The sequence below is a fragment of the Streptomyces mirabilis genome (genome assembly GCF_039503195.1).
GTDB lineage: Bacteria > Actinomycetota > Actinomycetes > Streptomycetales > Streptomycetaceae > Streptomyces > Streptomyces mirabilis_D.
Genome location: NZ_JBCJKP010000001.1, coordinates 10,463,317 through 10,518,941, shown reverse-complemented (window position 1 = coordinate 10,518,941; position 55,625 = coordinate 10,463,317). Strand labels below are relative to the sequence as shown.

General features: G+C 69.9%; 55 protein-coding genes and 6 pseudogenes (2 of these 61 only partly in view). 33 read left to right on the top strand and 28 right to left on the bottom strand.

All coding sequences use genetic code 11. The features are described 5' to 3' along the window. Positions 1-1,237, top strand: the 3' portion of a protein-coding gene (locus tag AAFF41_RS47980; RefSeq protein WP_343326059.1) for a hypothetical protein. Its footprint begins 161 nt before the window's first position; the window shows 1,237 of its 1,398 coding nt (coding positions 162-1,398); its start codon lies beyond the left edge, outside the window; the stop codon is at positions 1,235-1,237. A gap of 13 nt (positions 1,238-1,250) precedes the next feature. Here AAFF41_RS47980 and AAFF41_RS47975 read toward each other — a convergent pair whose 3' ends face one another. The 3 genes and pseudogenes from AAFF41_RS47975 to AAFF41_RS47965 all read right to left on the bottom strand — a co-directional run bounded on the left by AAFF41_RS47975 (position 1,251) and on the right by AAFF41_RS47965 (position 3,113). Next, on the bottom strand, positions 1,251-1,736 hold the full coding sequence (locus AAFF41_RS47975) for an aldo/keto reductase (RefSeq protein ID WP_319752746.1): 486 nt from the start codon (positions 1,734-1,736) through the stop codon (positions 1,251-1,253). Between the two features lie 69 nt (positions 1,737-1,805). Then, positions 1,806-2,553 (bottom strand): annotated as a pseudogene (locus AAFF41_RS51995) (aldo/keto reductase); the annotation flags it as partial. A 74-nt stretch (positions 2,554-2,627) separates the two neighbouring features. Further along, positions 2,628-3,113, bottom strand: coding sequence for a carboxymuconolactone decarboxylase family protein (locus tag AAFF41_RS47965; RefSeq protein ID WP_343326058.1), 486 nt, complete (start codon positions 3,111-3,113; stop codon positions 2,628-2,630). Positions 3,114-3,190: 77 nt separating this feature from the next. Between AAFF41_RS47965 and AAFF41_RS47960 the strand changes: the two genes are divergently transcribed. Next, positions 3,191-4,471: a bifunctional pirin family protein/GNAT family N-acetyltransferase gene (locus tag AAFF41_RS47960; RefSeq protein ID WP_319752727.1), complete on the top strand. Its 1,281-nt coding sequence runs from the start codon at positions 3,191-3,193 to the stop codon at positions 4,469-4,471. 405 nt (positions 4,472-4,876) lie between these two features. Continuing rightward, positions 4,877-5,100 (top strand): annotated as a pseudogene (locus AAFF41_RS47955) (maleylpyruvate isomerase N-terminal domain-containing protein); the annotation flags it as partial. Positions 5,101-5,209: 109 nt separating this feature from the next. Here AAFF41_RS47955 and AAFF41_RS47950 read toward each other — a convergent pair. Beyond that, the gene (locus AAFF41_RS47950) at positions 5,210-5,662 is read right to left on the bottom strand and encodes a MarR family winged helix-turn-helix transcriptional regulator (RefSeq protein WP_343326057.1); all 453 of its coding nucleotides are present in this window, start codon (positions 5,660-5,662) and stop codon (positions 5,210-5,212) included. A gap of 99 nt (positions 5,663-5,761) precedes the next feature. Here AAFF41_RS47950 and AAFF41_RS47945 point away from each other — a divergent pair, with 99 nt between their 5' ends. Next, positions 5,762-6,673, top strand: a complete 912-nt coding sequence (locus tag AAFF41_RS47945; RefSeq protein WP_319752729.1) for an alpha/beta hydrolase — start codon at positions 5,762-5,764, stop codon at positions 6,671-6,673. 53 nt (positions 6,674-6,726) lie between these two features. Here the strand turns inward: AAFF41_RS47945 and AAFF41_RS47940 are convergent, their stop codons facing one another. After that, entirely contained in the window at positions 6,727-7,179 is a 453-nt protein-coding gene (locus AAFF41_RS47940; protein WP_319752730.1) for an Lrp/AsnC family transcriptional regulator, read from the bottom strand. A gap of 112 nt (positions 7,180-7,291) precedes the next feature. Between AAFF41_RS47940 and AAFF41_RS47935 the strand changes: the two genes are divergently transcribed. From AAFF41_RS47935 to AAFF41_RS51990, 3 genes and pseudogenes are all read left to right on the top strand, one after another. Next, a complete protein-coding gene (locus AAFF41_RS47935) occupies positions 7,292-7,909 on the top strand; it encodes a LysE family translocator (RefSeq protein ID WP_343326056.1) in 618 nt (205 codons plus the stop codon). A 51-nt stretch (positions 7,910-7,960) separates the two neighbouring features. Continuing rightward, a complete protein-coding gene (locus tag AAFF41_RS47930; RefSeq protein WP_343326055.1) occupies positions 7,961-8,416 on the top strand; it encodes a PaaI family thioesterase in 456 nt (151 codons plus the stop codon). Beyond that, positions 8,320-9,431 (top strand): annotated as a pseudogene (locus AAFF41_RS51990) (MBL fold metallo-hydrolase). The gene AAFF41_RS47930 and the pseudogene AAFF41_RS51990 overlap by 97 nt, the downstream one beginning before the upstream one ends. A 42-nt stretch (positions 9,432-9,473) precedes the next feature. Here the strand turns inward: AAFF41_RS51990 and AAFF41_RS47915 are convergent. After that, the gene (locus tag AAFF41_RS47915) at positions 9,474-10,370 is read right to left on the bottom strand and encodes a polysaccharide deacetylase family protein (protein WP_319752732.1); all 897 of its coding nucleotides are present in this window, start codon (positions 10,368-10,370) and stop codon (positions 9,474-9,476) included. A 182-nt stretch (positions 10,371-10,552) separates the two neighbouring features. Continuing rightward, positions 10,553-11,926, bottom strand: a complete 1,374-nt coding sequence (locus tag AAFF41_RS47910; protein WP_415925997.1) for an ADP-ribosylglycohydrolase family protein — start codon at positions 11,924-11,926, stop codon at positions 10,553-10,555. A 231-nt stretch (positions 11,927-12,157) separates the two neighbouring features. On the opposite strand from AAFF41_RS47910, the gene AAFF41_RS47905 reads away from it, so the two are divergent. Next, positions 12,158-12,622, top strand: a complete 465-nt coding sequence (locus AAFF41_RS47905; RefSeq protein ID WP_343326053.1) for a DUF5709 domain-containing protein — start codon at positions 12,158-12,160, stop codon at positions 12,620-12,622. A 114-nt stretch (positions 12,623-12,736) separates the two neighbouring features. On the opposite strand, the gene AAFF41_RS47900 is transcribed toward AAFF41_RS47905, so the two are convergent. Beyond that, positions 12,737-13,333 carry an FG-GAP repeat domain-containing protein gene (locus tag AAFF41_RS47900; protein ID WP_319752734.1) on the bottom strand — a complete coding sequence of 199 codons (597 nt, stop codon included), beginning with the start codon at positions 13,331-13,333 and terminating at the stop codon, positions 12,737-12,739. Between the two features lie 161 nt (positions 13,334-13,494). Here AAFF41_RS47900 and AAFF41_RS47895 point away from each other — a divergent pair, with 161 nt between their 5' ends. Further along, complete coding sequence (locus tag AAFF41_RS47895) at positions 13,495-15,234, top strand: tetratricopeptide repeat protein (protein ID WP_343326052.1); 1,740 nt, start codon at positions 13,495-13,497, stop codon at positions 15,232-15,234. 91 nt (positions 15,235-15,325) lie between these two features. Here AAFF41_RS47895 and AAFF41_RS47890 read toward each other — a convergent pair. Beyond that, positions 15,326-15,614 (bottom strand): annotated as a pseudogene (locus AAFF41_RS47890) (RICIN domain-containing protein); the annotation flags it as partial. Positions 15,615-15,671: 57 nt separating this feature from the next. Here AAFF41_RS47890 and AAFF41_RS47885 point away from each other — a divergent pair. Further along, positions 15,672-16,856 carry an IS701 family transposase gene (locus tag AAFF41_RS47885; protein WP_343326050.1) on the top strand — a complete coding sequence of 395 codons (1,185 nt, stop codon included), beginning with the start codon at positions 15,672-15,674 and terminating at the stop codon, positions 16,854-16,856. Between the two features lie 173 nt (positions 16,857-17,029). Here the strand turns inward: AAFF41_RS47885 and AAFF41_RS47880 are convergent. Continuing rightward, positions 17,030-17,601 (bottom strand): annotated as a pseudogene (locus AAFF41_RS47880) (IS5 family transposase); the annotation flags it as partial. Further along, entirely contained in the window at positions 17,508-18,167 is a 660-nt protein-coding gene (locus AAFF41_RS47875) for an SDR family NAD(P)-dependent oxidoreductase (RefSeq protein WP_343326049.1), read from the bottom strand. The pseudogene AAFF41_RS47880 and the gene AAFF41_RS47875, both read right to left, overlap by 94 nt. A 437-nt stretch (positions 18,168-18,604) precedes the next feature. Between AAFF41_RS47875 and AAFF41_RS47870 the strand changes: the two genes are divergently transcribed. The 4 genes from AAFF41_RS47870 (at position 18,605) to AAFF41_RS47855 (ending at position 25,560) form a co-directional block, all read left to right on the top strand. Continuing rightward, complete coding sequence (locus tag AAFF41_RS47870; protein ID WP_425526213.1) at positions 18,605-21,592, top strand: SpoIIE family protein phosphatase; 2,988 nt, start codon at positions 18,605-18,607, stop codon at positions 21,590-21,592. A 53-nt stretch (positions 21,593-21,645) separates the two neighbouring features. Continuing rightward, positions 21,646-23,193 (top strand): sugar ABC transporter ATP-binding protein, encoded by a 1,548-nt coding sequence (locus tag AAFF41_RS47865; protein ID WP_343326467.1) that lies wholly within the window; start codon positions 21,646-21,648, stop codon positions 23,191-23,193. After that, positions 23,190-24,326 carry an ABC transporter permease gene (locus AAFF41_RS47860; protein WP_319749706.1) on the top strand — a complete coding sequence of 379 codons (1,137 nt, stop codon included), beginning with the start codon at positions 23,190-23,192 and terminating at the stop codon, positions 24,324-24,326. Before AAFF41_RS47865 ends, AAFF41_RS47860 begins: the two co-directional genes overlap by 4 nt. 70 nt (positions 24,327-24,396) lie before the next feature. Next, on the top strand, positions 24,397-25,560 hold the full coding sequence (locus AAFF41_RS47855) for a substrate-binding domain-containing protein (RefSeq protein ID WP_425526212.1): 1,164 nt from the start codon (positions 24,397-24,399) through the stop codon (positions 25,558-25,560). Between the two features lie 13 nt (positions 25,561-25,573). On the opposite strand, the gene AAFF41_RS47850 is transcribed toward AAFF41_RS47855, so the two are convergent. Both AAFF41_RS47850 and AAFF41_RS47845 read right to left on the bottom strand, forming a co-directional pair. Next, positions 25,574-27,664, bottom strand: a complete 2,091-nt coding sequence (locus AAFF41_RS47850; protein WP_319749707.1) for a SpoIIE family protein phosphatase — start codon at positions 27,662-27,664, stop codon at positions 25,574-25,576. 177 nt (positions 27,665-27,841) lie between these two features. Further along, positions 27,842-28,888 carry an NAD(P)-dependent alcohol dehydrogenase gene (locus AAFF41_RS47845; RefSeq protein ID WP_343326048.1) on the bottom strand — a complete coding sequence of 349 codons (1,047 nt, stop codon included), beginning with the start codon at positions 28,886-28,888 and terminating at the stop codon, positions 27,842-27,844. Positions 28,889-28,984: 96 nt separating this feature from the next. Between AAFF41_RS47845 and AAFF41_RS47840 the strand changes: the two genes are divergently transcribed. Next, positions 28,985-29,584: a TetR/AcrR family transcriptional regulator gene (locus tag AAFF41_RS47840; protein ID WP_319749709.1), complete on the top strand. Its 600-nt coding sequence runs from the start codon at positions 28,985-28,987 to the stop codon at positions 29,582-29,584. A 153-nt stretch (positions 29,585-29,737) separates the two neighbouring features. On the opposite strand, the gene AAFF41_RS47835 is transcribed toward AAFF41_RS47840, so the two are convergent. Further along, positions 29,738-30,112, bottom strand: a complete 375-nt coding sequence (locus AAFF41_RS47835) for a hypothetical protein (protein WP_343326047.1) — start codon at positions 30,110-30,112, stop codon at positions 29,738-29,740. A 90-nt stretch (positions 30,113-30,202) separates the two neighbouring features. Here AAFF41_RS47835 and AAFF41_RS47830 point away from each other — a divergent pair, with 90 nt between their 5' ends. Beyond that, positions 30,203-30,550, top strand: coding sequence for a hypothetical protein (locus AAFF41_RS47830; protein ID WP_415925912.1), 348 nt, complete (start codon positions 30,203-30,205; stop codon positions 30,548-30,550). Between the two features lie 95 nt (positions 30,551-30,645). Here AAFF41_RS47830 and pgm read toward each other — a convergent pair whose 3' ends face one another. Continuing rightward, positions 30,646-32,286, bottom strand: coding sequence for a phosphoglucomutase (alpha-D-glucose-1,6-bisphosphate-dependent) (pgm, locus tag AAFF41_RS47825; RefSeq protein ID WP_343326046.1), 1,641 nt, complete (start codon positions 32,284-32,286; stop codon positions 30,646-30,648). A gap of 232 nt (positions 32,287-32,518) precedes the next feature. Between pgm and AAFF41_RS47820 the strand changes: the two genes are divergently transcribed. After that, positions 32,519-33,337, top strand: coding sequence for an SAM-dependent methyltransferase (locus AAFF41_RS47820; protein WP_319749712.1), 819 nt, complete (start codon positions 32,519-32,521; stop codon positions 33,335-33,337). 66 nt (positions 33,338-33,403) lie between these two features. Here AAFF41_RS47820 and AAFF41_RS47815 read toward each other — a convergent pair whose 3' ends face one another. Further along, entirely contained in the window at positions 33,404-34,324 is a 921-nt protein-coding gene (locus AAFF41_RS47815) for a helix-turn-helix domain-containing protein (RefSeq protein ID WP_319749713.1), read from the bottom strand. A gap of 98 nt (positions 34,325-34,422) precedes the next feature. Further along, positions 34,423-34,632 carry a DUF397 domain-containing protein gene (locus AAFF41_RS47810; protein ID WP_388417495.1) on the bottom strand — a complete coding sequence of 70 codons (210 nt, stop codon included), beginning with the start codon at positions 34,630-34,632 and terminating at the stop codon, positions 34,423-34,425. A gap of 309 nt (positions 34,633-34,941) precedes the next feature. Between AAFF41_RS47810 and AAFF41_RS47805 the strand changes: the two genes are divergently transcribed. The 5 genes from AAFF41_RS47805 to AAFF41_RS47785 all read left to right on the top strand — a co-directional run bounded on the left by AAFF41_RS47805 (position 34,942) and on the right by AAFF41_RS47785 (position 37,490). Next, on the top strand, positions 34,942-35,445 hold the full coding sequence (locus AAFF41_RS47805) for an ATP-binding protein (protein WP_319749715.1): 504 nt from the start codon (positions 34,942-34,944) through the stop codon (positions 35,443-35,445). Continuing rightward, positions 35,442-35,984 (top strand): hypothetical protein, encoded by a 543-nt coding sequence (locus AAFF41_RS47800; protein ID WP_415925913.1) that lies wholly within the window; start codon positions 35,442-35,444, stop codon positions 35,982-35,984. The genes AAFF41_RS47805 and AAFF41_RS47800 overlap by 4 nt, the downstream gene beginning before the upstream one ends. Positions 35,985-36,104: 120 nt before the next feature. Further along, the gene (locus AAFF41_RS47795) at positions 36,105-36,740 is read left to right on the top strand and encodes a ParA family protein (protein WP_319749717.1); all 636 of its coding nucleotides are present in this window, start codon (positions 36,105-36,107) and stop codon (positions 36,738-36,740) included. Further along, complete coding sequence (locus AAFF41_RS47790; protein ID WP_054233871.1) at positions 36,737-36,961, top strand: hypothetical protein; 225 nt, start codon at positions 36,737-36,739, stop codon at positions 36,959-36,961. Before AAFF41_RS47795 ends, AAFF41_RS47790 begins: the two co-directional genes overlap by 4 nt. Before the next feature lie 88 nt (positions 36,962-37,049). Next, entirely contained in the window at positions 37,050-37,490 is a 441-nt protein-coding gene (locus AAFF41_RS47785) for an OsmC family protein (protein WP_319749718.1), read from the top strand. Positions 37,491-37,520: 30 nt separating this feature from the next. Here AAFF41_RS47785 and AAFF41_RS47780 read toward each other — a convergent pair whose 3' ends face one another. The 6 genes from AAFF41_RS47780 to AAFF41_RS47755 form a co-directional block, all read right to left on the bottom strand. Further along, complete coding sequence (locus tag AAFF41_RS47780) at positions 37,521-38,009, bottom strand: (2Fe-2S)-binding protein (protein ID WP_319749719.1); 489 nt, start codon at positions 38,007-38,009, stop codon at positions 37,521-37,523. Positions 38,010-38,030: 21 nt separating this feature from the next. Continuing rightward, positions 38,031-40,136: a xanthine dehydrogenase family protein molybdopterin-binding subunit gene (locus tag AAFF41_RS47775; protein WP_319749966.1), complete on the bottom strand. Its 2,106-nt coding sequence runs from the start codon at positions 40,134-40,136 to the stop codon at positions 38,031-38,033. 116 nt (positions 40,137-40,252) lie between these two features. Continuing rightward, positions 40,253-41,257, bottom strand: coding sequence for a LysR family transcriptional regulator (locus tag AAFF41_RS47770; protein WP_343326045.1), 1,005 nt, complete (start codon positions 41,255-41,257; stop codon positions 40,253-40,255). After that, positions 41,250-42,179, bottom strand: a complete 930-nt coding sequence (locus AAFF41_RS47765; protein WP_319749722.1) for a DMT family transporter — start codon at positions 42,177-42,179, stop codon at positions 41,250-41,252. The genes AAFF41_RS47770 and AAFF41_RS47765 overlap by 8 nt, the downstream gene beginning before the upstream one ends. 137 nt (positions 42,180-42,316) lie before the next feature. After that, entirely contained in the window at positions 42,317-42,802 is a 486-nt protein-coding gene (locus AAFF41_RS47760; protein ID WP_319749723.1) for a hypothetical protein, read from the bottom strand. An 83-nt stretch (positions 42,803-42,885) separates the two neighbouring features. Continuing rightward, a complete protein-coding gene (locus AAFF41_RS47755) occupies positions 42,886-43,674 on the bottom strand; it encodes an ArsR/SmtB family transcription factor (RefSeq protein ID WP_343326044.1) in 789 nt (262 codons plus the stop codon). 258 nt (positions 43,675-43,932) lie between these two features. Between AAFF41_RS47755 and AAFF41_RS47750 the strand changes: the two genes are divergently transcribed. Then, complete coding sequence (locus AAFF41_RS47750) at positions 43,933-44,418, top strand: VOC family protein (protein ID WP_319749725.1); 486 nt, start codon at positions 43,933-43,935, stop codon at positions 44,416-44,418. Here the strand turns inward: AAFF41_RS47750 and AAFF41_RS47745 are convergent. From AAFF41_RS47745 to AAFF41_RS47735, 3 genes and pseudogenes are all read right to left on the bottom strand, one after another. Beyond that, entirely contained in the window at positions 44,404-45,219 is an 816-nt protein-coding gene (locus tag AAFF41_RS47745; RefSeq protein WP_319749726.1) for a hypothetical protein, read from the bottom strand. The genes AAFF41_RS47750 and AAFF41_RS47745 overlap by 15 nt on opposite strands. Beyond that, a pseudogene (locus AAFF41_RS47740) lies at positions 45,216-45,858 on the bottom strand (sensor histidine kinase); the annotation flags it as partial. The gene AAFF41_RS47745 and the pseudogene AAFF41_RS47740, both read right to left, overlap by 4 nt. Next, positions 45,852-46,007 carry a hypothetical protein gene (locus tag AAFF41_RS47735; RefSeq protein WP_319749977.1) on the bottom strand — a complete coding sequence of 52 codons (156 nt, stop codon included), beginning with the start codon at positions 46,005-46,007 and terminating at the stop codon, positions 45,852-45,854. The gene AAFF41_RS47735 and the pseudogene AAFF41_RS47740, both read right to left, overlap by 7 nt. A gap of 25 nt (positions 46,008-46,032) precedes the next feature. Here AAFF41_RS47735 and AAFF41_RS47730 point away from each other — a divergent pair, with 25 nt between their 5' ends. Further along, positions 46,033-46,320, top strand: coding sequence for a DUF3152 domain-containing protein (locus AAFF41_RS47730; protein WP_319749967.1), 288 nt, complete (start codon positions 46,033-46,035; stop codon positions 46,318-46,320). A 125-nt stretch (positions 46,321-46,445) separates the two neighbouring features. Here AAFF41_RS47730 and AAFF41_RS47725 read toward each other — a convergent pair whose 3' ends face one another. Continuing rightward, entirely contained in the window at positions 46,446-47,351 is a 906-nt protein-coding gene (locus AAFF41_RS47725) for an AraC family transcriptional regulator (RefSeq protein ID WP_319749727.1), read from the bottom strand. Positions 47,352-47,548: 197 nt separating this feature from the next. On the opposite strand from AAFF41_RS47725, the gene AAFF41_RS47720 reads away from it, so the two are divergent. From AAFF41_RS47720 to AAFF41_RS47705, 4 genes are all read left to right on the top strand, one after another. Beyond that, the gene (locus AAFF41_RS47720) at positions 47,549-47,866 is read left to right on the top strand and encodes a putative quinol monooxygenase (RefSeq protein ID WP_054233861.1); all 318 of its coding nucleotides are present in this window, start codon (positions 47,549-47,551) and stop codon (positions 47,864-47,866) included. Positions 47,867-47,959: 93 nt separating this feature from the next. Continuing rightward, the gene (locus AAFF41_RS47715) at positions 47,960-48,928 is read left to right on the top strand and encodes an alpha/beta hydrolase (protein WP_343326043.1); all 969 of its coding nucleotides are present in this window, start codon (positions 47,960-47,962) and stop codon (positions 48,926-48,928) included. A gap of 55 nt (positions 48,929-48,983) precedes the next feature. Further along, positions 48,984-49,811: an SDR family NAD(P)-dependent oxidoreductase gene (locus AAFF41_RS47710; protein ID WP_343326042.1), complete on the top strand. Its 828-nt coding sequence runs from the start codon at positions 48,984-48,986 to the stop codon at positions 49,809-49,811. 250 nt (positions 49,812-50,061) lie between these two features. Beyond that, positions 50,062-50,766 (top strand): hypothetical protein, encoded by a 705-nt coding sequence (locus AAFF41_RS47705; protein WP_343326041.1) that lies wholly within the window; start codon positions 50,062-50,064, stop codon positions 50,764-50,766. Here AAFF41_RS47705 and AAFF41_RS47700 read toward each other — a convergent pair. Next, a protein-coding gene (locus AAFF41_RS47700; RefSeq protein ID WP_343326465.1) for an IS5 family transposase occupies positions 50,721-51,549 on the bottom strand; the annotation gives its coding sequence in 2 pieces (ribosomal slippage) (positions 50,721-51,195 and positions 51,194-51,549; 831 coding nt in all). The two genes, AAFF41_RS47705 and AAFF41_RS47700, sit on opposite strands and share 46 nt — an antisense overlap. A 50-nt stretch (positions 51,550-51,599) precedes the next feature. On the opposite strand from AAFF41_RS47700, the gene AAFF41_RS47695 reads away from it, so the two are divergent. The 5 genes from AAFF41_RS47695 to AAFF41_RS47675 form a co-directional block, all read left to right on the top strand. Then, entirely contained in the window at positions 51,600-52,223 is a 624-nt protein-coding gene (locus tag AAFF41_RS47695; protein ID WP_343326040.1) for an SMI1/KNR4 family protein, read from the top strand. Positions 52,224-52,501: 278 nt separating this feature from the next. Next, the gene (locus AAFF41_RS47690; RefSeq protein WP_319749731.1) at positions 52,502-53,485 is read left to right on the top strand and encodes a Dyp-type peroxidase; all 984 of its coding nucleotides are present in this window, start codon (positions 52,502-52,504) and stop codon (positions 53,483-53,485) included. A 22-nt stretch (positions 53,486-53,507) separates the two neighbouring features. Continuing rightward, positions 53,508-54,305 carry a family 1 encapsulin nanocompartment shell protein gene (locus tag AAFF41_RS47685; protein ID WP_319749968.1) on the top strand — a complete coding sequence of 266 codons (798 nt, stop codon included), beginning with the start codon at positions 53,508-53,510 and terminating at the stop codon, positions 54,303-54,305. 228 nt (positions 54,306-54,533) lie between these two features. Continuing rightward, on the top strand, positions 54,534-54,914 hold the full coding sequence (locus tag AAFF41_RS47680) for an NUDIX hydrolase (protein WP_343326039.1): 381 nt from the start codon (positions 54,534-54,536) through the stop codon (positions 54,912-54,914). 103 nt (positions 54,915-55,017) lie between these two features. Further along, positions 55,018-55,625, top strand: partial view of a DUF1345 domain-containing protein gene (locus AAFF41_RS47675; RefSeq protein ID WP_319749733.1) — the 5' portion only. 19 nt of this gene lie beyond the right edge of the window; the window shows 608 of its 627 coding nt (coding positions 1-608); its start codon is at positions 55,018-55,020; its stop codon lies off the right edge, out of view.

The window sequence follows — 55,625 nt, the reverse complement described above, 5'->3', positions numbered from 1 at the left end:
GCGCCTGTGCCGGGCGGCCGAGCAGCACGGTCCGGTGCTCGCGCTGTACGGTGCGCTGAAGCTCATCGGCTTCTGCGTCTTCATGTACCTGCTGGACTCCTCCGGGGACTTCCGCAAGAAGGACCCCCGCTTCGGCGGCGGCGCCCACGCCTGGGACGTCCTGGCCACCTGGGACGGCTGGTGGTACCAGCAGATCGCCGCGCACGGCTACCACCCCGCGCTCGTCCCGGTACCCGGGGCGGGCGGCCTGATCACCATCGAGGGCAACTCGGCTGCGTTCTTCCCGCTGTACCCCGCCCTGATGCGACTGGTCTCCTCCTGCACCGGCCTGGGTCTGTTCGGTGCCGGCCTGCTGGTCTCGGTCGCCGCCTCGTTCGTCGCCGCCCTGGCGATCCACGCCGTCACCGCACGGATCGGCGGACGGCGGGCCGGGCTCGCCGCAGCCGGCCTCTGGGCCGTGTGGCCGGGATCCGGCATGGAGTGGTCGGGCTACTCGGAGTCTCTCTACGTCGCCCTCGCAGCCTGGGCCTGCTACGCCGTCATGCGCCACCACTGGATCACCGCCGGCATCCTGACCTGTGCCACGGGTCTCACTCGTCCGACGGCCACCGCGCTGATCGCGGCGCTCACCGTCGCGGCGCTGCTGGCCGTACATCGGCAACGGCGGGAGGTCCGCCGCTGGGGAGACGCTCCCGGCCCGGACGGGAAGAGGCGTCGAATCAAGGCGCTGCGCCCACTGGTCGCCGTGGCGATCGCCCCCCTCGGCCTGTTCGGCTACCTCGGCTGGGTGGGATACCGGATGGGCGACTACAGCGGGTACTTCAAGCTCCAGGAAGGCGCCTGGGCCCACACGTTCGACTACGGCAAGCACACCCTCGACGTGTTCACGTCCCTCCCGGTGGGTCACTTCGACTACCTCTTCGCCTACCCCTACGAAGACCTCATCGGCGTAGGCACGGTCCTGCTGGCCCTGATCGTCCTGCCTTTGCTGTTCCGGCTCCGCCCGCCGGCGGTCCTCGTCGTCCACACCCTCCTGACGATCGCGCTCGTTCTGGGAAGCCAGCAGATCTTCGGAAACATCTCCCGCTACCTTCTCCCGGCCTTCCCCCTGTTCATCCCGTGCGCCGTCGCCCTGCGGCGGCTCAGTACGCCGGTGCTGTGCACCGTCCTCGGAATCGCCGCGCTCGCCTCCGGCTCTTACGCGGGGTACGCCCTGTTCGAACTCGGCGTTCCATAACCACCATCGATGTTCAGCGATCGCGATCCCTCGGTACCGGTACCGGTTCCGGTGGCGCGAGCGCGGTGCGGCGGTCGTACAGGAAGTCGTACGGGTACTCCCGGCGGACCCGGGTGGCGGCGTCGAGCCGTTCGAGCTGCTTGCCGTCGAGCCGTACGGCGAGTGCGCCGAGGTTGTCGTGCACCTGGGCGAGGGTGCGGGTGCCGAGCACCGGCAGGAGCCCTTGGCCCAGCACCCAGGCGAGGGCGACCCGCACGGGCGTCAGACCGGTCTCGGCCGCGATCCCCGTGACGGCGTCCAGGGCCTGTCGGCGGGAGGCGGGGAGCCGGGACGGAGGGCGCTTGCCGGTGAGCGGGCCGCGCGCGAGGGGGCTCCACGCGGTCACGGTGAGTCCGAGCGACCGTGTCATGGGCAGGAGTTCGCGGTCCGGCGACCGCGCGGCGAGGGAGTACTCGATCCGCAGGACGCAGTAGGCACTCCAGCCGCGGAGTTCGGCGATTGACGCTGCGGGGCAGGCTCTTGCGGTGGCTGCCGCCGGAGTTCGGGACGTTCCTGTCGGTCGGCGGGGTGAACTCCCTACCGAGGACGACCGCGTCGCGTTCGGCCGCCACGAGACGACCGACGATTCGTTCGCTCGCCCCGTCGTTGTAGACGTCGGCGGTGTCGAGGAAGGTGCCGCCCGCCTCGCGGAAGGCGGCGTAGATCTCCTGGCAGGTCGCTGCCTCGGCCCCGAATCCCCATTCGGTGCCGACCGTCATGGTGCCCAGGCACAGTTCGCTGACGCGCAGGCCGGACCGGCCGAGCAGGCGCGACCGCATGGAGTCAGGCATCGTCTCGACCACCCAGTTGGCGAACCGGCGCAGGGGATACATCGCGTCGTGCGGATTGCCGATGCTGCCGCTGAGGGCGCTGCCCAGTCTCACGACGCGCTGGACGCCCGCGCCGGCCAACCGGTCGCGCAGCTCGGCCTTGCGGTGCGCCGGGTGCACGCCCACGGTCCGGGTGGCCACGGTGGCGTGGGCGGCGGCGTCGAGCAGCGAGTCGACGGACACGACGTCGACCGTCTTGTGCGTGGGATGGAAATCGACCGGTTCGGGTGAGCGGACGACCAGCCCGCGCCCGTCGTAGTCGCCCCAGACCCGGTACTCCGGTCGGTACGGCTGTTCCTGCGGAGCCTGGCTCCGGGACGCTGGACCCCGCGCTCCCACCGGACTCGTGTGCGTCACGACTACGGGATGGGCGCCAAGGGCGAGACTCCGCCGAACGGTGGCTGTCCGCCCGCGCCGGATCGGTCCACCACCGTCCGCGAAACTCATCGACCTGCGGACGGCATGCTGACGGGACTGACCGGTGACGCCGCCCCAGAGCCGTCCCCGCCTCGCCTGCGGGATCAGCGCTCCGTACGCACCGGATGCTTGCTCATGATCGAGACCCGGTTGAACGCGTTGATGGTGATCGCCACCCAGATCACCGCGGAGATCTGGTCGTCGGTGAGGACGTCACGGGCGTCCGCCCAGGCGGTTTCCTGCGCGGCGGCGGCGTCGGTCGGCTCGGTCGTCGCCTCCGCCAGCGCGAGGGCCGCGCGTTCCGCGGGAGTGAACAGCTCGGTGTCCCGCCAGGCGGCCAGCACGCCGAGCCGCTGCGCCGTCTCGCCCGCACGCAGGGCGGCCCGGGTGTGCACGTTGAGGCAGTAGGCGCAGCCGTTGATCTGCGACACCCGGAGGTTGATCAGCTCCACCACGGCCCGGTCGAGCCCCGCGTCGGCGGCAGTCGCGCGCACCGCTTCCGACGTCTGGACCAGTGCGTGGTAGGCCTTCGGGCTCTGCTTGTCGATGAAGATCCGCTGCGTCGCGGTTCCTGTCGCGTGGCTGCTCAACCCCGGACTCCGTCCTACTATGCTGCGAGTATCATTGTTGAATCTGAAACTATCATGGTGACGGAAGGCGGTCCCCGGTGAGCGATGTCGACGTTCTCTCTCCACGTGACGTACCCCTGGGCGGCCCGCGCGCGATGACCGTGCGGCGCACGCTGCCGCAGCGCGCGCGGACCCTGATCGGAGCATGGTGCTTCGCCGACCACTACGGTCCCGACGACATCGCCGGGACGGGCGGCATGGACGTCGCCCCGCATCCGCACACCGGACTGCAGACGGTGAGCTGGCTGTTCAGCGGGGAGATCGAGCACCGCGACAGCCTCGGCAGCCACGCGTACGTACGGCCCGGCGAGCTGAACCTCATGACGGGCGGGCACGGCATCAGCCACTCGGAGGTGTCCACCCCGGGCACCACGGTCCTGCACGGCGTCCAGCTGTGGGTGGCGCTGCCCGAGGAGCACCGGCACGCGGAGCGGGACTTCCAGCACTACGTCCCCGTCCCCCTGCGGATCCACGGGGCCGAGATCAGGGTCTTCCTGGGCTCCCTCGCCGGTCAGGAGTCCCCGGTGCGCACCTTCACACCCCTGCTCGGCGCCGAGGTCGTCCTCGAGCCGCGTGCGGCGGTCACGCTCGCCGTGAACCCCGACTTCGAGCACGGGCTGCTCGTCGACCACGGAGACGTCCGGATGGCCGACACCCTGCTGCGTCCGGCGGAGCTGGGCTATGCCCAGGCCGGAACCGCAACTCTGACGTTGGTGAACGAGTCGGACGACCCGGCTCGCACCGTACTGCTCGGCGGAACCCCGTTCGAGGAGGAGATCGTCATGTGGTGGAACTTCATCGGCCGTAGCCATGAGGACATCGTCCGCGCCCGGGAGGACTGGGCGAACGCCTCCGATCGCTTCGGCGCCGTCGAGGGGTACCCGGGGGACCGCCTTCCCGCTCCCGTTCTTCCGCACGCCACCATCTCGCCGCGCGGCAACCCGCCGCGTCGCCGACCCGCATCCGAAAGGCACCTCATGACCGAGTCGTCTCCCGCCGCTCCGACCGTCGAGCGGAACGACGCCAGGCATCGCTACGAAATCCTGGTCGACGGCAAGCGCGCCGGCCTCACCGCCTACCGCGACCGCGGTGAACAGCGCGTCTTCTTCCACACGGAAGTCGACGACGCCTTCGCCGGGCAGGGCCTGGCCGCGCGGTTGGTCGAGTACGCGCTCACCGACGTGCGCGCCCTCGGTATGCGGATAGTGCCCGTGTGCCCCTACGTCGCGAAGTTCCTGAAGAAGCACGACGAGTTCGCCGACATCACCGACCCCGTGACCCCCGAGGTCCAGGCGTGGCTGGACACGCAACTGGGCTGACCCACACCCTCTGCCACCGCTCCCCGGCCGAGCCGCCGGCGCGCGGGCGCCGGCGTGAGGCCGGGGGCGGAAGCCGGGCCGGAGGGTGAGCCACGGGTTGTCGTCGGGGTCGCGGTGGGGGGCCAACCCGGGGAAGTCGCCGCTGTGGAGAGCCAGCCGTAGCCGGCACGACCGGGGCGCAGCCGGTATCCGACGTGGCCACATCCGGCTCGTCGTCCAGAACCCGTACGCCTCCCTCGACCTGCGCCAGACCGTCGGCGACGGTTTTGTAGTGACCTCGCCGAAGTATCCGTGTGCTTGTCCGCCCTTCCGACACCGCACTACCTTGCCGGTGTGGATCTCTTCTCACTCTCGTGGACAGCGCCGCGCCCGGCGGTGGCCGAGCTCCCGGACGAGGGTTTCACCCACTCGGACGACGTCGGCTCCGCCACCGGTCGGCCGCCGAACTCGCCGACCCGGGCCTCCGGGTCAGCACCCGCGACGAGGTCCTCACCGCGGGCGACTACCTCTCCGCGTACGTCCTGGAGTGGACTCTGCACCACCTAGACCTGGTCGCACGCCTCCCCGGCATGGCGGGACCGCCCGCGGAGGGACGTGCCCGGTCACGCGAGACGCTGGAGAAGATCGCCCACTGGGCTGACATGGACGCGCGCGCCTGACCCGAGCGCATGGCACAGGGCATCTCGTGGTGAGGCCCTACCCTCCGAGCCGTTCGGCGTCGGCGGCTGCCGCGACGGTTCAGCCTGTGGGCATGCCGACACGTGCGTCCTCGATGGTCCCCCGCAGCCGGGCGAGGGTGGTCCCCAGCTGTTGGAGTGACCGTGCGGTCAACGGGTCGGCGAGCCAATTGCGCAACTCGTTCTCGAAGGTCGGCGTGGCGGCGTCCAGGAGTTGTCGGCCCGCGTCCGTCAGAGCCAACAGCGATGAGCGGCGGTTCTGCGGGTTGGGACGGCGGCTCACCCACCCCGCGGCCTCGAGTCGATCGACCCCTTTGCTGGTCGCACCCACGGTGATGGCGACCTCGTGGGCGAGGTCGTTCACCCGGCAGTCCTCACGGCCACCGATGATCCGTAGGAACTCGAACTGGCTGGCGGTCAGGCCGTGCTCGGCCCGCAGCCGCTCGCCGAGAACGTTGTAGAGCCTCGTCTCGTACCGGACGAGGTCAGCGAACACCTGTGCGTGATCGGTCACATGCCACTCCATCTTCTCAAGAAGTATCTTCTTTGGAATATAGTTGGGCTCCTGCCCAGCGGGCCATGATCCCGCACTCGTCTCGATACGGAGGACAGCATGAGCAAGGAACAGCGCGCGACCGTCGACGCCCTGCTGCGATCGGCGGCGTTCGATGCCAGTCGCACGCCCGAGGAACTGCGCGCGGCTTTCGCTGCGATGATGGCCGGTAGTCCATCGCCGATCGGGGTCACCCTCACCCCGAGTGCCCTCGGTGGCCGCCCGGCACTGGAGATCGAGCCGGAGGACGGGGCGACCGGCGGGACGATCCTCTACTTCCATGGTGGATCCTGGGTGTTCGGCTCGCCTGCCACGGCCCAGCACATCACCGCGGCGCTCGTGCGACGTACGGGTGCCCGGGCTGTCTCGCTCGACTACCGGCTCGCGCCGGAGCATCCGTTCCCGGCCGCGATCGACGACGGCGTCGCGGCCTACCGCGACCTGCTCGAGCAAGGCGTGCCGGCCGAGCGGATCATGCTGGCCGGGGACTCGGCCGGCGGCGGTCTGAGCATCGTGACCGCGCTCGCCGCGCGTGACGCCGGTCTGCCGCGGCCGGCCGGGGTGGTCGCGTTCTCGCCGGGGCTGGACGCGACCCGCGGCGGCGAGAGCATGACGACCAAGGACGGGATCGACCCGCTGTTCACCCGCCAGTCGCTGATGCGTCTGGGCGCCCACTACCTGGCGGGCCAGGACCCGCGGCAGCCGCTGCTGAGCCCCGCGGTGCACGCCGACCTCACCGGGTTGCCGCCGCTACTGCTGCAGGCCGGGTCGAACGAGGTGCTGCTCGACGACTCGACCCGACTGGCGACCCGCGCGGCCGCAGCCGGTGTCGACGTGATCCTCGACGTCACCGCCGACGTGCCACACGTCTTCCAGTCGTTCACCGGCTCGCTCGACGAGGCGGACGCGGCACTGGACCGGGCCGGTCGCTTCATGCTCGACCGGCTGGCGACCGCCCCAGCCACGCTCTGACGGCCGCGCTCTCGGCCACCGGGGGGTCGGTTCGGCCAACTCCCCTGGATGGCCTACTCGGGCAGTGGGCGGTCGTCGACGACGTGCTTCATGACAAGGGTGGAGGTCAGGCGCTGGACCCCCGGCAGGGTGGCCAGCCGCTGGTCGTACAACTGCTGGAAGGCGGACAGGTCGGCGGTGGCGACGCGCAGAAGGTAGTCGGGCTCGCCGAACAGACGCTGGGCCTGGATCACGTGCGGGACGGCGGCCACGGCCTCCTCGAACGCGGAGACGGTGTCACGGTCCTCCCAGCCCAGGGTGACGAAGACCAGGGCTTCGAAGTCGAGACCGACGGCGGCCGGGTCGACGACCGCGCGGTAGCCGCGAATCGCGCCCTCGCGTTCGAGGTCCCGCAGGCGGCGATGGCAGGGCGAGATGCTCAGCTTCACGCGGGCGGCCAGCTCGGTCACCGTCAGACGGCCATCCAGCTGCAGCTCGGTAAGAATCTTCCGGTCCACGGCATCCATGAGAAAGATTCTCCCCCATCAGACGCGATCATGGAGCAAAGACAGAAACATTTGCGGGCAATATGCACCTAATCTTCCCTCTCAGGGCAAGGAACGTGAGAGGGAAAGATCGATGGACACGACGACGGTGGCGGCTTTCCTGGCGGTGGATCTGCTGCTGGTGTTCACCCCGGGCGCGGACTGGGCCTACGCGATCACGGCGGGGCTGCGCGATCGCTCCGTCGTCCCGGCGGTCGCCGGGCTGATAGCCGGATACGCGGGATACACGGCCCTCGCCGTGGCCGGCCTGGTGGTGATCGTGGCGAAGGCGGCCACCGTTCTCACCGCACTGACCGTCGCGGGGGCCACCTACCTGATGTGGCTGGGCTGGGGTGTCCTGTCGCGCCCGTCGGTGCCGGGCGCGTCCCCGAAGGCCATGCCCTCCTCGCGTCGGCAGATCATGCTCAAGGGAGCCGGGATCAGCGGCCTGAACCCGAAGGCGCTGCTTCTGTACTTCTCGCTGTTCCCACAGTTCATCCACCCCGGGGCGGGCTGGCCGGTCGCCGCGCAGACCGGGCTGCTCGGCGCGCTCCACATGACCGCCTGCGTCGTGGTCTACCTCGCCGTCGGCGTGCTGGCCCGCACCGTGCTGAAGACCCGGCCTTCGGCGGCCCGGGCAGTCACCCGCGCCTCCGGTGCCATGATGCTCGTCATCGGAGGGTTCCTGCTGGTGGAACGCCTGGCCGGCTGACGGACCCGTCCGAACCCGTTCAACACCATGATGTCCGCCGAAGGAGAGCACATGGAAGAGCAGGCGCAGCGCGAACAGGCGAGCCCCGAGGTGCAGGCCCGCATCCGGACGAGTTTCGACCGGCAGGGGCTGATGGGCCTCCTCGGGGCACGGATCACACGGATCGCGCCGGGCCGTGTGCACATCGTCCTCCCGAGCCGGCCCGAAGTGACGCGGCAGCACGGCTACTTCCACGCCGGCGCCACCAGCGCGATCGCGGACACCTCGGGCGGCTACGCGGCGTTCACGCTCTTCCCGGAGAACACCGACGTACTCACGGTCGAGTACAAGATCAATCTCCTGGCACCTGCCGTCGGCGACCACATCGAGGCGGTCGGAACGGTCCTGAAGTCCGGACGCACTCTGACCGTGTGCCAGTTGGAGGTGTTCGGGGTCCAGGACGGCCGGCGGTCGCTCGTCGCCAACGGCCAGCAGACGCTGATCCGCGTGAACAGGCCCGAGCAGTGAGCCCGCAGCCGCTGCCGTCCTGGGTGACCTGGCAGCAAAGGCCGTTTCCCGACGCCAACCTTCTGCTGCTCCACGGAAGCCGACCGGCCCTGGTCGACAGCGGATTCGTCGGCCACGCCGAGGACACCGCCGCCTGGGCCCTCGCCCACGCCGGAGACGTCGGCCTGGTCGTGAACACCCATTGGCACGCCGACCACGTCGGTGGCAATGCCCTCCTGCAGGCGGGCGGCGCCGGCATCGCGGCCGGTGCCCCGGAGGCGGACGCCGTCGCCCGCCGGGACCCGGGCTGCTGCGCCGCGGAATACCTCGACCAGCCCGTAGTCCGTACAGCATCGACATGGCGCTCGACGACGGTCAGGTCCTCCGCCTCGGTGAAGCCGACTGGGAAGTGGTCCGCACCCCCGGACACACGCCCGGGCACCTCGCGCTGTGGCAGCCGGAAGAGCGGCTCCTCGTGGTCGAGGACGCGCTGTCGGACTACGACGTCGGCTGGGTGAACCTGGCCCTCGACGGGCCCGACGCCGCCGCCACCGCTCTCGCCTCCCTGAAGCGGATGGCCGACCTCGCCCCGCGCGTGCTGCTCCCCTCGCACGGGCCGATCCCCGCCGCCCCCGGTGCGGCCTTCGTCACCGCGCTGCGCCGCGCGCGACGTCTCGTCGACGACCCCGACGGAGCCATCTGGTACGGGGCCCGGCGGGTCTCCGCCTTCGCCCTCATGATCCGCGGAGGGATCGCCACCGACGAGGTCGAGCCGTACCTGCTCTCGCGGGCCTGGCTGACCGACGCCGCGCGCCTTCTGGGCCTCACGCCCGAAGCGCTCGCCGCCGAGCTCATCGCTCTCATGCTCCGCAGCGGCGCCGTCGTTCTTCGGGACGGGCGCCTGCACGCCGCCGCCGACCACACCCCGGTCGAGGCGGAGACGCTGCGCGTGCCGTACCCGCGTGTGTGGCCGACGCCGGAGCCGCGCTGGCCCCCGGCCGACCGCGTCACGTCGACCGAGTCGACCGCTGCCTGAACCGGGCCTCTCGACCGTCGCCGCCCCAGCCCGGACGCGCCGTCAGTGGGCCGCGTCCGAGAGACGGGTGAAGCTGTGGCCGGTGGCCAGTAGTTGGGGGACGGCGGCGGTGATGCCTCGGGCAGTGCCGCCCCGCGGGTGGTTCATGTGGCAGATGACGATGGATCCGCCGGGGGCGGCGGTGACCGTCGTACGGACCTGTTCGGGGGTGAAGGTGGCGCCGCCGTCGCCGTTGACCGAGAAGCTGACGAAGCGTTCTCCCAGGGCGGTGACGATCCGTGCCGCGACGTCGTCGCAGTAGGCGGTGCCGGAGCGGAAGAAGCGTGGCGGCGTGCCCAGCAGCCGGGTGAGCTTGGTTTGGTTGCCGGAGATCTCGTCGTACACCTCGGCGGCGCTGCGGGTGCCGGGGATGCCGTAGGCGGAGCGGCCGGTGACCGAGAGCGGGCGGTGACGGGTGCCGTGGTTGGCGATCTCGAACAGCGGCTCGGCGGCCAGCCGACGGAAGATGGCGGGGTTGGCGTCGATCCAGCGGGAGTTGATGAACAACGTCGCCGGTATGTCCCGTCGACGCAGGAAGTCGATCAACGCACGGTCGTAGCCGCTGCCGCCCGGGCCGCCGCAGGCGTCGAAGGTCAGCGCGATCACGCGTCTGGTGGTCGGCAGCGCGTGGACCACGGCGGGCGCGTCGAAGCCCCAGGTATGCGGCACCGCGTGCCCGTAGCGGGCCACGATGTCCGCGCGGGTGACGGCGCGGGACGCGCTGGGCGCGGTGGCCGACGGGCTGGAACCCGGGGTGCCTCTGCCGGTTGCGATCGCCGCGGATATGGAGGGGGAACCGATGACGGAAGCGCTGCGGTTGACCGTGCTCTGGGGGCCCGCACAGCCGGCGAGCGCGCCTCCCGCCATGGCCGCCAGCACTGCCCGGCGACTGGGTGTCATCCGTTCCCCTTGTTCGAAGATCCTCGACGGGACACCCCGCTACGGGAACCGTACGCGGCGGAAGAGACATGATCAGTAAGAGGGCGGCAAGGGTTCGCCAACAATCCCTTGTGCATCGTTTGCCGCGTCGGCCGCGGGGTCCGGCGTACTCATGCGGAGGCGGGGCTGCGCTCGCTCGCCGCTCAGGTGGTCCTCTCGGCCTCGGCCGCCGCCTCCTCGGCGCGGCGCAGCTCCTGGTAGCGAATCCACAGCTCGGGCCGGGAGTCGTCCATGTACCAGGCGCGCAGGAAGAGTTCGAGGAAGGCGCTCTCCGTCTCGTCGCCGCCGCGGCGGTACAGCTCCGGGTCCGACTCGACCAGCGCGGCCACCGGTCGCCGGCCGGCCGGGTTCTCGGCCACGGTCACCTGGAAGATGGCACGACCGGTCCAACTGCGATGCAGCGTCAGCTGGTCGCCCTCCAGGTACGCGTCCCACTTCTCGTCCATACTCAGCGCCCGCACACCGTGCCGGACACGCTGCCACTGTCCCGGAGTCCACACCAGCTCAGGCACCGGAACCGGCTCGGGGCGGCGCAGCGGCGTCACGTCGCGGCCCAGCCCGGCGCGGCTGAGGTCCTCGCCCGGTTCGCCCTCGCGCACCCACTCCGGCAGCGCCTCCGACGCAGCCCGCCACGCGGCAGGTATCCCCGCCATGCCCACCCGAGCGGCGACAATTCCGCCGACGATCGCGCAGGTGGTGTCGACGTCCCCGCCCACCGACGCGCACGTCCACAACGCCTCCGCGTAGTCCTCCAGGTGCCGGGCCGCGCACCACAGGGCGAAGGGAACCGTGTCCGCCGCGCTGACCCGCCGGCCGTTGCCCAACCGGTGCGCCGCGTACTCTGCGTGCGGCTGGCCCAGCAACTCCCGCGCCTCGGCCACCCCCGAACGGACCCGTCCCTCCGGTGTCAGCTCCTCCACCGCCGCCAGCAACTGGGCTCCGGTCACCGGCCGAACGCGCCCGCGTGCGGCGTACGCGGCTCCCACCGCCACGGCGACCGCCCCGGCCACCGCCTCCGGATGGGTGTGCGTCACCCGCGCCGACCGCCCGGCCTGCGCGGCTGCCTCGGCCAGATCCACGGCGAACCAAGCGCCCAAAGGCGCCACCCGCATCGCGGCCCCATTGCCCCACGACCCCTGGCCGTCGAACAGTTCCGCGGCCAGCTCCTGCCATCTGCCGCCCTCGCGTACCAGGCGTAGCAGCCGGTTCATCGCCGGACCGTAGCCTCGGTCGAAGTCGTGCCTGTGGGCGAAGCCGTGCGCCAGTTCGTGCTGGTCCACGCTGCCGCGTCGGCGCAGCACGTCGAAGACCGAGCAGGCCATCTCCGTGTCGTCCGTCCATGGCCATTCCGCGGCGGGCAATCGCCGCTCCCGCAGGCCGGGGAGATTGTCCGGTACGAAGAACTGGGCGCCGAAGGCGTCACCCACCGCCAGACCGCGCAGGGCGTCGCGTGCGACGGAGCGGTGATCGAAGGAAGCGCGGGCGGAAGGATCGAGGAAGGGGAACTCAGCGGGCATCTCCCCCATCCTGCCAAGCCGACCTGCCGCAGCGCCACGGCAATTGGCGGCGCTGACAGAGTTCTCGGCATGGTGCGTTGGGGGTACAGACCCGGTGCGCGGAGAGTCAAACTTGCCTCGGCCTCTGGTCCTAGGCTGTTTTTCCCACTCCGCCCAGGAGAGTTCCCTCCGGTCCGGACAACCGTGTTCCCGTCAGATCCCTGGCAGGGAGCACCCAACAATGGAGCGTGCATGGCCTACGAGGCGATGGGTGATGACGTCTACCAGCCGGACGGGTCGGAGGTGCAGGACGACGCGGGACTGCTGGACGTCTCGGACACCCTCGACGACCGCGGTGTCGACGAGGCTCTCGACGAGGGCTACTCGCCCCCGGAGAAGCCTTGGGGCGTGGAGCACACCGGTGTCACGGCGGCGGAGCGGCAACGAGGGGAGAGCCTGGACGAGCGGCTTGCCGAGGAGGTCCCCGATGTCGCCGACCAGGATGGCGACGGTATCGGGGACCTTTGGGAAGGCGACGGGGAACCCATCGACGACGAGGTAGGGGACCTGCGGGCGGGCCGCCTCATCGCGCCGGACGAGGGCGCTCACGAGGACACCGAAAAGGACCTGATTGCCTACGACGTCGGCGTCGACGGGGCGGGCGCGTCGGCCGAGGAGGCCGCGATGCACGTGATCCCCGACTCCGAGTCCTTCTAGCCTGCCCGGTTCGTCGTCTTTCCGGCGTGCCTGGTTCGTCGTCCACCTGGCGTGCCTGGTTCGTCGTCCGCCTGGCCTGGTGGCGGCGGACGTCGGTGCGCCGCGAGGCGGCCGTCAGCGGTGGAAGGCGGCACCGCAGTGTGCGCCGGACACGAGCGCGGCCAGGGTGCGCGGTCCGGAGCTCACCGACCCGGTCGCGGTGACACCGGAGGCGGTGCCGGGGAAGACCCACACGGCTCCCGTGCCGCTGCTCTCCCCCGGTGCCGAGACGGCGACGTGGCCGTCGACGACGGCGGTACGGCTGCCGAACCGGTCACCGTTCTCGGCCGTACCGGGGACCCCGGCCGTGTTCTGGCCGATCGGCGTGGCTCGCGCCGCGAACCCGTTCGCCGTGCCGCGCACCACGCCCACGACACCGCCTCCTGCCGCCGTTCTGCGACCGAAGACGACGTCCGACCGGCCGTCGGCGTCGACGTCACCGAGGGCGATGCCGTCCGCGGACACGGTGTCGGGGTAGGCGATGAACGTGAACGGCCCTGCCACGAGACCGTTCTCAGTCCCCTTCAGCAGTCGCAGACGGGGCGGCGGGATCGTCCCTCCGTCGTGCGAGTCCCACGGACCATTGCCGACCACCAGGTCGGTGATGCCGTCACCGTCCAGGTCGGCGGCCGTGATCGGGCCGCCGAAGTCGGGGCGCCAACGGTTGTACACCGCCCCCTCACTTGGGATTCACCCCGAACCGTCGGCGCGTATCCCGGGCCGTTCCATTTCCAGGATCTCCGGCGGAAATAGACTTGAAGGGACTGTCTGCGCCCGTTGTATGCAGGAAGAAGCCGGTGTCGTCGAGCCGCATCCCTCTGCAGGAGATCCTCATGGACTACTTCGACCTCGGGACCTTGACCCGGCCCGTGTCGACCCGTTCGCCGGAAGCGCAGTGCTGGTTCGACCGCGGTCTGGTGTGGAGTTACGCGTTCAACCACGAAGAGGCGGTCACCTGCTTCGAATCGGCGGCCGCCGCGGATCCCGACTGCGCCATGGCGTACTGGGGTGTCGCATACGCGCTGGGCCCCAACTACAACAAGCCTTGGGAGTTCTTCGACGACAGCGATCTGCGGCACACGGTGGAACGGACGCACGCCACCGTCGAACGGGCTCACGCGCTGGGCGGCACGGCCACACCGACCGAGCGCGCGCTCATCGAGGCGCTGCGCGAGCGCTATCCCGCCTCGCGCGCCGTCGAGGACTGCTCCGTCTGGAACGAGCCGTACGCCGAGGCCATGCGTGCCGTGTACGAACGCGCGCCCGACGACCCTGATGTCGCCACGCTCTACGCGGACGCGCTGATGAACCTCACCCCGTGGCAGCTGTGGGACCTGCGCACCGGCGAGCCCGCCCCCGGTGCGCGCACGCTGGAGGCGAAGGCCGTCCTCGACCGCGCGTTGCTCACCGAGACCGGCGCCGGTCACCCGGGCATCCTGCACCTGTACATCCATCTCATGGAGATGTCGCCGACGCCGGAGGAAGCCCTCACCGTCGCCGACCGGCTGCCGGGACTGGTACCGGACGCGGGGCACCTGCAGCACATGCCCTCCCACCTCGACGTGCTGTGCGGCGACTACCGGCGGGTCGTGTCGGCCAACAGTGCAGCGATCAGGGCCGACGAGAAATACCTGCGACGGGCCGGCGCGATGAACTTCTACACGCTGTACCGCTCGCACGACTATCACTTCAAGATCTACGGCGCGATGTTCCTCGGCCGGTCCAGGACGGCGCTGGAGACGGCCGCGCAGCTGGAGGCGTCCATCCCCGAGGATCTGCTCCGTGTGGAGAGCCCGCCCATGGCCGACTGGCTGGAGGGGTTCCTCGCCATGCGGGTGCACGTACTGATCCGGTTCGGCCGGTGGGAGGAGATCCTCACGCTCCCGATGCCCTCCGACCCGCTGTTGTACTGCGTCACCACGGCGATGCTGCACTACGCGCGCGCAGTGGCGTACTCCGCCACCGGGGCGACCGCCGAGGCCGAGGCCGAACGCGAGCTGTTCCACCGCGCGGTCGCACGGGTTCCCGAGACGCGGACCCTGTTCAACAACACCTGCCGGGACATCCTGGCCATCGCCGCCGCCATGCTCGACGGCGAACTCGAGTACCGCAGGGGCGAGTACGACCTCGCATTCGCCTCCCTGCGGCGCTCCATCGAACTCGACGACCACCTGCCCTATGACGAACCGTGGGGCTGGATGCAGCCGACCCGTCACGCCTACGGCGCGCTCCTGCTCGAACAGGGCCGAGTCGAGGAGGCCGAGGCCGTCTACCGGGCCGACCTCGGGCTCGACGACACGCTGCCCAGATCCTCACAACATCCGGGAAACGTCTGGGCACTCCACGGCTTCCACGAATGCCTCGTGCGGCTCGGCAAGACGGGGGAAGCCCGCATCATCGCCCAGCAACTCACCATGGCCACCGCGCTCGCGGACGTCCCCATCGAGGCGTCGTGCTTCTGCCGACTCGACACCGCGGGCCCGACGAGCCTTTGCTGCTCCGACCAACCGAGTGGGAACGGCTCAGTGACGAGCCGCGGGGACCAGACTCTTCGATTCCGGTCCCCGCGCTGAGGAAACAGTGTTGTGGCGGCTCAGTTGACGCTCTGCCCGCCGTCGATCATCAGTGTCTCGCCGGAGGAACTTCGGGTATCGGCCGCACCGCCGCTGTCCTGTTCGCCGAGGAACTGTGCACGAGGACCTGGCCGCCCGAGTCCGGCGCGGTGTCGTTGTCCGGGTCGAGGACCGGCACGCCGGTGCCGGCGTCGTAGCCGAGGCACGCGCCCGAGGCTTCCCGCGCTGCCGCCTTGCCAGCCGCCGGTGGCGATGATGTTGACGATGTTCCAGTTCGCGCCGTCGTCGGTGCTGGAGTACAGCGCGAGCGCCACGTCCTTTCGGTCGCCGTCACTGGACGGCGTCCAACTGGAATTGGCGGCCTTCTGCTCCTCGTAGTATTAGTACTGCAACGGCGTTTGGCGTGACTGTTGGCCAGGTTGGTCGTTGGTGTGGTTATGGGTGGGGACCTTGCTGGTGCCAGGCAGTGGGCGGGCGAACTGGATCGGTTGCACGAACGGTTTGAGCACCGGTTCGCCCGCAGTGAGCCGAGGGAGTCGGCTCTGGCGTATATGCAGGGACTGATCGCTCCGCTCGAGCGGAAGAACGGCTGGACACTGGCTGAACAGGCAGGTCACGCTGCCCCGGACCGCATCCACCGGCTGCTGAACCGGACCGACTGGGACGCAGACGAAGTCCTCGGCGACGTGCGCGACTACGTTGTCGAACACCTCGGAGACCGCGAGGCCGTCCTGATCGTCGATGACACCGGTTTCCTCAAGAAGGGCATCCGCTCGGCCGGCGTGCAACGGCAGTACTCCGGCACCGCCGGACGCACCGAGAACAGCCAGATCGGTGTGTTCCTCGCCTACGCCACCGGCCGCGGACGCGCCCTGATCGACCGCCGCCTGTATCTGCCCACCTCGTGGACGGACGACCGGGAACGCTGCCGGCGGGCCGGTATCGACGACAGCGTCACCTTCGAGACAAAGGTGGCCATGGCCAAGGCGATGGTCCGCAAAGCCATCGCCGACCGCATCCCGTTTCGGTGGGTGACCGCGGATGCCGCCTACGGCTTCAGCAAGGGCTGGCGCTTCGAGCTGGAACAAGCCGATGTCTTCCACGTCATGGCCACCACCCGGCACGACACCGTCGTCACCCGCTGGTCCATCGATCATCCTGTCCACGACCTGTTCCCCGGCCTGCCACGGCAGAAGTGGAAACGCCGCTCCTGCGGCGCCGGGGCCCACGGCCCGCGCGTGTTCGACTGGGCCCGCGTCGAGGTGCGGCCCTGGCACCGGGAAGACCGCCGGCACTGGGTCATCGCCCGCCGCAGCGTCCGCCGTCCCGAGGAGATCTCCTACTACATCGCCTACTGCCCCACCGACACCACCCTGGACGAACTGATCCAGATCGCGGGCAGCCGGTGGGCCGTGGAGGAATGCTTCCAGACCGCGAAGCAGGAGTGCGGCCTGGACGACTACCAGGTCCGCCGCTACCCCGGCTGGCACCGCCACATGACCCTCGCCATGGCCGCCCACGCCTGCCTTACCGTCCTGCGCGCCCGCGAACTCGACGCCGACAAAGCAGAAACGGATCCTCCCACCTCATCCACTACAGCGTCGCTGAGATCAGACGCCTGATCCACAGGCTCACCCACCGCTGGCCCACCCCCGTTGACCACATCCTGCACTGGTCAACATGGCGCCGCAGACGGCAGCATCAAGCACGCGTCAGTCACTACAAACGACGCGGACACAGCCCCTGAAACTGCCCAGCAATCAGCACAAACACCGTTGCAGTATTAGACGTCGTCTCATTTGGTGAGTCGGCGGTAGCAAATGAGGGTGCAGGCGATGGCGGTGAAGGCCAGGAAGTGTTCGGCCTTGCGCTCGTAGCGGCGGTGGAGCCGACGGCAGCCGGCGAGCCGGGCCATGGTGTGCTCGATCGTCCAGCGGTGGCGGCCCGGCCGTGTGGAGGATTCGATGCCCTTGCGTGCGATGCGGTGGGTGATGCCGCGCTTGCGCAGCCATCGACGCAGGTGGTCGTAGTCGTAGCCCTTGTCGGCGTGCAGCTTGGCGGGCTTACGTCGGCGTGGGCCGCGGCGGGAGCGGATCGGCGGGATCCCGCGCACGAGTGGCTCCAGCGCCTGACTGTCGTGCAGGTTGGCGGCCGAGATACCGACGGAGAGGGGTAAACCGGTCCGCTCCGTGATCAGGTGGATCTTCGAGCCTTTCTTGCCCCGGTCGACAGGATTCGGACCTGTCAGATCCCCCCTTTCAGGGCCCGCATGTTCACCGAGTCGATCGCGCACCTCGACCAGTCCAGGTTCCCGCGGGCGCCGAGTTCGTCCAGCACCAGGCGGTGCAGCTTGGCCCAGACCCGCGCCCGGTCGGGTGCATCGGGGTACGGACGGTGCCGAGCGCGACGGTGTTGACCCGGATGCCGCGGGACGCGTACTCGATCGCCAGCGCCTTGGTGACCGCGTTCAGCCCACCTTTGGTCAGCGACGCGAGCGCAGCGGGCACCCTCGAGTCGGCGTGGTCGACCAGGGTGGTCGAGACGTTCACCAGGTGGCCCCCACCGGCCCCGGAGAGCATGGCGGCGACGGCGCTGCGGGAGACCTCGAAGAAGCCGCGCAAGTTCACCTCGGCCACGGCGTCGTAGTCCTCGTCGGTGTATTCGGTGAAGGGCTTGGCGATGAAGATTCCGGCGTTGTTGATCAGCGTGTCGATCCGGCCGAACCGCCCGAGAGCCGCGTCGACGACGCGAGCGCCGACGCCCCGCTCGGTCACATCGGCCCGCACGGCCAGTGTCTCGGGGTCGCTGAAGTCACCGATGGAGCGGGAGATCGCCACGACCCCGTAGCCGAGCTCGCGGTAGGCGGTGACAAGGGCGGCGCCGATGCCCTGCGAAGCGCCGGTGATGAGGACGACCTTCTGCACGGAGTGCACGATGCGAGGAGCACCTCCTTCATCGCGCCGACGGCGCCGGCGAGGCCGAGACCGCGTGTTCGACGTCGTCGAACCGTGACGGAGGCACGACGTCATAGCTGCTCACCTTCGGAGGAGGCGGGATGTATGCCAGCCTGCCCCGGCTGCGCCGCACGCGCGCTCATGGAAAAGTAGACGAGTGATGCACCTGGCCCACTCGGGTGCCGTCGGTGTGCAGGACACGGCGTCCAGATCCTCGGTGTCCTGGTCCACGACGGACACCATCCGTCTCCACGCCTCCGGTAGAACCCCGTACGGTCATGGCGCGTCCATAGACTATGGCTCATATCCCCAATAATCCAATTGTCGGTATTCTTGTACATAACAGGTGATTTTCGGCGAATGAACTGTCGAAATCGCGAGTGAGGCGAGGCGTGGTTCTGACCGGCAGGAAACCGATGCCGACGGGGCACGCGACAGGTGGCACAGGGCCTGCCCGTTCCCGTGAGCGGTTTCTTCAGGGTGAGCCCGTCGAGGCGGGCGTGCGCACATCGATCCTGAGTTCGTGGCAGCGCAGCCGCTCCCTCGGCCTCTCGCCGGACCAGGCCGACCTGCCCTTCCGGGATGATTTCGACCGCGACGCCCGGATCGTCCGCGCGGCCGTCCCCGTGCTCGACCGGCTGCAGGCCAGGTTCGCCGGCAGCAAGATGAACATCTCCGTAGCCGATGCGAGCGGCACGGTCCTCCTGCGCCGTTTCGGAGAGGCGTCGCTGGCCAGGAGTCTTCCGGCGTTTCAGCGCGTTCCGGGATTCGTGTTCGCCGAACGGGTCGCGGGTACCAACGGCATCGGTCTCGCACTGGCGGAGCGGCAACTCATCCGGGTTCACGGTGCCGAGCACTTCGCCGAGCGTTCCCAGCGAAGCGCCTGCCGCGCGCTTCCCGTCCGCGATCCGCTCAGCGGTCGTATCGAGGGCGTGCTGTGCTTCGGCTATCCGAGCAGCACGGAAGAGCCGGAGTTGGCGATCACGATACGCAAGGCGGCCCAGGCCATCGAGCGGCGGCTGCTGAGGCAGAGTTCCGCGCGTGAGCGCGCTCTGTTGCGGGCGTACCTGGACACCGGAGCCGCGACCTCCGCCGGCCTTCACCACACCGTCGGCGTGGACGAACTGGCCCTCGAACTGCATCCCCGCGACCGGGCGGTCCTCACGGAGAAGGCCGCCGAGCTGATCTCGCGCGGGCAGCGGGCCGCCGCCGTCGTGTCCCTGTTCGACGGTCGGCACGTCACTCTCGTGAGCCGTCCGATGAGAAGTGACTCAGGGGTGGAAGGCGTTGCCATCGAGGCCGTCCTGCCCGGCCCCGCACCGCGAGAGCCCCTCGCCGTCCCGACCCACGTCGACGTACCGCCGGGCTGTTCCGGTCGGCTCGCCGTGGTCACCGCCGTCCCGCCGTCCCGGTTCGTTCCAGCCGCCGCGGCGGTCCCCGGGCGTTCGCCCGTCGCCACGCTGTCCAGGCACCTTCCCGACATCGCCTACGGCCCGTTCGGCACCGTCGGCAGGGGTGGCGTGGCGGACGATCGCCTCGATGCCCCGCCCCGGACCAGAAGGCTCGTGATGGTGGGGGAACCGCGCGTGGGGACGTACGCCCTGGCCGCGCGCCGCCGCCTGGAGCTGCTGTCCGAGGCCAGCGCCCGCATAGGTACCACCCTGGACGTGCGCCGTACCGCCCAGGAACTCGCCGAGACGGCGGTCCCACGACTGGCCGACTTCGTCACCATCGACCTGCCCGAGGCCGTACTGCGTGGCGAGGAGTCCGCCGACCCCCGCACCGACCTGCACCGCACGGTGGTGCACGGGATCCGCGACGACCTTCCCTTCAGCCCGGTCGGCAAGCAGGTCGACTTCGGCCCGACCACGCCGCAGATGCGCTGTCTGACCAGCGGGCAGGCAGTGCTGGAACCGGATCTGAAGGCCGCTGCGGGCTGGCTCGCCCAGGACCCCGAGCACACCGAACGGCTGCTCACCCAGGTCCACTCCCTCATCGCGGTCCCCCTGGTGGCCCGCGGCGTGATCCTGGGCATCGCCAGCTTCTACCGTGCGCAGGACCCCGCCCCCTTCGGTGACGACGACCGCTCGCTGGGCCTGGAACTCGCCAGCCGCGCCGCCCTGTCCATCGACAACGCCCGGCGCTACACGCGCGAACGCACCATGGTCCTGACCCTCCAGCGCAGCCTGCTGCCGCACGATCTGCCCGACCAGGACGCCGTGGAGATCGCTCACCGCTATCTGCCCGCCGAATCCGACGTCGGCGGAGACTGGTACGACGTCATCCCGCTCTCCGGCACCCGTATCGGCCTCTTCGTCGGGGATGTCGTCGGCCACGGCATGCTGTCCGCCGCCACCATGGGCCAGCTGCGCACCGCCGCGCGCAGCTTCGCCGAACTCGACTTCCCCCCGGACGAAGTCCTCACCCACCTCGACAACCTCGTGGGACGCCTGGACCGGGAGGAACCCGCCGCCGGTGCCGGTGCCATCGGTGCGACCTGCCTGTACGCCATCTACGATCCGACCTCGCAGCAGTGCACCATGGCCCGGGCGGGCCACCCTCCGCCCGCGCTGGTGCGGCCCGACGGCACGGTGTCGTTCCCCGACCTGCCCGCCGGGCCCCCTCTCGGCCTGGGCGGCCTGCCCTTCGAATCCGCCGAGATCCCCCTCCCCGAGGGCAGCCGGCTGCTCCTCTACACGGACGGACTCATCGAGGACCGGCACCGCGACGTCGACGTGGTGCTCGATCAGCTGCGCGGCGCCCTGGCCCACCCCGAACAGACACCGGAGCAGACCTGTCAGACGGTCCTGGAAACCGTCGCGCCCGTCCACCCCTGCGACGACATCGCCCTGCTCGTCGCCCGCACCCACGCGCTGGACCCTCGCCGGATCGCCGCCTGGGACCTGCCCGCCGATCCGGCCCGGGTCAGTGAAGTCCGTGCCGCCGCCCTGCGGCAACTGGCCGACTGGGGACTCGACGAGGCCGCGTTCGCCGCCGAGCTGACGCTCAGCGAGCTGGTGACCAACGCGATCCGCCACGGTGCCGGGCCCATCCGGGTACGGCTGCTGCACGGTCGCACCCTGATCTGCGAGGTTTCCGACGCCAGCAACACCGCCCCGCACCTGCGCCGGGCGGCCAGCACCGACGAGGGCGGCCGTGGCCTGTTCCTCGTGGCGCAGCTGGCACAGAGCTGGGGTACGCGCTATCTGCCCGAGGGCAAGGTCATCTGGGCGGGAATGCGGTCTCGACGCCGCCTGAAGGACCACGGCCGCGGTCCAGCGGACGCGACCGTCGGACAAGGGAGAAGCGAGCGCGGGACACGCGGATCGCCCGTGCGGGCCACTGACCCGCTGGAGTCACAGCAGCGGGCAGGATGTCTGAAATACTCAGATTCGCCCCACTGATGACGACGATGAAGGTCGGGAAGAACTCGCCAGACGACCCCTCGGAGGTGTCCGTGTATGACGCTCCCGACACTTCCCCGAAGGACGTCCCGCCCTTGGGGGCGACGCCGCTGGTCCGCGTCCGCGGGCTCGGCAAGCGGTTCGGCGGGACCCTCGCGCTGGCCGGGGTCGACCTCGATGTCCACGCCGGCAGCGTCCTCGCCCTTCTGGGGCCCAACGGTGCCGGAAAGTCCACACTCATCAAGGTGCTCGCCGGCGTCCACCAGGCCGATGCGGGACAGATCACGGTGGACGGGCACCCGCTCGGAAGTCATGCCGCCTCCCGCAGCATGTCCTTCGTCCACCAGGACCTCGGTCTCGTGGAGTGGATGACGGTCGCCGAGAGCATCGCTCTGAGCATCGGGTATCCCCGCCGCGGCGGCCTGATCTCCTGGAGGCGGACCCGGGAGCGCTGCGCCGACGCCCTGAAAACCGTCGCCGGACATCTCGACCCCGACGCGCCGATCGCCCGGCTCTCCCCCGCCGAGCGCTCGCTGGTCGCCATCTCCCGTGGCTTGGCGGCACACGCGAAGCTCATCGTCCTGGACGAGCCCACCGCCCGACTCCCCGCCGCGGACTGCGCCCGGCTCTTCCGCGTGCTCCACACCCTGCGCGACCAGGGGCACGGCATTCTCTACGTCAGCCACCGGCTGGACGACGTGTACAAGGTCGCCGACACCTTCGCCGTGCTGCGCGACGGCCACCTCGTCAGCCACGGCCCGCTGGCGGGCCGGGCCCCCGCCCGTCTGGTGCACGACATCGTCGGCGAGGAACTGGCCGGCTACCGGCCCGCCACGATGCCGGCTGACGGACCGGCCGTCCTGACCCTCGACGGCGTACGGACCGCCGGCGCGGGACCTGTCAGCCTGGACGTCGGGCCCGGGGAAGTCCTGGGCCTGGTCGGACTCTCGGGCGCCGGGCACATGGACCTGGGCCGAGCCCTCGCCGGCTCCCGGGCCGTCCTCGCCGGGCGTGTTCTGCTCGGCGGTCAGCCGTACAGCCCGCGCACGGTCGCCGACGCCGTCCGCCTCGGGGTGGGCTTCGTGAGCGGCGACAGACAGCGGGAGGGCTGCGCCGCGGAACTGACGGTGCGCGAGAACCTCCTGGCCAACCCCGCCGCGGGCGGCCTGTCGGCGCTGAGCTGGATCAGCCCCCGCCGCGAACGTGCCGAGGCGGCCGACTTGATCGAGCGGCTCTCGGTGCGGCCCCACGACGGCGAGGCCCCCCTAGCCACCCTGTCCGGCGGGAACCAGCAGAAGGTCGTGATCGGCCGGTGGCTCCGGGTCGGCCTGCGCCTGCTGATCCTCGAGGAGCCGACCGCGAGCGTGGACATCGGCGCCAAGGCCGCGGTCTACCGCCTGCTCGACGACGGGCTGGCCGCCGGCCTCGCGGTCCTGCTGATCTCCACCGACTTCGAGGAGGTCGCGGGCGTGTGCCGACGCGCCCTGGTCTTCGTCCGCGGATCCGTGACGGCCGAGCTGAGCGGTCCGGACCTCACCGTCGCCGAGCTCACCCGGGCGGCGTCGGCCATGCCCCTCGCCGGAACCGCGACCCACCCATGACGGGCTCCTCCCCACCCCGTCCCCGGCCGCAGCGACCGAGGCCGCTGCGCCACCTCGGCCGACCGGGCGGGCCACGGCGACCACACGGACCGGGCGCGCACCTCATCGGCAGGTACGGCCTCCTGGCGCTCACCGCCTTGCTCTTCCTGATCTTCTCCCTCGCCCTGCCGCGCACCTTCCCCAGGCTGGACACCGTCGACGCGGTCCTGTCCACCCAATCGATCCCGGCCGTCCTCGCGCTCGCCGCCATGGTCCCCATCGTGACGGGCAGCTTCGACCTCTCCCTCGGCTACGGCCTCGGTCTGGCGCACGTCATGGTGATGCAACTCGTCGTCAACAACGGCTGGCCCTGGCCACTCGCCTGCCTCGCGGTGATCCTGGGTGGGGCGGTCGTGGGCATCCTCAACGGTGTCATCGTCGAGTTCGGCCGGATCAACTCCTTCATCGCCACGCTCGGGACCGGCAGCATGCTGTACGCCGTGACCGGCTGGGTCACCGACGGTGGTCGGATCGTCCCCGGCCCGCGGGGCCTCCCCATCGCCTTCACCGACCTCTACGACTCGATGTTCCTCGGCCTTCCCGTCCCGACCTTCTACGTACTCGGTCTCGCCGTCGTGCTCTGGCTGGTGCTGGAACGGCTGCCGCTCGGCCGCTACCTGTACGTCATCGGGGCGAACCGGCGCGCCGCCGACCTCATCGGCATCCCGACACGCAGGTACTCCGTCTACGCCTTCACCGCGTCGGGACTGATCGTCGGCCTCGCCGGCGTCCTGCTCGCGGCCCAGCAGCAGATCGGCAACCCCAGCGTCGGCCTCGACTACCTGCTGCCCGCCTTCGCCGCCGCCCTCCTCGGCTCCACCGCGATCAGACCCGGCCGCCCCAACGCCTTGGGAACCGTCGTCGCCGTCGCGGTCATGGCCGTCGGCCTCACGGGCATCGGTCAGATGGGCGCGGGCTTCTGGACGATTCCGCTGTTCTACGGCGGCACCCTGCTCGTGGCCGTCGGTCTGTCCGGCTATGCCGCCCGCCGCCTTCGCACCAGCGCCGCGGCGGCCCGTGACTCGCCCGACACGCCTGCTCCGCCTCCCTCCTCCCCGACGCGGGGCGGTGGTGCGGCGGGCACCGCTCCATGACCCGCGCCACGGGTACCACCTGTGTGTTCCCGGCCGTATCGTCCCGCCCCTTCCTCCGCGAGGAGCTCCCGTGCACGGCAACCGCAAGGCCACTGCAGGCATCATGAGGGCGCGGTCCGTCGCCACCGCAGTGGTCGTCGCGGCCACGGTTCTCGCGGGCTGCGAACGCGACTCGTCGCACGGCCCCGGAGACTCCCCCACGGGCTCGGGCGGCTGCCCCGCGGTCCAGGACCGTGCCGAGACCGCCGTCAGACACGCGGAAAGGACCGACGTCCCCTGGGGCGGCCCGACCAGCGGCCCCACGGCAGTCCCCGGCAAGACCATCGTCTACGTCGCCCAGACCATGACCAATCCCGGCGTCGCGGGCGCCGCGAACGGGGTGCGGGAAGCCGCAGGGGTCATCGGCTGGAACGTCAGGGTGATCGACGGCGGGGGCACACCCGTGGGCGTCCAGGCGGCGATGAGCGAAGCCTTGGCGCTCAGACCCTCGGGCATCGTCATCGGCGGCTTCGACCCCAACTCGACGTCGCGGCAGGTCTCCCAGGCCGACAAGGCAGGCATCCCGCTCATCGGCTGGCACGCGGTCGCCACCCCGGGACCCAGCCGAAGGCCCCGGCTCTTCACCAACGTCACCACCCGGGTCGAGGACGTGGCCGGAATCAGCGCCCAGTGGATCATCGCGCACTCGGACGGCCGCGCCGGGGTCGTGCTCATCACCGACGCCTCGATCCCCTTCGCCAGGAACAAGTCCGAGCTGATCAGGAGGGACCTTGCCACCTGCTCGGGCGTGCGGCTCCTGTCGTACGAGAACATCCCGATCTCGGACGCGAGCAGCCGCATCCCCCCGGAGATCTCCTCTCTCCTCTCCCGCTTCGGGAGCACGTGGACCCACTCCGTCGCCATCAACGATCTGTACTTCGCCGACGCCGCCCCCGCCTTGCGTGCCGCCGGCAAGGACGGCGCCGGGCCGCCCTTCAACATCGGCGCAGGTGACGGTGATCCCTCCGCCTTCCAGCGCATCAACAGCGAGCAGTACCAGGCCGCCACCGTCCCCGAGCCGCTGTCCCTGCAGGGCTGGCAGATCGTCGACGAGTTCAACCGCGCCTTCTCCAGTCGGCCCGCCGGCGGATATGTGGCCCCCGTCCACATCACCACGGCCGACAACAGCCACGGGGCCACGACCTGGGATCCGTCGGGCTATCGGGAGGCGTACCGGAAGATCTGGGGCAGGTAACCCCGCGTCCTCGTCACGGGGAACGTACCGCGCGGGCGATCAGCAGAGCGACGTCGTCGCGGTCGCGCGGATGTCGCAGACCCTCAAGAAGGCGGTCGCACGTCTCCTCCAAGGGGCAGTCGGCCACCTCCAGGGCGTGGACCAGGACGGCGAGGCGTTCGTCGATGGAGTCATGGCGGGTCTCGACCAGACCGTCCGTGTACAGGACAAGCTTGTCGCCCAGGCCGAATTCGACGGCGGTCGCCTCGAACGGGACGCCGCCGACTCCGAGCGGGATACCGGCGGGCAGGTCGAGCAGCCGGGGGCGCTCGCCACTGCGCACGAGGACAGGAGGCAGGTGGCCGGCGTTGGCGATGCGGCACTCGCCGCGGTGCGGATCGTAGGCCACGTAGAGGCAGGTCGCGATGTACTGCTCCAGACCGGATGTGATCGAGTCGAGCTGCTCGAGGACCCGGGCCGGCTCCAGGTCGAGGCTGGCGAAGGCGGCCGTGGCGGTGCGCAGGCGCCCCATGGCCGCGGCGGCGTCGATGCCGCTGCCCATGACGTCGCCCACGACGAGGGCCGTCTTGTCTCCGCCGAGCGGGAGGACGTCGTACCAGTCGCCGCCGATCTCGTAGGCGGCCTGTGCCGGGACGTAGCGGGAGGAGACCTGCAGGCCGGGAAGGCGGGACGGGTGATCGGGGAGCAGGCTGCGCTGGAGGGTCTCGGCGGCGGTGCGCACGCTCTGATGCGTGCGGGCGTTGTCGATGCACACCGCGGCGCGGAATGCGAGCTCGGAGGCGATGGCGAGGTCGTCCTCGTCGAAGGGCCGTGGATCCCGGGCGCGGGAAAGCCCGAGGAACCCCAGGACGGCGCCGCGTGCGGTCAGCGGGACGGCCATGTAGGAGTGCACCCCGGCCCGCGCCAGCAACGTGGCGGCGCGGTCGTCGCGGGCGATGCGACTCAGCTCGTTCCCATCGGCGTGTGCGATCAGGATGGGCCTGCCGGTACGCACACATTGGGTGGCCACGCGATCGGCCTCGTAGGTGGTGATGTTGCCCGGCGGATCGGCGGCCAGGACGGCTTCGGTGGGGTAGGCGGCCTTCACGGCGAGGGCGCGGAAGAGCGCGGGGCCGTTGTCGGAGGCGGAGCGGTGCTCGTCGAGGACGGAGTCGAGCACGTCGACGGCGACCATGTCGGCGAACTCGGGAACGGTCACCTCGGCCAGCTCCCGGGCCGTCTCCTCGACCTCCAGGGTGGTGCCGATACGAGCGGAGCCATCGGCGATCAGGGCCAGGCGCCGCCGGGTCTCGGTGGCCTCCATGGCCGACCGGTACCGCTCGCTGACGTCCACCACGAGTTCGGCCACCCCGAGAACACGGCCCTGGGTGTCCTCCAGCCGGTACACCGAGATCGACCACGCGTGCCGTTGTTCCGGGTCGGCCGGGGTGAAGCCGACGACGGTGGACTCGTCGACCAGGGGGACCCCGCTCTCAAGGACCCTCCTCATCGCGACCTCGATCACCTCGAACTTGTCGGGGCTCATGATCTCGCGGTAGTGGCGGCCGAGGTGCTCTTTCGCGGGGAGGCCGTGCATCCGCTCCAGCGCGGGGTTGACGGCCAGGTACCTGAGGTCGGTGTCGAGGATCGCCAGCCCGAAGGGGGACTGCGAGATCAACCGGGTGGACAGGGCGACATCCCGCTCCACCTCGCGAAGGGTGGGTGAGTCGGTGCCGAGCCCGAGGGCGTAGAAGTCGCCGCGGTCGTCCAGCAGCCGAGTGTTGCGCAGCTCCACCAGCCTGGTGCTCCCGTCCTTGCACCGGATGGGAAACGTGCCGCCCCAGCCCCGGCCGGTCTCCATGACCTCGGCGAACTTCTTGATCACCCAGTCCCAGTCCTCCTCACGGACGAGCAGCAGTGCGGCGTACTGCCCGAGCGCCTCCTCCGCGGTGTAGCCGTACAGCTCCTCTGCCTGGGGACTCCACAGGACGATCCGTCCGTCCGCGTCCAGCAGTGTCGCCGCGACGCCGAGAAGGTCCATCAGCCCGCTCGGCTGCGACGGCTCGCTGTCCTGGCGGGGGCGAGCCCAGTCGATGCCCGACGGACGCCATTCGGCTTCGCTCATCACAGGCACTCCTTCCGCGGCCGGCGGCACGCGAGACCATCCGCCGGCCTGGAGCGCGGCCTGCCCGTCTCCACAGGCGCGTCGCCTTCCATGGTCCCCCACGACCGCCGGACTACACACCCCGACCGTACGACGCGGCCCGCCAGGGATGAGCGAGACAGCCGGTCGCAACCTCCTTCAGGCCGCGAGGTCGGACATGTCGAGGACGAAGCGGTAGCGGACGTCGTTGCGGCCGAGGCGTTCGAGGGCCTCGTTCACGCGCGCCGAGGGGAGGAGTTCGATGTCGGCGGTGATGCCGTGCTCGGCGCAGAAGTCGAGCATGGCGGTGGTCGCGGGCCTGCCGCCGCTGCCGGCGGAGCTGAGCTTCTTGCGTCCCATGAGGAGGTCGATGGTCTCCACGGTGACGGGTCCGAGGTGCCCGAGGTGGCTGAGCGTCCCGTCCATGGCGACCATGCGCAGGTAGGGGCCGAGGTCGTGCGGGGCGGAGATGGTGTCGATGACGACGTCGAACCGGTCACGGGCGTCGGCCATCTGTTCCTGATCCGTCGAGACGACGAGAGCGTGGGCGCCGAGACGACGAGCGTCGTCGGCCTTGTCGGGTGAGCGGCTGATGACCGAGGTGTCGGCCCCGAGCGCCACGGCGAACTTGACCGCGAGATGGCCCAGGCCCCCGAGACCCGCCACGGCGACGCGACTGTGCGGCCCCACACCCAAGGTGTGCAACGGTTCCCAGACGGTGATCCCGGCGCACAGCAGAGGAGCGGCAGCGGCCGGGTCCAGACCGGCGGGAAGAGGGTGGGCGAATCGGTCGCGGACGACGTACTCGCGGGAGTAGCCCCCCAGGGTGATCGATCCGTCGAACCGGTCGACGCCGCCGTAGGTCAGGGTCGGGAAGGCGTGGCAGAAGTTCTCCTGGCCGGCCCGGCACATCGAGCACTCCCCGCAGGAATCCACGATGTTGCCGACCGCGACAGGGTCGCCGGCGGAGAAGCGGGTGACGGCGGGCCCGGTTTCGGCCACCACACCCGTGAACTCGTGTCCCGGCACCAGGGGGCGGCCCCCTTCGCCGTCGTGGCTGCGGACGGCATGCAGATCGGTGTGGCAGACGCCGCAGTAGTCCACTCGGATCGCAAGGTCGTCCGGACGCAGGTCGCGCCGCTGCAGCGACGTCCGTCGCAGCGTCGCCGTCGGGCCGTCCGCCTGCCAGCCAGTTGTTGTCCGCACCGCGCATCTCCTTAAACAGACTGTTCGGTCTATCTCAGCGTAGACGCGCCTGCGGGCCCAGGCAAACCAACTGTTCTGTTTGGTACTCTGACGGGCATGACGGACCGGCCCCTGACCTCGCGCGGAGCGGCTACGTACCAGCGCATCCTCGATGTGGCGACCCAGGAGTTCGCCGAGCACGGGATCGCCGGCGCGCGCATCGAGCGGATCGTGGCCGCCGCGCGCACGAACAAGGCACAGCTCTACGCCTACTTCGGCAACAAGGAAGGGCTCTTCGACGCCATCTTCTTCGGCTCGCTGGAGCGGATCGTGAACGTCGTCCCGATCGACGCCACCGACCTCGCGGACTGGGCCGTACGGCTCTACGACGAGTACCTCCGCCGTCCCGACCTGATCCGGCTGGCCACCTGGGCACGCCTGGAGCGCCGCCCGACCGGGCACCTGGTGGACGACCCCGACCGCCTCGACGACCGCAAGTTGCGGGCCATCGCCGAGGCCCAGGCCGCCGGGCTGGTGCGCCAGGGAGACCCGTTCGACGTGATGGCCATGGTCATCGCCATGTCCATGGCCTGGTCACCGGTCAGCAACGTCTACGCGGCCACCGCCCAGGAGCCCCCCGAAGTTCACGAACAGCGTCGCTCCCTGCTCCGCGAGAGCGTCCACCGCGCCGTGGCAGCCGACGGAAAGCGAAGCTAGACACCGGCGCAGGGCGACCGCAGACCGTCTGCGACTGCTCGGCCGGCAACCGCAGCACCACATCGGCCACCTGTCAGCTGCTTCTGTGCCGCTTGCCGGTTCTGTTCGGCGTCGACGAGCATCGTCGGACCGTTGACTGCATCGGCCGCGTGATCATCGTGTCTTCGGCGGACTGTGCGGCCGGTCCGTGACGTCGTGATCCGGGAGGTCGATGGCCAGGCGGCTCGGTCCGTTGCGGCCCGTGCTTGTCGGACCGGCGCGGTGGCCGGCGGGGCGCAGGAAGACGTTGTCCGGATGGAGCCGCCCGAGCAGTCCCAGCACGACGAACTCGTCCTGACCGGTGGCGTCCAGGGTGACATCGCCGCCCTCCGTCCACACCAGCCCGGGTGCGCGCAGCACGGCCCACAGGTCGGCGGTTCGGGCGTCGCCGACAGTCGCGTCACCTGCGGTGCGGGCCCGGTGGGCGAAGCGGTGGCCGCGCAGGGCCTGGCCGAGGTCGATGTGTGCGGTGGCGCCGTCGTGGGTCACTTCGATGCGGGCGGTGCGGCTCCCGTCGACGACCGGCCCGCTGACGATACGGCCGTTGACCGGCCCCGGCGTTCCGGTGGCGGCCGGCAGGTGCTCGATGAGCGTGCGGGGCGCGGCGTAGTAGTCCCGCTCCTCGGCGACGTATCGAAGGACGCCGTCGTCCTCGCGAAGTCACTGCGGGACGCGCCCGACACCGAGTCGGCGCTCTCCCTGTACGAGGCCCTCCGCCGCCCCCGCGTGGAGCACAACATCACGACCAGCGGCAAGATCTCCCGTGGCTTCCGCACACCGTCACGCACCGGTCGAGGAGCGCCCGCGCCCCGCCCCGGGGACAGCGACCTCCTCCGACACCTGGAGTGGGACATCGACATCTCGACCGTGACCGAAGGCAGCAGTTCCGTGGCAGCAGCAGGTGAGGGCGGTAGGGACACCCGTTGACGGGCTGAAGGACCGTTGCGGACAGGAGCCGTGGCGGACAAGGGCCGTGGCGGGAACAGCCCCTGTCCGCATCCGCTCGGGTCACACGCGTGGCGTCAGGCGCTCAATGCCGCCGAGACCACGGCCTTGGCTTCCTCCTGCACCTGACGGAGGTGATCGGCTCCGAGGAACGACTCGGCGTAGATCTTGTAGACGTCCTCGGTGCCCGACGGACGGGCCGCGAACCAGGCGTTGGCGGTGGTCACCTTGATGCCGCCGATGGGCGCGTCGTTGCCCGGAGCATGGGTGAGCACCGCGGTGACCGCTTCTCCGGCGAGGGTGTGCGTGCTGACCTGTGCGGGCGAGAGCTTCGCGAGGAGCGCCTTCTCCTCGCGGGAGGCCGGGGCGTCGATGCGCTCGTACGCGGGGGCGCCGAAGCGTGCGGTCAGCGCGGTGTAGTGCTCGGAGGGGGTCTTCCCGGTCACCGCCGTGATCTCGGAGGCGAGCAGGGCCAGGATGATGCCGTCCTTGTCGGTGGTCCACACCGAACCGTCGCGGCGCAGGAAGGACGCGCCGGCCGACTCCTCGCCGCCGAACCCGAGCGAGCCGCCGACCAGCCCGTCCACGAACCACTTGAATCCCACGGGCACTTCGACGAGTTGACGGCCCAGGTCGGCGGCGACCCTGTCGATCATGCCGGACGACACCAGTGTCTTGCCGATCCCCGTGTCCGCGGGCCACCGGTCCCGGTGGGAGTACAGGTAGGAGATGGCGGCGCTGAGGTAGTGGTTGGGGTTCATGAGCCCGGCGTCCGGTGTGACGATCCCGTGGCGGTCGGCGTCGGCGTCGTTGCCCGTGGCGATCCGGAAACGGTCGCGCTGCTCGATCAGCGAGGCCATGGCGTAGGGCGACGAACAGTCCATACGAATCTTGCCGTCCCAGTCCAGCGTCATGAATCGCCAGGTCGGGTCGGTGAGCGGGTTCACCACCGTCAGGTCGAGCGCGTGCTGTTCGGCGATGCGTCCCCAGTAGGCGACCGATGCCCCGCCCAGGGGGTCCGCGCCGATGCGCACGCCGGCCGCGCGGATCGCGTCCAGGTCCAGCACGTGCGGCAGGTCGGCCACATAGGTGCCGAGGAAGTCGTAGCGACCGGTGCCGGGGGCGGCCAGCGCCCTCGTGTAGGGGATGCGCCGTACGCCCTTCAACCCACCCTCGATGAGTTCGTTGGCCCGGTCCTGGATCCAGGAAGTCGCCTCGGAGCCGGCCGGGCCGCCGTTCGGCGGGTTGTACTTGAAGCCACCGTCCGCGGGCGGGTTGTGGGAGGGGGTGACGACGACCCCGTCCGCGAGACCGGCCGACCGTCCGCGGTTGTGGGTCAGAATGGCGTGCGAGACCGCCGGTGTGGGCGTGTAACCGTCCGCGCTGTCGAGGAGCACCGACACTCCGTTGGCCGCGAACACCTCCAGCGCGGTGACCTTCGCGGGCTCCGACAGGGCGTGGGTGTCGGCGCCCAGGAAGAGGGGACCGTCGATGCCCTGGCCCTCGCGGTACTCACAGATGGCCTGACTCGTCGCGGCGATGTGGTCCTCGTTGAACGCGGTCGCCAGTGACGACCCACGATGGCCGGACGTACCGAAGGCCACGCGCTGGCCGGGTTCCGCCGGGTCGGGGTGCAGTGCGTAATACGCCGTGACCAGCCGGGGCACGTCGACGAGGTCCTCGGGACCGGCCGGAGTGCCCGCTCGTTCGTGCTGCATGTACCCGCACCTCCACCTCGGTTCTTCATCGCTTGCGGTCCCATGTTTCCTCACCGGGCGGCACGGCCGCACGGTGCCACGGCGAGGACTGGACACACGCCGGGCCAGAGGGTCTCGCAGGTGCTTTCCCGGAGATCCTCGGTCAACAGGCTGGTATCCCCAATTGCCCATTGCCTAGGATGTATTGTCTGTCAAGCCAAGCCACTAGAAGCAGCTTGGAGCTGGGGGAACGATGCAGGCTGGAAAGCAGTTGTCCACGAAGATCGACGCCACCGTACCCACGGCCGCTCGCATGTACGACCACTACCTGGGCGGCAAGGACAACTACGCAGCCGATCGGGCAGCCTGCGCCGAGCTGGACAAGGTCGTGCCCAGCACGCGCGCCTTGGCGCTGAACAACCGGCGCTTTCTGCAGCGGGTCGTCGGGACGCTCGCAGCCGAGTACGGCATCAGGCAGTTCCTCGACCACGGGTCCGGCCTGCCCACCCAGGAGAACGTCCACCAGGTCGCACAACGCGTCGATCCCTCGTCGCGCGTGGTGTACGTCGACAACGATCCGATGGTGCTGGTGCACGGACGGGCGCTGTTGGACCAGAATGACCGCACCACGGTCATCCACGCCGATCTGCGTGACACGGAGAAGATCTTCTCCCACCCGGACACTCAGCGCCTGCTCGACTTCTCACAGCCGGTGGCCGTGCTGTTCAACTCGGTGTTCCACTGCATTCCGGACGGGGAGACCGACGGTCCGCTCGCCGTGGCCCGCCGGGTGGCCGAGCGGCTCGTGCCCGGCAGCTGCATGGTGATGTGCCAGCTGGTCAGCGAGGACGAGAAGGTCCGGGAGTTCGTCACCGACTTCATGGATCAGGCGACCCAGGGGCATTGGGGCAGGGTCCGTCAGGAGAAGGACGTGGCGGAGTGGTTCGAGGGCCTCGACGTCCTGGAGCCCGGTCTGGTGGAGGTGTCCACCTGGCGGCCCGACAGCGAGGTCGCACCCCGTCAGCTCACCCAGGAATGGGTCGAGTTCGGCGGCGTAGGCCGGATCCGATAGGATCGCAAGACCACAGGACTGCTCCCGTCGGCTCCACCGGGATCCGACCGGTGGAGCCGGAGGCAGTCACGCGGTCGAATAGCGCCCCGCGGTCGTGTCCCGCAACAGCGTCAGGGAATCCCGCGGGGTGAGGGCTTCGTCTCCCAGACGGTCCAGAGCCAGTCGGTACTCTTCGGTCTCGTCCCGGTCCTCCAGGAAGTTCGCGCTCCTGATGTGCTCCAGGTAGACGATGTCGGGTAGATCGAGGCCGCCGAAGCGCAGGTAGGTGATGGGGATGGCGGGCGCGGAGGCGTGCGTCACGTCCAAGGGCACGATCTGCAACGTCACCTGGGGATGCTGAGCCATCTCCACGAGGTACTCGAGCTGCTCACGCATCACCTCGCGACTGCCCAGCACACGCAACAGGACCGACTCGTCGATGACCGCCCACAGTTGAGGGCCGTCCTCACGACGCAGCAGTTCACGTCGGCGCATGCGCAGTTCGACACGGCGCTGCACCTCACCGGCCGGTGCCGTGGGCAGGCCGCGCTCCACGACCGCCCTGGTGTAGGCCGGGGTCTGCAGCAGACCGGGGACGTACTGGATCTCGAAGGTACGGATGGCGGCAGCGGCCTCCTGCAGCCCCACCAGCCGATCGAACCACTCGGGCATCAGCCGCTTGTCGTAGCGCTGCCACCATCCCGGCTCACCGGCCCGCCGCAGCAACTGGAGCAGAACCGACGCCTCATGCTCATCGGTCTTGTAGAGCTCCAGCAGCGCGCGGACATCCCCTTCCGTGGGCGGCCGACGGCCCTTGCCGGCTTCTATGCGCGACAGCTTCGCCGGGCTGAACCCGATGGCGCGAGCGGCCTGTTCCTGCGCGAGGCCGGCGTCTTCGCGGATGCCCGCGAGCTGGACACCGACCAGCATCTTCAGCAAGGTCGGAGCGGGCTCGGTCCGCGTCAGATACGGTTCGAGGCGGGAGACACGAGGTGACTCGGCGGACATCCTGACTCCCTGTAGAACGGCAGACGACGGGGTCCATCCTCGCATCCCGCGGCCTTCTGTCGCACGCGTCGGCAGAAGTGGAATCGCTCGACTCCGCTTCACACCAGATGGTCGAACTCCCCGTCCTTGGCCCCGGCCAGGAAAGCGGCCACTTCAGCCGCTGTGTAGATGAGGGCCGGCCCGTCGGGGTCGCGCGAGTTGCGCAGCGCCACGCCCCCCTCGGCCAGGGACGCCACCTCGACGCAGTTGCCCTCGGCGTTGCTGTGCTGACTCTTCACCCAGCGAACGCCCAGTGAACTGGCCCGCATTCCGTTTCGCACTGACGGCACCGCACTCTCCTTGTTCACGTTCCACCACGGTGTACAGGTCGGCCGCCCACTGGAGCGGACCGAACCCGTGCGGCCTGCCCCAGCCACCACTCGTGCAATTTCCCGTGAAATTGCACGACGGGCGCTGTCGGGATGGATAATAGCCCGGGAGTCAACCGCACCGTTGCCGCACCGAACCTGACGTCGCATCAGGGAGATGTCGTGTCGTTACCTGCACGCGAAGCACCGAGCCTTGCAAGCGGCAGGGCTGCGCCATCGTCGGGTCGAGCCGCTCCGACCGGCTCACTCATGGAAGAAGCGAGCTCCTCCATCGCGGGGCAAGGGCGGCCCGGGGGAAGCGATTCCGCGTGCAACTCACCCAGATTCGCCAGCCTGTGCATCACCGACACCGGGCAGGGGCTCGCCCAGGCGCGCGCCTTCACCCGCCGCACCCTTGGCCACTGGGAGTTGGACCACCGCGTTGACGACGCCGTCCTCATCGTCAACGAACTGGCAACGAACGCGGTGCTTCACGCGGCACCCCACTCCGCCACCGGGCAGAACGGCGTGCGACTGGATCTGACGCTTCGACGCGCCCATCTCGTGTGCGCCGTCACCGATCAGTACGAGAGCCCGCCCGTCTACCCACGCACGGACGCCCCGCTGGAAGTCCATGGCCGTGGCCTGCGCATCGTCGAAGAACTGTCCGAGCACTGGGGCTGGACTCGCTCGCGTGCGGGCAAGACCGTCTGGGCGATGCTGCCCACTCCCCCGTATCGGCCGACATCACCGCCCTGGCAGGGTCCGACATGACAGCCGCCGCATCGGCAGAGCCTCCCGGCGCACGGCATCACGCAACGCCTCTCGTGGGAGCGGACATGGAGACAACCCTGAAGAACCTGAGAGACGTCCCGTGGCGCGATCTCCAGGATTCCACCGGGTCCGCCACGGGCATCCCCTTCCTGCTCGCGGCCATCACCACGGGTGACGAAGCCACCGCCGTTGCCGCCCTCGCGCGTCTACGGCAACGCATCTGCCAGTACGGCTTCGTCGTGGACCAGGCCACCGCCGCCACGGTCCCCTTCCTGTGGGAACTGGTCCAGCTCCCTCAAGTCCCCTGCCGTGTGCAGGTCCTTCAGCTGCTGAAGAGCATCGCCGACGCCCGGCAGTGGGAGACCACGGCCATCGCCTACCCCAAGCTGCTCAATCGCCGTGAGAACTACGTGGGCTGGGAACGCGAAGCACGCCGAGCCGTGCGCGCTAACCGCGAGACGATCCAGCGCCTGCTCGACGAACCGGACAAGGAACTCGTGCAAGCCGCGCGGGACCTGGCCTCCGCACTGGCCGACTGACGCGCCGCTGACCTCCCGCGTTAGCCCCTACGAATGATTCACGGCGCCGCAGGGTGAAAAGGGAGAGCGTGTGCCGCGCCGACGGCAGTCGGCCGCCCGCGACCGTTAGCGTTGCGTCTCGTGTCGCTGAGCTATGCCTTTGTGAATCTGAAACCCGGAGTCGGAAAGACGACCAGTGCGGTGTGGTTGGCCCACGCCCTGCATGAGTCGGGCCTCTCACCCCTGCTGGTGGACAGTGACCCCGCCTCCTCCGCCTTGCGCTGGAGCGAACTGGCAGGAGGCTTCCCGTTTCCTGTGATCGCCTTTCCGGTGGGCGACGTGCACCGGCGCGTGAACGACTTTCTCGGCAACCGAGAGGCCGTGGTGTTCGACGCCCCGCAGCTGGAGGACCATGCCCACATCGCCCGGAGCATCATGAGATACGCGAGCGAGTGGATCGTGCCGCTGACCCCGGCCCCCATCGAGCTGGATCGCATGGCACCCATCGGCGGCGAGATGAGCGACGTGCAGTCGCTGCGGGCGCAGCCGGCCCGCGCCGCTGTCCTCCTGAACCGCACCAATCGCCCCGATGCCACGCGCACCGGCCCCGACGCCGACGCTCGCGAAGCCCTCACCGAGCGGGGCTTCGACGTGTTGTCCACCCACATTCCCCGCCTCGACCTGTACGCCCAGTCGTTCGGCAGCCCGGTCGAGGTCAAGGGCTCGGCGTACATGGACCTCGCAGACGAACTCATCAAACGTCAGGACAAAGCGTGAACCAGCGCAAGGACACCTACCGAGCGGCATTGCAGCGCGAACCGGACGGCGCCGCACCCCGCCCCGCCAAGGTCACTCACCTGCACACCCGATACGTGCGGGTGACCATCGAGCTCGACCCCGCCCTGCAACGCGAACTGACCCGCTGGGTCGAGCCACCCCTGTCCGCACTCCTGCGGGTCGGCGCCGCCGTACTGCAGCCCCTGAGAAGCACCCCGTAGGCCGGGACGGGGATGCGCGGGCGCCGTTTCCTCGCGTCGCACCGTCGGCAGGGCCAGGCCTCGCAACCTGCGCGTTAGTGTCATCTGCATGACCGAAAACACCCTGCGCTCCGTCACCGTCGAGCGGACCGCCACCGGCCACTTCACCGCGACGAACCCTCGCGGCGGCACGATCAGCTTCGGCACCAGCTCCGATCCCCACGGCGGCACCGACTTCACCCCGGTCGAGCTGCTGCTCGCCGCGATCGGGGGCTGCACCGCGGCCGACGTCGATGTCGCCACCGCCCGCCACGCGGAGCCCACCGGGTTCACCGTGTCCGTCACGGGCGACAAGATCAGTGACGAGTTCGGAAACCGGATGACCGACCTCATGGTCACCTTCTCCGTCACCTTCCCGGACGGCGAACTCGGCGACCGCGCCCGCGCGATCCTCCCCCGGGCGGTCAAGACCTCCCACGACCGGCTCTGCACGGTCAGCCGTACGGTCGAGATCGGCACGCCCGTCACGGCGACGGTCGCGGACGCCTGACCCCACTGGGACCAAATGCCACCGCGTGCCTCAAGGGTGGCTCCGACCAGGGCGGGTGACATGCTCGTCGGCGTCGGCGGCTTTCTTGATCGCCTCGCGGATCCGGGAGTACGTGCCGCAGCGGCAGACGTTCTCGATACGGTCGATGTCGTCGTCGGTGGGCCTGGGCGTCTTCTTGAGCAGGGCCGCGGTGGCCATGATCTGTCCCGGCTGACAGAAGCCGCACTGAGCGACATCGCAGTCGAGCCACGCCTGTTGCACGGGGTGCAGGGTGTCGCCGTCGGCCAGGCCCTCGATGGTGGTGACCCCGCGGCCCACGCAGTCGGCGACCGGGACGACACACGGCTGGATCTCCGCCCCGTCCAGGTGGCTGGTGCAGGCACGGCAAACGCCCACACCACAGCCGTACTTGGGCCCGGTGACGTGCAGCAGGTCGCGCAGTACCCACAGGAGTGGCATGTCGGCGGGGGCCTCGACGGTGACCGGCTTTCCGTTGAGGACGAAGGAATAGGAGGGCATCAGCACCTTCTCGGACAGCGATCAGAAGTTGATCGGGAAGCGGCGGGGCCTGGTACGCGTCGCACGGGCATAGGCGTTCGCCACGGCACCGGCCGCCGCCGGCACGCCGAGTTCGCCTGCCCCGCCGGGCTCGCGCCGTGACGGCATGATGTGCGCCTCGAAGCGCAACGGGGAGTGCTGCTGGCGGGCGTAGCGGAAGTCGGCGAAGCTGCCCTCCCGCACCGCACCCCGGTCGATGTGCAGTCCGGCCCGCAGCACGGTGGAGATGCCGTCGACGGCGGTGCCCATGAGCTGGGCCTCGAGTCCGCGCGGGTTGACGGCCGTCCCGACATCGGCCGCCATCACCACCTTGGTCACCCGGGGGTTCTTCGGGTCGGTGGCGTCGATCTCGACCAGGCAGGCCACGCAGGAGCCGTATTCCTCGTGGACGGCCACACCCTGCGCCTGGCCGGACGGCAGGGGCCGACCCCAGTTTCCGGCCGCCGCGACCTTGTCGAGTACGGCTTTGACGGCCTTGTTCCTGAGCGTGCCGCGCCGGAAGGCCACCGGGTCCTGGCCCAGCTCGGCGGCGACCTCGTCGACGACGATCTCCTCCGCGGTGCGCATGGTCCCGGAGTCCACCGACCGCCAGGCTCCGAGCGGCATCGCCAGCTCGACCGAGCCTGAACTCCCTGAAAGGCGCCCGAAGTTGTAGAGGCCGCTGTCGCTGGGCAGCGGGCCCGCGGCCACCGTGGTCACACCATCCCGAACGGTCACGCCGCCCTGAGCGGCCAGGCCCTGCCCCTCGTACGACTCGCTCACCGAGGCCATCGCATGGCTGAAGGCCACCACCCTGCCCCGCGCATGGCTGGCCCGGATCCGGTGATGCGAGGCCCCCCGCATCCGGCCGTGCCGGATGTCGTCCCCGCGGCTCCACATCAGCTTCACCGGTCGCCGTGCCGCCTTCGAGATCAGGGCGGCCTCGATCGCGGCATCGTAGTTCAGCCGCCGGCCGAACGAGCCGCCGCCGCGCACGACATGGACGCGGACCTTCGACTTCGGCAGCCCGATCGCCGAGGCGATGCTCTCGCGCGCGTCCATCGGTGTCTGGGAGGAGAACCAGATCTCGGCCCGGTCGGCGCGTACGTCCGCCACCGCGGTCAGCACCTCCATCGGGGCGTGGCTGACGAAGGCGAACTCGAACTCGCCCTCGACCTGCGCCGATCCGCGTGGCGGCGCGCCGACCGAGGGAACGGCGGCGCGTAACCGGGACCGGATGACGGCGTCGGACAACGACGCCAGCGGCCCCGGCCGCCAGGTGATGCGCAGGGCGTCACGGGCTTTGAAAGCGTGGTGGAAGGACTCCGCCACCACGGCGACGCCGCCGGCGACCTTGACCACCGCGTGGACGCCGGGCATCGCGCGGGCCGCACGGTCGTCGACCGAGACGACGCGCCCACCGAGCGTCGGCGACCGGGCCACCACGGTCGGCTTCGCCCCGGCCACCTCCAGGTCCCCGGCGTACTTCGCCTTGCCCGTGACGATGTCCCGCGCGTCGATCCGGCCCGTCGGCCGTCCGATCACCTTGTGCTCGGACGCGGGCTTGGGCCTGCTCGACACGTCGGGCCGCTGGATCCGGGCGGCGGCCGCCGTCAGCGATCCGAAGGTGGCCGTACGGCCGTCGGGGGCGACCACCATCGTGTCCCGGGTACGCAGGCTCCGGGCGGGCAGGTGCCAGCGCCGGGCGGCCGCGGTCACCAGCCGGGCCCGGGCGGTGGCGGCGAGCGCGCGGGCGGGACCGTACAGGGAACGGACGGAACTCGAGCCGCCGGTGTACTGGTTCCCCTTGGTCCGCGCCTCGGCGAGGGGGACGTCGACGTCGACGAGCCGGGCGTCCAGTTCCTCGGCGATCATCATGGCGACCGCGGTCGTGATGCCCTGCCCGACCTCGACGCGCGGCAGTCGTAGGACCACCTTGTTGGCGGCGGTGACCTCCAGGACCAGCATCTCCTCGTCCGCGCCGGTCACCAGGACGCGGGAGGGCCCGTGCGCCTCCGCCGCGGTGGGCTCGGCACCCTCCGCCGACGACGTGTCGCAGCCGACGGGCGCCGCGAGGGTCAGTGTGGACGCCGCGAGCGAGTAGACCATGAACTTCCGGCGGGACAGCTGACGGGCCAACAGGCGCTCCTCTCCGAGTACCCGGGTGGGTTCCCCTGGTATGAGGGGACAGCGCTCTTCGAGGTTGCGTGGGGAGGTCGTCGCGATCACCGGGGCCGGCCGGCGGTCCTGTCGTCGAGTGCCGTGGCCGTCTCGTGCAGGAGGTCCAGTACGGCCCGCAGGTCGGGGTGTTTGCCGGTGCCCGCGCGACTGACCGTGAAGACGGTCCGGGACACGGGACGGACCAGGGGGTGGAGGCTGAGGGGCGCGGTGTGGTCCGGCAGAGCCATGCGGGGCACCAGGACGGCACCGGCGTCGGCGGCGGCCAGAGCCGTCAGCACGGAGAAGTCGCTGCTGGAGGCCCGGATGTCCGGGACGAAGCCGGCCGCGCCGCAGGCCCGCTGGATCATCTCGTAGCAGGAGGTCTCCGGGCCGGGGGTCAACCACGGCACATGCGCCAGACGGGACAGGTCCGCGGGCTGACCGGCGGTGAGGCCCTCCCGACCGGCTTGGTCGGGATGCAGGGCGAGGAGGACCGGTTCTTCCATCAGGACTGTCTGCTCCCATGCCGCGGGGACACTGCGCGGCAGCACGGTGTAGCTGTGCACCAGGGCAAGGTCGGTCGAGCGTTTGTGGAGTTCGTCGAGGGCTTCGTCGGGCTCCTGGACGGAGAGCCGCAGCGAGAGATCCCGGGCGGCACCGGTGCCGTTGTCGGGGGCGGGATCGGTGCCGGTGCCGGTGCCGGTGCCGGTGCCGGTGCCGGTGCCGGTGAGACGTTCGAACAAGGGCGGGACAAGCGTGCGGGCCGCGGACGCGAAGGCGCTGATCCGTACCGTCCCGCGGCGGCCGCCTTTCATCGCGGCCAGGCCGGACTCGGCCGCCGCGAGCTCTGCCAGGATGACCTCGGTGTGGGCCACCAGCAGTTCCCCCGCGGCGGTCAGACGCAGCGTGCGGCCGTGTTTCTCGACGACGGGCGTGCCGGCCTCCTTCTGCAGGGCGGCGAGGTGCTGGGAGACGGCCGGTGCGGTCAGGTGCAGCGCGTCCGCCGTGGCCGCGACGGTTCCGTAGGCGGCCAGGTGCTGGAGGATGCGCAGGCGGCGTACGTCAAGCACAGGCGGCTCCTTGCGGCTCGGACGCGTCCACGACGGGGACGTCGGTGGGGTGATGGTTCCGCTGGTGTCGGCTGATCAGGATCACTCCCGCGACACTGATCGCGCCACCGGCCAGCGCGATGGGGCGGGGCACCTCCGCCAGCCAGACGAAGGAGACGATCAGGGCCACCGGCGGCACCAGGTACAGGGCCGCGGTGGAGACGGCGAGCGGCAGCCGGGCAACGGCGTAGGCCCAGATGACGAAGCCGAGGGCGGAGGGCAGGAGGCCCAGGTAGGCGGCGGAAGCGAGTGCGGCGGCCGGGGCGTGGACGGCCGCGTGCCAGGTGGCCGGGATCAGGGGCAGCGCGAAGACCGTACCCGCGACCATCGCGTAGGTGGCGACCTCCAGACCGGTGTAGTGGCGCAGCAGGGGCTTGCTCGCGAAGTGGTAGACCCCTTGGACCACGGCGGCCGCCAGGATGACGAGGGCCGAGAGGGAGAACCCGCTGGTGCCCTCGGCCAGGCTGACGACGGCCGCGCCCGCGAGCGCGACGACGCTGCCGACGACGATGGTGCGGGTGAGCCGCTCGCCGAGGAACAGGCTTCCCAGCAGCACACTGAAGACCGGGGCGATCGCGATGAGCAGGCTCGCGGTCCCGGCCTCCACATGCACTTCACCCCAGTTGAGCAGAACCTGGTACGCGGTCATGCCGGTGGCCCCGCACAGGGTGATCAGCGGCAGGTCGCCGCGTCGCGGCAGCCGCACCTTCGCGAAGGGCGCCACGGCCAGCAGCGCGACGGCGGCGATCAGGAGCCGCAGGAACGACAGGGCCGCCACTCCCAGGCCGTCGATGCCGACCCGGATGGCGGGAAAGGCCGACGCCCACAGCACGACGGTGCCGACCAGGGCGAGGAAGCGGGGCGAGGCGGTGGGTGCGGACATGACTCCACCATCGCCGACCAGAATGAGAAGTTCCAGTTAGCTTTTGTTTCAGAAAGCTTCAGTTCTCCTTATTGGTCGCCCTAACGGATCGCTTACTGGCCGCCCGGCGGACCGGGTCCCGGAGAACCCGGGAGCGCTCAGCCCAGGAGGGCCAGGAGCTGTTTGGTGTGGCCGGGCAGCTCCACTTCCGCGAGGCCGGCGATGAGGCCCCTCAGTGGCATGGGCTGATCGACCAGGACGGTGTCCTTGGACAGGAGACGGGTCGGCACCGGTGTGTCGAGTTCGGCGTCACTCAGCATCGGTCCGCCGAGTGCGCACAGGGCGTCCCCTTGGAGGCGGATGCGGTCTCGAAGCCCCGCGTTGCCGCCGGCGAGCGCGATGAGGCGTTCGATGGTCCAGGTGTCGAGCGCCATGCGGTTGTCGTACGTCGTGTTCGATCCCGCGGCGACACAGGAGACCGTGGCGAGGGTGGCGGCGTTGACAAGGGCGACGTGCGCCAGAATCTGCTCGGCGTTCCATTCGCCGGTCGGCGGGGCGGGGCTCGTGTCGCCGGAGCCGGCCACGGTGGCAGCGGCGTCCAGCAGCGCGCGGTAGGCGTCCCGCAGCGGGGTGGCGTCCATCATGTCGACTTCTTTCTGCGGACGTGCGTGGGTTTCTGCGGACCTGCGCGAGGATGGGTACGGCAAGGGTGGTGGCGGGTACCGGCTCAGGCGTGCCCGGGAGACATCTCCCATGGCGCCTGCGGGAGGACATCGCCGGTCTCGAGCAGCGACTTGAGGTTCGCCAACACGGCCGGCCATCCGCGCGAGATGCCGTTGAGCATCTCCTGGTTGGGGAGATTCTCGTGGGTCACGGTGAGGCGGACGATGTCCTCGTGCGGTTCGACGAGGAACGTGACGACCGACGGTTCCCTCGGTGTTCCGGCGTCGGGGGTGTCCTCGAAGGTGATGACCAAGCGTGTCGGAGGTTCGGTCTTGAGCACATGACCGACGACATCGACGGCGCCTGAGCCGTCGACGCGTCGATGCTCCCAGGTCGAACCGGGTTGCCAGTCCGAGATGTTGGCGTGTCCCCAGTAGCGCGCTGTCAGGTCCGCGTCCGTCAGGGCTTGCCACACCTGCTCCGCGCTCGCGCGGATGTAGGTGACATAGACGTAGGTCGGTACGGACGTGGGTCCGTCGGTCATGGCGTACTCCTCTGCCTGGTTCTTGATGGCACTGATCGCTTGCAGGCGGGGCTTGTCGAACCCCGAAATCCAGCGCTCCTCCAGCTCGTGGATCGGTGTCGGGTTGAGGTAGTGAAGCCGCTCCCGTCCCCGTCGCACGACGGTCACGAGGTTGGCCCGCCCAAGGATGTCGAGATGCTGTGTCGCCGACTGGCGGGTCATGTCCAACCGCTCGCACAGCTCGCTCAGCGTCTGGCCGTTGTGCTCGCGCAGACGGTCGAGCAGGAGTCGCCGGGTGGGGTCGGCCAGCGCTTTGAAGACCCAGTCCATCGCTCTAGCTTCGTGGCTCACACTCCATTATGCAGGTACTTACCTGCATAACGTCAAGAGCGGATCCTCGGCAGCCTTCATTCACCCGGGGAACGATCGGCTCGGCGCGCCGTCGGACGTCATCGCCAATATCATCGGTCGTACGACAACTACCGCGTAGTCGGTCCATGGGTGACCCGGAGCCGGTGCTCGGGTTCCCGCCGGTGGAGGCCTATCAGGGGCCACAGCCGAACCGGGCGGCCGTCATGGGAGATCGCCATGAGCACCCAGCAGAGAGAGCAGGACGACGCAACGGACGTCGTCAAGGAGCCGACCATGAGCATGAGGCTCGAGGTCGCCGTCATCCCGGTCACCGACGTCAGTCGCGCCCTGCACTTCTATCGGAGCCTGGGGTGGCGGCTCGACGCGGACTTCGAGGCCAGTCCGAGATTCCGGCTCGTGCAGCTCACGCCACCGGGGTCGGAATGCTCGATTCACTTCGGCCGCGGGATCACCCCCGCGGCGCCGGGCTCCGCCCACAACTACCTTGTGGTCTCCGACTTGGAGCAGGCCTGCGCCGACCTGATCAGCAGAGGCGTCGAGGTGAGCGAGATCTACCACAACGTCTATGACGCGGGCGTGCAGGATCAGGCGGACGGTCCCGATCCAGAGGGCCGCAGCTACGCGTCATTCGCCTCGTTCAGCGATCCGGACGGCAACGGGTGGGTGCTGCAAGAGGTCCAGGTGCGACTACCGGGGCGGTGACGAGTGACGCCCCGACCGAGGAGGCTTCGCCATGGACATCCCCACGCTGGCAGAACTCCTGCGTGAGACCGAGGAGCACCACGGCCCGTACGAGGCGAGCGCCCCCGAGCACCACTGGTCGGATTGGTACGCCGCGTACATCGTCGCCCGTGAGAACGGCCGGACTCCCGACGAGGCGGCCGACGACGCCGCGCTCCACATGGAATCACTGCGGCGGTGAAGACCGACTGTGGCGTCATCGTACGGTGAGGCGTAGGGGGGCTCGCGGGATCCTCCGGTCCCCGTCATGGATGGGCACATCGCGCTGGAACCTTCGACCCGCCGGCCGCCGGGGCCCGTCACCGGAACGCTCACTGTCACGTGCGTCGACGCGGTGTCGGTGTCCGGGGTCTCGACGAGGCGGGCGTCGGCGGCTGTGCAGATCAGCTGGGCGAGTGCTGTCTCGGTCAGTGGCGCAGTCCCGTCCGGCAGTTCGATCGACAGCCGTCCGCCGTCCGTCCGGACCGTTGGGGCATCCCTCATCGACGGAAGCTCGGTGGTCATGCCCTTGCGGCGTTCCCGGGCGTCCGGGCCCTGGAACAGCATCGCCACGGCCGTCTCGATGCCGCCCGGGCCGAGGACATGGCGGCGCACGGCAAGCAGGGTGCCCTCACCGACGAAGGAGAGGACGTAGATCGGCCGGATCCCGGTGGCGGGCGCTCCGGCCTCCACGACGCCGGTCTCGGGGATGCCGCACGAGGAGAGCAGGAAGGCGGTCGTGAGCAGCAGCGCGGTCCGCGACGGCCGACGCGTACGGCTCATGAACCCTCCCGTTCCGCAGGCCGTCCGAGGGGCCTCTGGAACGGAGACTGTGTCAAAGGCCCTTGCGCAGGCTGTTCCAGAAGCTGATTCCTGGGCTCTTGCGGGGGTCGTGTCAGGGGGATCCCGACCGTGAACACGGCACCGCCGTCCGCGCGGTTCGCCGCCCGGACCGTGCCACCGTGCAGAGGGACGTTCTCGGCCGTGATCGAGAGCCCGAGTCCGCTGCCCCCCGTTCTGGTCCGGGCGGTGTCCGACTTGTAGAAGCGGTCGAAAACCTGCGGCAGGACGTCGGCGGGGATGCCCGGCCCGCTGTCCCGCACCTCGATGACCGCCCACCCCGTGTCGTCCGCGTCCGGAGACTCCCGTGCGTACAGGAGCAGTTGTACGGGGCGTGCGCCGTGGCGGAGCGCGTTGCCGACCGGTTCGCGACGACCACGTCGAGGCGGCGCGGGTCGACCCGGCCGCGCAGTACGCCGGGCTCGGGGAGCTGGGTGTCCACCGTGTCCAGCCAGGCGCGGGCGGCAAGGGTGCGGCGGAGGGACTCGGCGAGGTCGATGTCGTCCAGTTGCAGGGCCGCCGCGCCGCGTCGCAGCGGGAGATCTCCATCAGGTCGTCGACCAGGCGGGCCAGCTTCACGGTTCGGCGAAGCCGAGCAGTACGGCGGCCGGCGCCGTGCACAGCAAGGAACCGGGCGCCGGGATCAGCGAGGTGGGCGCGCCGTCCTCGGGCTCCTCCGTACCGGCTTCCTCCCCGGACTCCGTCCCGTCCTCGGGCCCCGGCAGGTTCACCACCGCGGGCGGTGGGAGCGGGACCGTGGGGCGGAGCAGCCGACTGCTGCGCTACGAGGTCGTCGTCGAGGACGGTCTCAAACAGTCGGCCGCCGACGTCGCCAAGCAGGTGGAGGGCGTACTCGCCGACCCGCGCGGCTGGACGGCCGACGGCGAGAGCGCGTTCCGGCGCGTCACCGGCGGCACGCCCGACTTCGTCGTACGGCTCGCCACACCGGGAACGGTGGACAAAGGGCCGACTCATCACGGGACCTGCCGTGCCCTGACCGGCCACCCTCACCGGCGCCGAAGCGCTTCGGGAGGTCTTCCTTGAACCGCTCGTCGACGAGCAGCCATCGCGCCGCTTGGGAGAGCCCTCATCGCCGGTACCGACATCCGCCACCCGCTGCCGCTGGTTCGGCACGCCCTGAAGACGGGATACCTTGATGTCCCGTCGCGTCAGGGAAGAGCGCCCGCGGTGGTGTGCGCGGCGTGACGCAGGCGGGCGGCGTCCTGGCTCGGGGGTGCGCCGAACTGGCGGCGGTACTCCCTGCTGAACTGTGACGCGCTGTCGTAGCCGACGCGGTGGCCGACCGCGGTGACGTCGTTGGGGTGGATGGCGAGCAGCAGTCGGGCCTCCTGCAGCCGGATCTGCTTCTGGAACTGGATGGGGCTCATCGCGGTCACCGCCTGGAAGTTGCGGTAGAAGGCGGAGACGCTCATGCCGGCCAACTGTGCCACGTCCTCGACCTTGAACGGCTGCGCGTAGTGCTCGCGGATCCACCGCACCGAGCGCGCGACGTGACTGAGGCTGCTGTCGGCGAGGCCGAGCTGGCGCACGATACCGCCCTGTTCGCCGGTGATCAGCCGCCACAGGATCTCCCGCTTGACCAGCGGCGCGAGCACCGTCCGGTCGCGGGGTTCATCGAGCAGGCGCAGCAGCCGGACCACCGCGTCGAGCAGCGGATCCGGAGCGTCACTGACGGCGATGCCCGGCAACGCGCCGCCGCCGGCGCGAGGAGCCTCTCCGGGCCCGGCCTGCAGCAGCAGTTCGGCGACGACGGACGGTTCCAGCGTGAGACCGAAACCCAGTGCCGGGTGCTCCGGGTCGGCGTCGGTGAACTGGCCGGTGACGGGCAGGTCCACCGACGCGACGAGGTACTGCCCAGCGCGGTACTCGTACACCCGGTCGCCCAGCGCGAGGCGTTTGGCGCCCTGTGCGATGACCGCCAGCACCGTGCCGGTCATCGACGGCGCCGGTGGGTCGGACCGCTCGACCTTCGAGATGAGGACGCCGTCGATGGCGGTGGTCCACTCCGGCCGTGCGTGTCGGGCCAGCAAGGTGCGGAGCTCTTCGAGGTACATGCCTTCATTGCAGCACACGCCCTGTCGCCAACTCCTGCACGGAAGAGGATTGTGCAAGGAGCTGACAGCATCGTTCTACCGTTTCAGCAGGTCAGGCCGCTTGAATGGAGTCACTGGAATCCTGCGGAGGGCCAAAGGGCCTTCTGCTCCGGGACCAGCACACCTGCACGATCCGTCCCTCGCGGAAGAAGGTAGTCATGATCGTCAACCACGGATTCAACGCCACCCTGACCGCCAGGCCCGGCATGGGCGACCAGCTGGCCGACCTGCTGCTGACCGGCCTGAGCGACGGCAACCCCGGCACGAGTGAACACTGCCTCGTCTATCTCGTCTGCCGGTCGGCGTCCAACCCCGACGTCGTCCATGTCACCGAGGGCTGGACCAGCGAGGAGGACCACCACCGGGTCTTCGCCGGCGAAGCCGCTCAGGCCATCGTGAAGCGGTTCGACGGGCTGCTCGCGAAGGACCCCGAGTACACCGACTACGTACCGGTTCACGGCAAGGCCGCCTTCTGAGGCCGCTGTTGCATCCCCAGCCCCACCACACGCCGGTGGGCAGGCGCACTCCACCTCTGACCATCCCGTACGACCCGACGAAAGGTAGTCACCGTGACTCTCGCACGACCCGCCTTGGACCCCGAACTGGGCGCACTGCTCGCCGACATGCCGCTCATGAGCCACCTCGGCCCCGAACTGCTCGCGCAGTTGCGTCTGCTCCCGTCGACACCGGTCGAGCGCCTTCTCGAAGGCCGCTCGGTCGACCGGCGCGAGGTCACCGTGTCGGGCGAGGACGGTGCGCGGATTCCCCTGTCGGTCTTCAGTCCTACCGGGACCGCGCACGCCACGGGGGCACCGTGCGTCTACTGGATACACGGCGGTGGGATGGTCATGGGAGATCGCTTCTCCCAGATCGACATCCCGCTGGAGTGGCTCGACCTGTTCGGTGCCGTCGTGGTCTCCGTGGACTACCGGTTGGCGCCCGAAGTCGGCGGCACGACTCTGGTCGACGACTGCTACCGGGGGCTGCTGTGGATCGCCGAGCACGCCGACGAGTTGGGCATCGACCCCGCCCGCATCGTCGTGGCGGGAGCCAGCGCCGGCGGTGGCCTCGCCGCAGGGGTCACCCTGATGGCACGCGACGGCGGCACCCTGCCGATCGCCGCCCAGGTGCTCATCTGCCCCATGCTCGACCACCGCAACGTCACCACCTCGAGCCGTCAGTATTCCGGCGATCCCGGTGTCTGGACCCGTGAGATGAACGAGTTCGGCTGGCGCTCGGTGCTCGGCGACCTCCGGGCCGAGCAGGTGCCCGGCCATGTCTCCCCCGCGGTGGCCGACGACCTCTCGGGCCTGCCGACCACCTACGTCGACGCCGGCTCGGCCGAGGTCTTCCGCGACGAGGATGTCGCCTACGCCACCCGTATCTGGGCGGCCGGCGGCCAGGCGGAACTCCATGTCTGGGCGGGAGGCTTCCACGGGTTCGACGCCCTGTACCCGCAGGCGCGTGTCTCGGCCGAGGCCCGCCGCACACGCAACGCCTGGCTCGCCCGAGTCCTGTCCCCAGCCTCCGTCGCATAGCGGAGCAGGCGACGCCACACCGGCCGACTACCGGGCCAGTCATGGCATTTCCCGTGTGACACCCGTGTTCCCGAGGCCCGCCCCGGGCCTCGGCGAACCTCAACCACAGCTCAGGAGAACCATCATGAAGGTAGCAATCATCACTGGCGCCAGCTCCGGTATCGGGCAGAGCGCGGCGATCCAGATCGCCAGGCGAGGAACCGGAGTCATTCTGACCTACGGCAACAACGCCCAGGGAGGGTTGGAGACGGCGGCCGCGATCGAGAAGGACGGGGGCACTGCCGTCGCGCTGCCGCTGGACGTCGGTGAGACCGGCGCCTTCCCGGCCTTCCGCCGCTCCGTGGTCGACGTGTTGCGCGACACCTGGCGACGCGACACGTTCGACTACCTGGTCAACAACGCCGGCTTCGCACACACGTCACTGATCGAGGATACGACCGAGGAGATGTTCGACAGGCTGATGCGGGTTCTGCTCAAGGGCCCGTACTTCCTGACGCAACGCCTGCTGCCGCTGATGGAAGACGGTGGGGCCATCGTCAACACGAGCAGCAACTCGGCGATGAGGTCGGGCCTGGAGCCTGGGTACTCGGCCTACGCGTCGATGAAGGGCGGCCTCGACGTGCTGAGCCGCTACATGGCCAAGGAGTTCAGCACGCGAGGCATCCGCGTCAATTCCATTTCACCGGGCTCGACGCGCACCCGGATCGCCGACAACGCCTTCGAGCGGTTTCCCGAAGTCGTCCCGGCCCTCGCGGCGAAGACCGCTCTCGGCCGGGTCGGCGAACCCGATGACATCGGCATGATGATCGCCGCTCTGCTCTCCGAGGAAAGTCGCTGGGTCACCGCTCAGAACATCGAGGTGTCGGGAGGCTACAACTTGTAGTCATGAGCGGCACGCCGACGGCCTGCGCCACCGCGCGGTCGCCGTCGCTCTCAGCACACCCACGCGAGGAGGTCCCGATACGCTGACTCACCCGAGGAGCGCGGCTCTCCCGGCGACGAGCGGGACCCTCGACAGGTCCCTTCGTCCCAAGTCGGCGGCGCTCCTCGGCTCTTTGAGCAACCATCAGACACCCGCCAGCCGTACTCGCGAAAGCGCGAGGCCGGTTCACCAGAGCGACCGGAAACCGGCGTTGCCCTCGATACATGACTTCGCGACCTGGGAGCCCGTGCTGCGGCTTCTGCGAACCGCCGACGCGGAGAGCATCGCCGCACCGGGCGGCTACGTGGCGGGACGGATCGGCCGACACGGATCGAGCCTGCCCATGCCGCGGCGGCGCCCGCAGCCCGGACGAGCCCTCCAGATCGAGGACCTTCAGGACGAGTTCGACGCGGTGGAGCGGGTGCGTGGCGCACTCGCGGACGCGGGTGTCGACGACATCTCGTTCGCGGCGGAGATCGCGCGCGACGGGAGTGCCGTACTCCACCTGCTCCACCCGAGCCCCGCCGCGGAGTCCGGTATCGGCAATGCGCATCCCGGTTCCCTCATCCTGGTCGAGGATGCCGTCCCCGAGCCCTGGCGCCGCCTTCCCGAACCGGTCCCCGCGGCGGTGCCCGCCCCGTCGGTGGCTCTGGCGTCGCTGGAGCGGACGCTCCGCGAGCGGATCCCCGATGCCGTCGGCGCCACCGTGGCGGAGATCGCCGCCGCGGAGGCGCGCCTCGGCATCGTGTTGCCCGACGAGCTGAAGGTGCTCCACCGCGTGATGTCCGTCCCCCTGGAAGTTCGCGGCGATGAAGGCGGTCGGCACCCACCCGACGCCGCGGTGCAGGGGCTAGGAGTTGTCGTCAAATGTCACGCCCACATCAGGAGCGAGGCGAGGGTGACGGCTGCTTGGTAGGACTCGGCGGTCTTGTCGTAGCGGGTCGCGATGCCGCGCCATTGCTTGAGGCGGTTGAAGCAGCGTTCCACGACGTTGCGCCGCTTGTAGACCTGCTTGTCGAAGGCCGGCGGACGCCCGCCCCGGCTGCCGCGCCGGAGCCGGTTGCGGACTTGGTCCGCCCGCTCGGGGATGGTGTGCGGGATGTCTCGGTGTCGCAGCCAGGTCCGTATCGCGCGGGAGCTGTAGCCCTTGTCGCCGAGGACGTGGGCGGGCCGCACCCGGGGCCGTCCCGGCCCGGGACGGGGCACCCGGATCGCTTCCATCACGGCGGTGAACTGCGTGCAGTCGTTGGTGTTCCCGCCCGTGAGGGTGAAGGCCAGCGGGCGGCCGAGCCCATCGCAGGCAAGGTGGATCTTGCTGGTCAGGCCACCCCGCGAGCGTCCGAGTGCCGGCGGGCAGAGCCCCCTTTCGGGCCCCGGCCGCGTGCTGGTGGGCCCGCACGACGGTGGAGTCGACCGACACCAGCCAGTCGATGTCCCCGGCCGCGTCCGCCTTGGCCTGCGCGGCCCGCAGCATCCGCTCGAAGGTGCCGTCCTTGGCCCACCGGCGGAAACGGGTGTGCAGCGTGGCCCACGATCCGTACCGCTCGGGCACATCCCGCCAGGCCGTGCCGGTGCGGAACTTCCACACGATCCCGTTGAGGACCCTTCGGTCGTCCAACCGCTTGCGGCCCCGCAAGGACGCGGGCAGCAACGGCCGGACGAACTCCCACTCGGCATCGGACAGTTCATGACGACGTATCACCCGACCATGATCCACCACTCAAGATCATCATTTGACGACAGGGCCTAGTGGGCTCCCCCGGCTGGATCGTCTTCGGCGACAACGGCGGCGGCGACCGCATCGCGGTGGACCTGACACCGGGCCCGCGCGGACACGCGGGACAGATCATCATGCTCGACCATGAGCAGGACGTCGGCGGCGACCTGCTCGCCGACTCCCTCACCGGCCTGGTGTCGAACGGACTCGGCGAAGGGCGGCGGGGCCCTCGCGGGGACCAGCCACCGGCCGTGGCCCGGGTGAACATCGGAAGCCTGAGCAGTGTCGAGGCCGCCGCCCATCCCGAGCTGGAGGTCCTGTCCATCGGCGTGTGGGAGGGGGAGCCGCTCAGCCTCGCCCCCGTCACCGGGCTCCCCCGCCTGCGGACTCTCACGGCCTACCCCGGTACGCTCGCCGACCCGCTGGAGATCGCCGAGCTGACCGGGCTCGAGTTCCTGGAACTCGGGCCGGAGGATTGGCGTGTCCTGCTCGATGCCGAAGCTGTCCCGCGTAGCCTGTCGGCCGCCTCCATCGAGATCCACGGCACCCGCCACCCGCTCCCGATCGTGGCCCTCGCCAACGAACTCCTCGCGCTATGGGACCGCCCTCCGATCACTCGGACGACCCTCGAAGGCAACCTCGGCCCCGTGGCGTAGACCGGTTCGCCCCGGCGGGTCTTCGCCTCGAAGTCCTGTCCGCCACCATCCTTTTACGACCCCTTGTGCGGATCGCCAGGATTCCCTCGTGAAGAAGGCGCAATGGATGGGGGCGCCAATCCTCGACCACCCGGAGTCGGGTGCGATTCACGCAGGCAGGCGCCGGTGTACCCGCACCGGTCGACATCACCATGACCCAATCCTAGTATTTATTGTGTTTCCTCACGTTATCCTGCCGTGCGTAGCGCCATAGCCACGACAAGTAGGAGGCAGGCTCCGTGGTTGAGTCGCAGTTCGTGATCGCCCCGCCCGCCAAAGCCGCCCTGTTCCTCGTGTGCACCATGGCACCTGGCGGCGAGCCCGCTGTTCGCGATCTGCTCCAGGATGTGGCCGGGTTGCGACGATCGGTCAGTTTCCGCGCTCCGGACGCGGGGCTGAGTTGCGTCGTCGGCATCGGCTCCGCCGCCTGGGACCGGCTCTTCGCAGGACCCCGCCCACGCGATCTGCATCCGTTCGTCGCGTTGACGGGCTCCCGGCACCGAGCCCCGTCCACCCCAGGTGACCTGCTCTTCCATCTGCGAGCCCACCACATGGACCTTTGTTTCGAACTGGCCCAGTTGATCGGCGAACGCCTCTACGGAGCGGTCGCCGTGGTGGACGAGGTGCACGGTTTCAAGTACTTCGACGAGCGCGACCTCCTCGGCTTCGTCGACGGCAGCGAGAACCCCGAGGGCCGGGTCGCGGCCGACGCGGTGTTCATCGGTGACGAGGACCCCGATTTCGCGGGCGGCAGCTACGTGATCGTGCAGAAGTACGTGCACGACCTTGCCGCCTGGAACGCGTTGCCCACGCAGGAACAGGAAAAGGTCATCGGCCGCACAAAGCTGGCGAACGTCGAAATGCCGGACGACATCAAGCCCGCGGACTCGCATGTCGCACTGAACACCATCACCGACGCGGACGGAAACGAACGGAAGATCCTCCGTGACAACATGCCGTTCGGCAGCATCGGGCAAAGGGAGTTCGGTACCTACTTCATCGGCTATGCGCGCACTCCCGAGGTGACCGAGCAGATGCTGAGGAACATGTTCCTCGGTGACCACCCCCATACCCACGACCGAATCCTCGACTTCTCCACGGCGGTCACCGGCTGTCTGTTCCACGTACCGAGCGTCGATCTCCTCGACGACCCACCCGCCGCGCCCACCGGAGCGCCGGCGACCGAGGGCTCCCTGGGGATCGGCAGTCTCAAAGGAGCCTGATCACGTGTCCACGCCCAACGGTATGAACAACCTGCACCGCGAACTGGCGCCGATCACGCCCGAGGCATGGGCACAGATCGAGGAGGAAGCCCGCCGTACCTTCCAGCGCAACGTGGGGGGCCGTCGTGTCGTGGACGTCACCGGACCCGACGGTCCCGCGCTTGCCTCGGTCGGCACCGGCCATCTCACCCACATCGAAGGGCCCGGACCGGGCGTCACCGCTCTGCTGCGCCAAGTGCAGCCCCTGGTCGAACTGCGCGTCCCCTTCAAGGTCGGTCGCGATGCGGTGGACGACGTAGAGCGCGGCTCGAACGACTCCGACTGGCAACCGGTCAAGGACGCGGCGCGCGCCATGGCGTTCACCGAGGACCGGGCCGTCTTCGAGGGGTACGAGGCAGCGGGTATCGACGGGCTGCGCAGGCGTACCTCCCATCCTGTGCACGCCCTGCCGGTGGAGACACGTGCGTACCCGGATGCCGTCAGCCGCGCGCTGACGACCCTGCGCCTGGCCGGAGTCGCCGGCCCGTATTCGCTGCTGCTGGGCGCCGACGCGTACACCCTGGTGAGCGAGACGTCCGACCACGGCTATCCGATCACGGAGCATCTCAGCCGGATGCTGGACGCCCCGCCCATCTGGGCGCCCGCGGTCGACGGCGCCTTTCTGCTGTCCACCCGCGGTGGGGACTTCGAACTGCGGCTCGGTGAGGACCTCGCGATCGGCTACACCGCTCATGACGCGAACGAGATCGAGTTGTACTTCCGCCAGAGCCTGACCTTCCTGGTGTACACCGACGAGGCCGTGGTGGCACTCGGCTCGTGACCGCACGGCGCCCGAGCGGACGGGGATCGCCCTGGGAAACGGCTTCACTGGTCATTCCCGCTCCCGTTGTGCAGGTGGAACAGCTGGGTGACGACGGGCGATTCCGCTGCTTGCGAGCATCGTCGCGAGCTCGCCGTGCCGCGTGAACGGATGTGCCCCGGGTAGGAATTGGGGGCTCGGACGGGGCCGGTCGGCCGGTCGCGCGAGGAGGAAAGGGACGGTTGGGCCATGACGCTGGAGCAGGCTGCCCGGGGCGGGGTGGACGCGGTCGTCGTGTACGACGGGCGTCTGCTGATGGTGGCCGCGCAGGACAGCTGGGGGCTGCCGTCGGGCACCCCGCAGCCCGCCGAGTCGGCACAGGCCGGCGCGGCGCGCCTGGTGTACGAGCTCACCGGGTACCTCGTCGACGGCACATCCGTGCTGCGGGCGCAGGGGTCGGCTGGAGCGGACGCACGGCCCGCTGTGGTGTGCCAGCTGTTGAGCCGGGCTCCCTCGGCGGAGGCGCGACTCGACCCGGAGCAGATCCGCTGGGCTCCGTTCGCCGAAGCCCTCGACGCGGGGCTGCCCGAAGCCGTGCGGGACTACCTGGTGGGCCATTCACCCGTGTAGGGATGGCGCGGCATACGTGCACCCGGCCGTGGGCGGGATACCGTCACCCCTGGTCCCGCTCTCGCCGTGCCGCCACGAAGCACTACCGTTGTGGCTTGTGAGCGTGAGCATCCGTTTGTCGCTTTCCGCAGTCCCACGGCTCGGCATCTCGGTCGCCGTCGGCGCGGCGGTCGGCGTGGCCGTCGCATTGTCCAGCGACACCCCGCTGGCCATTCTCGCGGGTATCGCCGCGACCCAGACGTTCTTCGTGGTGGTCGGCTGGATCGTGCTGTGGCCGATGGACGCCGCCGCGACCCGACGCAACGCTCGACGCGAGGACCTGCGTCCCGTCCTCGAAGAAATCGTCGTCGTCACCGTCGCTCTGTGCGGTCTGGTCGGCATCGTGGTATTCCTGCTCGGCAACTCCGACAGTGGCCATGCCGCGACGGCGCTGCTCGGCGTGTTCATGGCCTGGGCGGCACTGCATCTGATGTACGCCACCCGCTACGCGTACCTGTACTACGTGGATTCCGGGGGCGGGATCGATTTCAACTCCGACCAGCCGCCGGCGTACCGGGACTTCTTCTACTTCAGCTACAACCTCGGCATGACCTACCAGGTCTCCGACACCGACGTCTCCAGTGCGGTGGTCCGCTCGATGGTGCTCCGGCACACATTGCTGTCGTACGTCTTCGGCACCAGCATTCTGGCTACCGCCATCAACCTCTTCGC

Coding starts and splice junctions, on each gene's coding strand:
- AAFF41_RS47945 (WP_319752729.1), top strand. CDS start 5,762: ATGAGCAAGGAACAGCGCGCGACCGTCGACGCCCTGCTGCGATCGGCG.
- AAFF41_RS47940 (WP_319752730.1), bottom strand. CDS start 7,179: ATGGATGCCGTGGACCGGAAGATTCTTACCGAGCTGCAGCTGGATGGC.
- AAFF41_RS47935 (WP_343326056.1), top strand. CDS start 7,292: ATGGACACGACGACGGTGGCGGCTTTCCTGGCGGTGGATCTGCTGCTG.
- AAFF41_RS47930 (WP_343326055.1), top strand. CDS start 7,961: ATGGAAGAGCAGGCGCAGCGCGAACAGGCGAGCCCCGAGGTGCAGGCC.
- AAFF41_RS47915 (WP_319752732.1), bottom strand. CDS start 10,370: ATGACACCCAGTCGCCGGGCAGTGCTGGCGGCCATGGCGGGAGGCGCG.
- AAFF41_RS47910 (WP_415925997.1), bottom strand. CDS start 11,926: ATGCCCGCTGAGTTCCCCTTCCTCGATCCTTCCGCCCGCGCTTCCTTC.
- AAFF41_RS47905 (WP_343326053.1), top strand. CDS start 12,158: ATGGCCTACGAGGCGATGGGTGATGACGTCTACCAGCCGGACGGGTCG.
- AAFF41_RS47895 (WP_343326052.1), top strand. CDS start 13,495: ATGGACTACTTCGACCTCGGGACCTTGACCCGGCCCGTGTCGACCCGT.
- AAFF41_RS47885 (WP_343326050.1), top strand. CDS start 15,672: ATGGGTGGGGACCTTGCTGGTGCCAGGCAGTGGGCGGGCGAACTGGAT.
- AAFF41_RS47870 (WP_425526213.1), top strand. CDS start 18,605: ATGCCGACGGGGCACGCGACAGGTGGCACAGGGCCTGCCCGTTCCCGT.
- AAFF41_RS47860 (WP_319749706.1), top strand. CDS start 23,190: ATGACGGGCTCCTCCCCACCCCGTCCCCGGCCGCAGCGACCGAGGCCG.
- AAFF41_RS47850 (WP_319749707.1), bottom strand. CDS start 27,664: ATGAGCGAAGCCGAATGGCGTCCGTCGGGCATCGACTGGGCTCGCCCC.
- AAFF41_RS47840 (WP_319749709.1), top strand. CDS start 28,985: ATGACGGACCGGCCCCTGACCTCGCGCGGAGCGGCTACGTACCAGCGC.
- pgm (WP_343326046.1), bottom strand. CDS start 32,286: ATGCAGCACGAACGAGCGGGCACTCCGGCCGGTCCCGAGGACCTCGTC.
- AAFF41_RS47820 (WP_319749712.1), top strand. CDS start 32,519: ATGCAGGCTGGAAAGCAGTTGTCCACGAAGATCGACGCCACCGTACCC.
- AAFF41_RS47815 (WP_319749713.1), bottom strand. CDS start 34,324: ATGTCCGCCGAGTCACCTCGTGTCTCCCGCCTCGAACCGTATCTGACG.
- AAFF41_RS47810 (WP_388417495.1), bottom strand. CDS start 34,632: ATGCGGGCCAGTTCACTGGGCGTTCGCTGGGTGAAGAGTCAGCACAGC.
- AAFF41_RS47805 (WP_319749715.1), top strand. CDS start 34,942: ATGGAAGAAGCGAGCTCCTCCATCGCGGGGCAAGGGCGGCCCGGGGGA.
- AAFF41_RS47800 (WP_415925913.1), top strand. CDS start 35,442: ATGACAGCCGCCGCATCGGCAGAGCCTCCCGGCGCACGGCATCACGCA.
- AAFF41_RS47785 (WP_319749718.1), top strand. CDS start 37,050: ATGACCGAAAACACCCTGCGCTCCGTCACCGTCGAGCGGACCGCCACC.
- AAFF41_RS47780 (WP_319749719.1), bottom strand. CDS start 38,009: ATGCCCTCCTATTCCTTCGTCCTCAACGGAAAGCCGGTCACCGTCGAG.
- AAFF41_RS47775 (WP_319749966.1), bottom strand. CDS start 40,136: ATGGTCTACTCGCTCGCGGCGTCCACACTGACCCTCGCGGCGCCCGTC.
- AAFF41_RS47765 (WP_319749722.1), bottom strand. CDS start 42,179: ATGTCCGCACCCACCGCCTCGCCCCGCTTCCTCGCCCTGGTCGGCACC.
- AAFF41_RS47760 (WP_319749723.1), bottom strand. CDS start 42,802: ATGATGGACGCCACCCCGCTGCGGGACGCCTACCGCGCGCTGCTGGAC.
- AAFF41_RS47755 (WP_343326044.1), bottom strand. CDS start 43,674: ATGGACTGGGTCTTCAAAGCGCTGGCCGACCCCACCCGGCGACTCCTG.
- AAFF41_RS47750 (WP_319749725.1), top strand. CDS start 43,933: ATGAGCACCCAGCAGAGAGAGCAGGACGACGCAACGGACGTCGTCAAG.
- AAFF41_RS47745 (WP_319749726.1), bottom strand. CDS start 45,219: ATGAGCCGTACGCGTCGGCCGTCGCGGACCGCGCTGCTGCTCACGACC.
- AAFF41_RS47725 (WP_319749727.1), bottom strand. CDS start 47,351: ATGTACCTCGAAGAGCTCCGCACCTTGCTGGCCCGACACGCACGGCCG.
- AAFF41_RS47720 (WP_054233861.1), top strand. CDS start 47,549: ATGATCGTCAACCACGGATTCAACGCCACCCTGACCGCCAGGCCCGGC.
- AAFF41_RS47685 (WP_319749968.1), top strand. CDS start 53,508: ATGAACAACCTGCACCGCGAACTGGCGCCGATCACGCCCGAGGCATGG.
- AAFF41_RS47680 (WP_343326039.1), top strand. CDS start 54,534: ATGACGCTGGAGCAGGCTGCCCGGGGCGGGGTGGACGCGGTCGTCGTG.